This window comes from Gemmatimonadaceae bacterium (assembly GCA_020851035.1).
GTDB lineage: Bacteria > Gemmatimonadota > Gemmatimonadetes > Gemmatimonadales > Gemmatimonadaceae > JACMLX01.
The window spans coordinates 286,873-344,543 of the sequence record JADZDM010000012.1 but is presented as its reverse complement, the minus strand read 5'-3'; the positions used below and the strand labels follow the sequence as shown (position 1 = coordinate 344,543).

Genomic DNA, 57,671 nt, shown 5'->3' with positions numbered 1-57,671 from the left:
CAACACGTCGAAGGCACGCCCGGGCGGGAAGTCGGCCACGCTCGCCAGCGCCACCCCTTCGAGCGAGCGCGCCACCGCATAGCCCCGCCCGAGCGTGGCGAGCGGGCTGAGCGCGTCCAGTCGCCCGGCGAGCGCCTCGACGACCGCATGGCGCGGGGCCAGCCCGGTGGCGGGAAACGCAGTCAGCACCGGCCGGAGGCCGTCGAGCTGCACGCGTCGTCGCTGCACCAACCGCTGTGAGTGCGTGGCCATCGCAGTGCCAAGGGCACGCAGGCGTGCCGATTCCAGCGCGCCCAGCCCGCGAGCGCCCGCCGCGAAGCGCCCGCCCACGCCAGCCACCGCCTGCCGCCGGCGCTGCAGCGCGCGTCGCGCCGCCGATTCGAGCCGGGTACGGAGCGACTCCGCCTCGCGCAGCAGCGACTCGCGGTCCGGCACCGCCGCTTCCGCAGCGGCGGACGGCGTTGGCGCGCGCAGGTCAGCCACGAGGTCGACGACGGTCGTATCGACCTCATGCCCCACCGCGGAGATCACCGGCACCGCGCACGCGGCCACCGCGCGCGCGACCCGCTCGTCGTTGAAGGCCCACAGGTCCTCGCGGGCGCCGCCGCCGCGGCCGATGATCACGACATCCGCACCGCCCCACCGCGCGATGCGCTCCATCGCGCGCACCAGTTCATCCGCGGTGCCGTCGCCCTGGACCTTGGCCGGCACCAGCACGAGCTGCACCGCCGGAAAGCGACGGGCCGCGACCGCGCGGATGTCCTGCAGCGCTGCGCCGTCCGGACTCGTCACCACGGCCACGACCCGCGGCAGGAGCGGCACCGGGCGCTTCCGCTCCTCGTCGAGCAGCCCGTCGGCACGGAGCCGCGCGAGCGTCTCGTCGAGCGCCTTCCGCCAGAGGCCATCTCCCTCGGCGCCGAGCCGCGTGACGCGGAGCTGGAGGTCGCCACCGGCGGCATAGACCGTCATCTGGCCGAGCGCCGTGACCAGCATCCCATCCGACGGCCGGGTCGGCGCGCGCTGCGTGTCGCCGCGCCACATCACGCAGCGCACGCGCGCATCCGCATCGCGGAGCGAGAAGTACCAGTGCCCGTTGCGATGGGCCTTGAAGTCGCTGATCTCGCCGCGCACCCAGAGCGCCGTGAAGGCACCCTCGATCACGTCCTTCGCGGCGCGGGTCAGCGTCGCGATGGCGAGCGCCGTGTCCGGCGACTCCCCCGGATACGCGGCGGGCGCCGGCTCATCGAACCAGTTCTGCATGCCGCTCACGCGGCCGGCACCCGCGAGGCCGCCACGAGGGTGCTCTTCAGCAGCATCGCGATGGTGAGCGGGCCGACGCCACCCGGCACCGGCGTGAGGCGGCCGGCCACCTCGCGCACGGCCGCGAAGTCCACGTCGCCGGCGAGGATGTAGCCGTGCTTCGCGCGCGGCTCGTCGACGCGATTGATCCCGACGTCGATCACGGTGGCCCCGGGCTTCACCATCGCCGCGGTGACGAACTTCGGCCGGCCGATGGCGGCGACCAGGATGTCGGCCCGGCGCGTGTGCGCCGGCAGGTCGCGCGTGCGGCTGTGGCAGATCGTCACGGTCGCGTCCACGCCGGGTTGCACCAGCAGGCTCGCCATCGGCTTCCCCACGATGTTCGAGCGTCCGATGATCACCACCTCGGCACCGGCCGTCGGTACCTCGTACCGCTTCAGGAGCTCGATCACGCCGGCCGGCGTGCACGGGGCGAACCCATCGGTCTCACCGATGATCAGCTTGCCGGCGTTGATGGGATGGAAACCGTCCACGTCCTTCGCAGGATCGATGCGGCGGATGACCGCCTGGGCGTCGCACTGCGGCGGCAGCGGCATCTGCACCAGCATCCCGTGGATCGCCGGGTCCGCATTGAGCTGGTCGACCACCGCCAGCAGATCGGCCTGCGTCGCCGTGCCGGGCAGGCGGATGGTCACGGAATGCATGCCCGCCTCCTCGCACGCCCGCCCCTTGTTGCGCACGTACACCGTGCTGGCGGGGTCCTCACCCACCAGCACGACGGCCAGGCCCGGTACCACGCCGCGCGCCGTCTGGACCAGCACCCCGGCCGCGACCTCGTCGCGGATGGCACGCCCGACGGCGATGCCGTCCAGCAGCTCAGCGGGCATAGTCCACCGTGCGGGTCTCACGGATCGCGACGACCCGGATCTGGCCCGGGTACTGGAGCTCGGCCTCGATGCGCCGCGCGATCTCCTCCGTGAGCGTCTGCATGCGCACGTCGTCGACCTGGTCGGGTGTCACGATCACGCGCACCTCGCGACCGGCCTGGATCGCGAACACCCGCTCCACGCCACGGTAACTCGACGCGATCTTCTCGATCCCCTCGAGCCGCTTGACGTAGGTCTCGAACGCCTCGCGCCGGGCACCCGGGCGGGACCCGCTGATGGCGTCGGCGGCCTGCACCAGCACGCTCATCTCCGTCTCGTGCGGCACGTCGTCATGGTGGGCCGCGATCGCGTTCACCACCAGCGGGTTCTCGCCGTAGCGGGTGGCCACCTCGACGCCGAGCTGTACGTGGGTGCCCTCGTGCTCATGCGTGAGCACCTTGCCGATGTCGTGGAGCAGCGCCGCCCGCTTGGTCATGGCGACGTCCAGCCCCAGCTCCGCCGCCATGATGCCCGCCAGCCACGCCACCTCGACCGAATGGGAGAGGATGTTCTGCCCATAGCTTGTCCGCCACTTCATGCGACCGATGAGCTTGATGATCTCGGGGTGGAGGCCGGCCACACCAGCCTCGTAGGCCGCGGTCTCGCCGGTCTCGACGATGGCGACCTCCACCTCCTTCTTCGACTTCGCGACCACTTCCTCGATCCGGCCCGGATGAATGCGGCCGTCCGCCACCAGCTTCTCGAGTGCCAGGCGGCCAACCTCGCGACGCACCGGATCGAAGCAGCTCACCACCACCGTGTCCGGGGTGTCGTCGACGATCACGTCCACACCGGTCGCCAGTTCGAAGGCGCGGATGTTCCGGCCCTCGCGGCCGATGATGCGCCCCTTCATCTCATCATTCGGGAGCGACACCGCCGACACCGTGGTCTCCGCGGTGTGCTCGGCGGCGATCCGCTGGATCGCGAGCGCCACGATCTTCTTCGCCTCGCGATCGGCGTTGCGACGGGCCGACTCGCGGATCTCGCGCAACCGGTTGGCGGCGTCCGCGTGGGCCTCCTCCTCCAGCCGCTTGATCAGCTCCTGCTTCGCCTCGGCGGCGGTGAGGCCGGCCAGACCCTCGAGACGGCTGCGCTCGCTGGCGAGGAGCTGGTCGAGCTCGGCCTGACGGTCGGCGACCACCTTCTCGCGGCGCCCCATCTCGCTGGCGCGCTTTCCCAGCTCCCGGTCCCGCGTCTCCACCGCCTCGGCGCGCCGCTCCAGCCCCGTCTCCCGCTCGACGAGCTTGCGCTCCTCGCTGGCAAGGTCGTCGCGGCGCTTGCGCACCTCGACTTCCCAGCTCTCGCGCTGCTTCATCACCTCTTCCTTGCCGGTCAGCACTGCGGCCTTGCGCAGTGACTCGGCCTCCCGCTCCCCCTCACCGATCAGCCGGCGACGCTCCTCGTCCGCCGTGGTGCGGGCAGCTTGCTGGCGTGAGAGTTCGGCGCCCGAACCCTGCTTCCGTCCCAGCACGAACGACAAACCGGCCGCAACGAAGGCGAGTACGCCCAGTGCGGCCGTGATCAAGGTCTGCGACACGATCTATATCTCCAGCGCGGGCGAGCCGCGGTCTTTGGGAGCCCCGGCGATGCCGCACAGACGGATCGGTCCACGGTGAGCCGGCGGTGTCGTGCCGCAGGCCGAATGGCGTGCGGTGAACACGGCTAACCCAAGCGGGGACACACACCTACGTGCGCATCGGGTGACAGATCGAAGGTACCGGGCCGATCCGCGTCAGGCAACGGATGACCGGGGTTCGCCCGTCATCGTCCGATCGAGCGCTTGGCTGGAGGCAGCATCCGGCGGATCTCCTCCATCGTCTGCTCCAGGCGTTCCGTGCCTGCTTCGGCGTCGCCGCGCGTACGGAAGAGCTCGTCAGCGATCTGGAGCGCGACGAGGATCGCCGCCTTCCCCGTGTCCACCAGGGGAGACTGGAGCTGGATGCGCCGGATGGAGGCATCCACGTGTTCGGCCACCGCCCGCGAGTGCTCGGGGGGCTGCTCGGAACGGATGGTGACCTCCTCACCCGCCACCGTGACCTTCACCGGGTTGTAGCTCATCGCACCTCCCCGGCGCTTTCCTGCTGCTGCCGGGTGAACCGCACCCGGTCCAGCAAGTCCTCGGTGCGCTCCGACGCGCTGGCGATGCGCGCCTGCAGCGCCGCGTTCTCGCCCTCCAGCTCCGCGATCCGCTTCACGAGCTCGACGGCGTCGGCGCCGCCCGCCGCCTCGAGCTCGCGGACGCGAGCCTCGGACTTCAGCGCCCGCTGCCGGAACGTGGCCAGCTCCTCTCCCAGTGCTGTCACGAGGGCGGCAATCTCACCTGCCGCATCGATCACGAGACCACGACGTTCAGCCACGGACGGTTACCCCCAGTTCACGCTGCAAGACGGTGACGAGCTTGCCCCGACGGCCCTCGAGCTCCTTGTCCCGGAGGGTCCGCTCCGGATGGCGGAACCGCAGCCGCCACCCCACGCTGCGCACACCCTCGGGCAGTTCCTTCCCCCGGTACTCATCGAACACCTGCACGGATTCCAGCAATTCGCCGCTCTCGCGCCGGATCACGGCCTCGACATCCGCAGCACTCACGCCAGAAGTGAGCAGGAGCGCAAGGTCGAAACCCGCCGCCGGCATCACGGGAATGGAACGATACACGACGTGGGGCACCGAAGGCGACCTGATGCCGGCACCGGGCGGCGCATGGTGCCCCACCGGCGCCACATCGGCAGACGGCATCACGCCCAGCGTCAGCTCGACGCCGAATGCCTCGGCCGCCCACACGGGCTTGTCCAGCGTCACGTGGCGTGCACTGCCAATGCTGCGCCCGCCGACCTCGACACGCCAGAGGGTCTCGGTTTCCGTGACAGGCACGAGCGAGACCGGCTCACCGGGAAACGCCGCCGATGCCAGTGACGCCGCCAGCGCCTTCACGTCCCAGGCGTCGAAGGGCGACGGATCGGGTTCGGTGAAGTGCGGCGGGCGGCGACGGCCCAGGAGCAGCGCGGCCACGCGCACCTCCTCGAGGGGGAGCCGATCCGCTGCGGGCAGGAAGGCGTGCCCCACCTCGAACAGGCGCACGTCGCCTTCCATCCGGTTCAGGTTGTATTCCGCGCGCCGGGCCAGGGTGTCGAGCAGCGACGCGCGCAGGAACGGCTCATCCTCGGCGAGCGGGTTCGACACCCGGACCCCCGACGCGGGATCCCGGGTGAACGGCATCGGGCGCGTCTCGAGCAGCCCGAGGCCGATGAGGTGCTCGCGCACGCGCAGCTCCGCCAGGTGCAGCGGATGGTCGGGCACGGTGCCGGGCCGGAACGCACGCAGCTCATCGCTGACGGTGTCGAAGCCGCGCATGCGCACGACTTCCTCGATCAGGTCCACCTCGAGCAGCAGGTCCTGGCGCCAGGACGGCGGCGAGACGTGCATCAGGTCGGCCGATTCCGCGTTCACGGTGCACCCCAGCGACCGCAGGATCCGCGCGACGTCCTCGGCCGGCACCGGATCACCGAGCAGGTGCGCCACGCGCGAAACCCGCAGCGGGACGGCCGCGCGAGAGGCGACAGAGGTGCCGACGGCGATGTTCGCGGTGACCGTGCCACCGGCCACCCGCGTGATCAGTGCCGCCGCGTGCAGCGCCACCTCCGCCGAGGCGGCGTCGTCGATGCCGCGCTCGTAGCGGTAGCTCGCATCGGTGCTCAGGTTCAGCGCGCGCCGCACGCGCCGCACGAACCGCGCATCGAAGTTGGCCACTTCCAGCAGGATGTCGGTGGTGGCGTCCGTCACCTCGCTGTCGCGACCACCCATGACGCCGGCCAGCGCCACCGGGCGCGCGCCATCGCAGATCACGGTGGTGCCGGCGGGGATGGCGCGCGTGGTGCCATCCAGCGTCACGAGCGACTCGCCCTCGCGCGTGGGACGCACCACGATCGTGTGTGCCTCCAGCGTCGCGAGGTCGAACGCGTGCACCGGCTGGCCGAGGCCGAGCAGCACGTAGTTGGTGGCATCCACCACGTTGCTGATGGAGCGGGAGCCGGCGGCCTCGATGCGCTCGCGCAGCCAGTCGGGGCTTGGCCCGACGGTCACGCCGCGGATGACGATGCCGGTGTACCGCGGGCAGCCCTGCACCTCCTCGAGGCGGATGGTGACGCCGTCGGCGCTGGCACTGGTGTCGCCGCGCGCGATGGGCAGCGCGGCGATCGCGTCGCGGGCGGCGGTGTCGAGGTCGGCCCACGCCATCGGCACGCCGAGCAGCGCGCTCACCTCACGCGCCAGCCCGCGGTGCGAGAGCAGGTCGGGGCGGTTCGGCAGCACGTCCAGCTCGAGCTGGGAATCACCCACCTCGCCGAGCACGTCGAGGATGGGCGTGCCCGGGGCGGCGTCGGTGGTGAGGGCGAGAATGCCGTCGTGTTCGATGCCGAGCTTGAGCTCGCGCGCCGAGCAGAGCATGCCGTTCGAGGTGTGCCCGCGGATCTTCCGCTTCTGGATCACGAGGCCGTCGGGCATGGTCGTGCCGCTGCGGGCGAACGGGTACTTCACGCCGGCGGTCACGTTCGGCGCGCCGCAGACCACGTCCAGCAGGGTGCCGCTGCCATCGTCCACCCTGGTGATCGACAGGTGGTCGGAGTCGGGATGTGGTGCCTGCTCGACGACCAGTCCGACGACGATCGGCGCGATGTCGCTGCGTCGCGACACGAGGCCGTCGAGGGTGACGGTGTGGTCGTTGAGCAGTTCGCCGATCTCGTGCGCGCTCCGGTCATGTGGTGCGAAGGCGCGCAGCCATGCGTGCGAGACGATCATCGGGCGAACTGCTCCAGGAAGCGGACGTCGGAATCGTAGAGGAGGCGGATGTCGGGGAGCTTGTGGCGGGACATCGCGATGCGGGCGGGGCCCATGCCGAAGGCCCAGCCGCTGTACTTCTCGCTGTCGATGCCGGCGGCATCGAGCACGTTGGGATGCACCATGCCGCAGCCGAGGATCTCGACCCAGCGGGTGCCCTTCCCGTCGCCGAGGTCCACGGCCACGTCCATCTCGGCGCCGGGTTCCACGAACGGGAAGAAGCTCGGGCGAAGGCGCACCGTGCTGGAGCCGGAATAGAAGCGGCGGGCGAACTCGCTGAGGGTGGCCTTGAGGTCCACGAAGCTGACGCCCTCGTCGATGCAGAGGCCCTCGATCTGCATGAAGCTCGGTGCGTGGGTGGCGTCGAAGAAGTCGCGGCGGTAGACGTTGCCCGGGCAGAGGATGCGGACGGGTGGCGTGTAGGTCTGGAGCGTGCGGACCTGCACCGGCGAGGTGTGCGTGCGGAGGAGCGTGTCGTCGCCGAGGTACAGTGTGTCGTGCGCTTCCATCGCCGGGTGGTCGGGCGGGAAGTTCAGGGCACCGAAGTTGTACCACTCCGTCTCGGCCTCGGGGCCGAGGGCGATGGTGAAGCCCAGTTCGCGGAAGATCGCGGAGATCTCGTCGATGACGGCGGAGACGGGGTGGATGGCACCGCGCCAGGCCTCGCGGCCGGGCATGGTAAGGTCGTGTGGGCGCGACGCGTCTTCAGTCACGTCGAGTCTCTGTTCCTGCCACGCGATCTTCGATTCGAAGAGCACTTTGGTAGTGTTCAGCACAGCGCCAGCCGCTCGCCGATCCTCGATCGGCAAGTTGGGGAGCAGAGCAAGAAGCGACGTGAGCGAACCGTGCTTTCGACCAAGCAGTCTCGTCCTTACTTCGCGCAATTCAGCCATGCTCACGGCTCTGTCGATGAGGTGCTTGCCCTCAACTTCTAGCGTGACAGCGCGCTCAATGAATTCCCCTAGGGTCGTTACCGGCACTTGATTCTGATTGAGTGATTCGGAAACGCAAACGGCGGCAGCGGACGCGAGGTCGCACTGCCGCCGCACGAAGCAAGCGGATCAGGATGCCGGGAGCAAACCCGGCCAGCCGTCACGCCGCCGCGAGCGCGGTGCGGACCTGCTCGGCGATCGCGGCAAAGGCGGCCGGATCGTTCACGGCGAGCTCCGCGAGGATCTTGCGATCGATCTCGATGCCCGACTTCTCGAGGCCGTTGATGAACACGCTGTAGGACATGTCGTGCTGCCGGGCCGCGGCGTTGATGCGCATGATCCAGAGGCGGCGGAACTCGCGCTTCTTGTTCTTGCGGTCGCGGTAGGCATAGCGCCAGCCACGCTCGACGGTCTCCTTGGCGGCCTTCCACGTCTTGCTGCGCGCGCCGAATGCACCACGCGCGGCCTTCATGATCTGCTTCTTCCGCTTCAGGCGGACCGGATTACTGCGTACGCGAGGCATCTCGGTTCCTCCTTAGGCCTGGATGAGACGACGCATGCGCTTCGCCTCCCCGTTGGTTTCGATGGTGGTGCCCTTACGGAGGTTGCGCTTCCGCTTCTGGGACTTCTTGGTCAGGATGTGGCTCTTGTAGGCCTTCCGGCGCTTCACCTTCCCCGTCCCGGTGACGGAGAAGCGCTTCGCAGCGCCGGTGTGGGTCTTCATCTTCGGCATGGGTCTCCCTTCGTGCTATCGTGGCGCCAGGATCATGGTCAGCGCCTTGCCTTCCAGCTTGGCGTCCGTCTCGACCTTGGCAATGTCAGTGAGTTGCTGGGCGACCCGGTCGACGACCGCCTTCCCGAGTTCCGGGTGGGCGATCTGCCGGCCACGGAACATCAGCGTGACCTTCACCTTGTTGCCTTCCTCCAGGAACCGGCGGGCGTGGCGCGTCTTCGTCTCGAAGTCGTGCTCCTCGATCCCCGGTCGGTACTTCACTTCCTTCAGCAGGATCACGTGTTGCTTCTTCTTCGCAACGCGCGCCTGCTTGGCCATCTCGAACTTGTACTTGCCATAGTCCATGATGCGGACCACGGGCGGTCGTGCGAGTGGAGCCACCTCGACCAGATCGAGGCCCTGTTCGACTGCAGAAGCCAGGGCGGCATCCACTTCCATGATGCCGAGCTGGGCGCCGTCTGGGGCGATGACGCGAACCGGGGAGATACGAATCTGCCGGTTGACGCGCACTCGCTTGGTCGGATCCTGAATAGGACGTGCTCCGGAAAACGGGGAAAGCGGAAAACAAGAACGGCATGGTCTTCGGGGATGAAGACCACGCCGCGAGGCCCACCCAAGGGGGTGTGCCCGTTGCAATGGACTCCAGCAGCACACCTCGCAGGGCGAGGGCCGAAGGGTGGACCACCGCTGCCGCGGAGGTCACTTGCCGAGTTCTGACCTTGACAAGCTAGGCCGGACCATGCCCCGGGTCAATGCCCGGGGTGCCGCGATTGCTGCCGCGGCGCCGCGGACCCATGTTCGGCGGATGACCACGCCGCCCTGGGGCGCCCGCCCGGCGATCCCCCTCGCCCTCCTCGCTGCCGCACTCACCGCCTGTGCCGGTCCGGCCACCCCGGCCACCCCCGGCACCACCTTCGTGAACGTCCGCATCCTGGACGGCACCGGCGCGCCCCCCCGCCCCGGCGCCCTCCGCATGGTCGGCGATACCATCGTGGCCCTCGGGGAGGTCACCCCGGCGGCCGGTGACTCGGTGATCGACGGTCACGGGCTGGTCCTCGCGCCCGGGTTCATCGACACCCACAGCCACCACACCTCCAGCCTGCGGAGCATCCCCGACGCCCTGCCGGTGGTGAGCCAGGGCATCACGACCCTCGTCGGCGGGCAGGACGGCGGTCACCCGATGCCACTCGCGGCGGCCATGGACTCCCTCCGGGCCGCCCCGGCGGCGGTGAACGTCGCCTGGTACGCCGGTCACGGCACGATCCGCGGGGCGGTCATGGACACCGCGTTCCGGCGTGTCGCGACACCGTCCGAGGTGGACGCCATGGCCGTGCTGCTGCGCCGCGAACTGGATGCGGGGGCGCTCGGGCTCTCCACGGGCCTCGAGTACGACCCGGGCATCTACTCGGACCGCAGCGAAGTGCTGCAGCTCGCGAAGGTGACGGCCGCCGCCGGCGGGCGCTACATCAGCCACATCCGCAGCGAGGACCGCTGGTTCTGGGATGCCATCGACGAGGTGGTGACGATCGGCCGCGATGCGAAGCTCCCGGTGCAGGTCAGTCACGTCAAGCTCGGCATGCTGCCGCTGTGGGGACGCACCGACAGCCTGTTCCGCATCCTCGACGCCGCGCGCGCCAGCGGCGTGGACGTGACCGCGGACCTGTATCCGTACCCGTACTGGCACTCCACGCTCACGGTGCTCTTCCCGAAGCGTGACTTCACCAATCGCACGGAGGCGGAGAAGATCCTGCGCGAGATCGCGAAGCCGGAGGGGCTGCTCATCGGGGCCTACGCCGCGAACCCGGCGTACCGCGGAAAGACCATCGCGCAGCTTGCGGTGTTGCGCCGCGAGGATCCGGCGTCGACGCTCATGGGCCTGATCGCGGAGGCGGAGGCCTGGGAGAAGGCGCACCCGGAGAGCGACGAGACCAGTGAGAGCGTCGTGGCCACCAGCATGTCCGAGGACGACATCGCGGCGCTGCTGCGCTGGCCGCACACGAACATCAGCTCCGACGGCGCGATGAACGGCTCGCACCCCCGCGGCTATGGTGCGTTCCCGCGCGTGCTGGCGCGCTACGTGCGCGACGGGAAGGTGATCCCGCTCGAGACGGCCGTGCATCGCATGACGGGCCTGGCCGCGGCGCACATGGGCATCGCGCGCCGCGGCACGCTGGTGCCCGGGGCGTTCGCCGATCTCGTGCTCTTCGATCCGGCCACCGTCGCGGATCATGCGACCCCCGCCGAGCCGCACCGCGTCTCGACGGGGATCGCCGGCGTGTGGGTGAACGGGCGTGCCGTGTGGTGGAACGCGAAGACCACCGGTGCCCATCCCGGCCGCGTCCTCGTTCGCGCGGGCACGCCGGCGGCGCAGTAGCTCACGCGCCACCGCGGCAGGCGTCGACGCCCCTCCTCCCCGGCGCCGCCATCCCCCATCCCCCGGAGTGAGCCGACGATGGATGTTCACGTGCGCCGTGCGGCGCAGATCGTGCTCGACGGCCCGGTCGAACGCGTCTTCCCCATGTTCACCCCGCTCGGCGAGTGCGCCTGGGTGCCGGGGTGGGCGCCGCAGTTCATCCGGCCGGCGGACGGCCGTACGGCAGCCGGGATGGTCTTCCGCACCGGCGAGGCCGACGAGCTGACGCTCTGGGCCTGCTGCGACTGGGAGCCGGGCCAGCAACGTGTGCGTTATGCGCGCGTCACGCCGGCCAGCCGCTTCGGGTTCGTGGAGGTGCGCTGCACGGCGGCAACCGCCACCACCACGACGGCCGACGTCGCGTACGACCTCACGGCGCTGACGCCGGCCGGTGTCAAGTACCTGGACGAGTTCACCGCGGCGGCGTTCGGGGCGATGCTGGCCGAGTGGCAGGTGCGCATCGATGGCTGGCTCGCGGCGAATCCGGCGGCCATCGTCCGGCACTGAGCGGATGGCGCGCGCGGGCGCCGGCGTGGAACCGGCGCCCGCAGCTGCAGGCGCCGGCGCCGGATGCAGCGTCAGTCGGTGAGGATGTGCGACTCGACGAACCAGATCTGCTCGTCGAGTCCGCGCACGACTTCCGTGAAGAGGTCGGCCGTGACCTTGTCGCCGGCGTCATCCACCGTGTCGATGGCCTCGCGCGCCGACTGCCCGAACGCGGCCAGCGCGCTCGCGACGGCGAACACGTGCTGCTTCACGTCGGCGATGCCCACTTCATACGGCAGGAGGAAGCTGTTCGCCAGCGCCACCGGCAGCGTGCCCTCCGCCTTGCCGCCGAGTGCGCCGACCCGCTCGGCGATCATGTCACCGTAGTCACCAACGGCGGCGGCCACCTTGTCGAACAGTTCGTGCACGGCGATGAAACCGGGGCCGCGCACGTTCCAGTGCGCCTGCTTGACCTGCGCCTGCAGGTCGATCGCGGCAGCGAGGTGATGGTTGAGGATCTCGATCACCTGTGACCGGATCTCCTCGGACAGCGTGTTGTGGGTATGTCGCATCGAACGTGACGTGGATTGGGAGGAATGCCGGTGCGACGCCGCGATGCGGAGCATGGCGGCGGCACGCAGCCGGGAGCACGGGCAAGTCCGCCATTGCACCCGTGCACCTGGCGTACGGTAGCGGGCGACACGGTGTTCCTCCTGCTGAGGCGTCGTGGCGAGGTCGGCGGTGGTGCGTCCGGCATCGGACTGCATGCCTCTGGCGCAACCCCTGCACTGCGGGTGATCATGCCGGTCAGCGAGCCCGGCATCGCGACGCTCTCTCCCCCACCACTGCTTCAGGACCGGCATGCACGCCGCCATCGATTTCGGGATCAGCAACACCGACGCCGTCGCCATGATCAACGGGACGCGCCATTTCTGGACGCGGCCGTCGATGGGCGCGCCAGATCATGATGGCGTGCGGCACGTGCTCGCCGTGGGAGGCGTGGATCTGGCCGGCCTGCCCCGCCTCGCCGTGACCGGCGGACGGCATCGGGTGTTGCCGGCGCGGCTTGGCGGCTGCGACGTGGTGGCGGTGCCGGAAGTGAGCGCGATCGGGCGCGGCGGCCAGGCATTGGGGCTCGGCCCCGACGACGCCCCCGACACGCCACTGCTGGTGGTGAGTGCGGGTTCGGGCACGGCGGTCGTCTCGGCCCGGGGCGAGAGCTATGCCCACATCACCGGCACGGGCGTCGGCGGCGGGACGCTGCTTGGCCTCGGCCGGCTGCTGCTCGGGACCACGGACGTGGCCGTGATCGATGCGATGGCGTTGCGCGGCGACCCGAACGGCGCCGACCTGGCGCTCCGGGACGTGGTCAGCGGACCGATCGGCTCGCTGCCCCCGGATGCCACCGCGGTGAACTTCGGGCGCCTCGCCCGCCAGCTGGACGGCGAGGTGAGCCCCGACGACCTGGCGGCGGCGCTCATGACGCTGGTGGGCCAGGTCATCGCGATCACCGCGATCAACGCCGCCCGAGCCGAACGGACCGACCGGGTGGTGGTGATCGGCCACATGACCGACATGCGCAGCTTCCGCCGTGTGCTCACGCAGGTCCAGCAGTACTACGGCATGGAACTGACGGTGCCGGAGAACGGCGGGTACGGCACGGCGCTCGGTGCCCTGCTCCACGGGAGGGCGGTGGTGGCCTGACGGATGCGGGCCTGACTCGTCATGCACCTGAGCCCACCGCTCGGGGATGACCCGCGCCGCCTCCGGCGTCGCCAGGCCCCGGTGATGGCGCTTGCCCACCACCCACTCCGCACCGCACCGCATGATCGACCAGGCCGACCGCGACGGGGTCACCCCCCCGACGCAGCGCAGCGCAGCCCCCGACGACCACATCAACGGCACTCCTGCGGAGGGCGAGGCGCTGCGGCGCATCCTCGACCAGTGGAGCGGCGCCGGCGCCGTGTTCGCGGGTGGGATCTCGCTCGCGGTGCACTTCGAGCAGCAGGCCGCCCGCACGCCGGATGCGATCGCGGTGGTGTGCGAGGGGAGGTCGCTGACGTACGACGCGCTCAACCGCCGCGCGAACCAGCTCGCGCACCACCTCCGCGCACGGGGGGTCGTCGCCGAGACGGTCGTCGGCCTGTTCATCGAACGCGGCACGGACCTGCTCGTCGGCATGCTTGGCATCGTGAAGTCCGGAGCGGCGTACCTGCCGCTCGACCTCACCTACCCACGCGAGCGCACGACCTTCATCCTGCGCGATGCCCGGGCGCCGCTGGTGGTCACGAGCACCGCCAGCGCCGGGCTGCTCGACCCGGACGCCGCCGAGCAGGTGCGGCTCGATCACGATTCGTACGTGATCGGGACGCGCCCGTCGAACAACCCGATGCCGCTGGCCGGCGCCGAGTCGCTGGCGTACGTCATCTTCACGTCGGGGTCGACCGGCACTCCGAAGGGGTGCGAGGTCACGCACGGTGCGGTGCTCCGACTCTTCGCGGCGACGGCGCCGTGGTTCGCGCTCGGGCCTGCGGATGCCGTCGCGCAGTTCCACTCGCACGCGTTCGACGTGTCCGTGTTCGAGATCTGGGGTGCGTGGCTGCATGGGGCGCGCGTGGTGGTGGTGACGCAGGAGACGGCCCGCACGCCGGACCTGCTGCTGGCGTTGCTGGAACGGGAACAGGTCACGATCCTCTGCCAGACCCCGTCGGCGTTCAAGCAGCTCTCGGTGGTCGCGACGGAGCGCCGCGTGCCCGCCACGCTGGCGCTGCGGCGGATCGTGCTGGCCGGCGAGGCACTCGAGCTCCAGTCGCTGCGGGCGTGGATGGCCGTCTACGGCGATGAGACACCGCACCTGGTGAACATGTACGGGCCCACCGAGGCGACGGTCTACGTCTCGCACAAGCGCCTGCGCCAGGCGGACGTCGACGCGCGCCGGGGCAGCCTGATCGGCGTGCCGCTGCCCGACACGCGGTTCTACATCCTCGATGCGCTCCAGCGGCCCGTGGCTCCCGGCGAGCCTGGAGAACTGCATGTCGGCGGCGCATGTCTCGCGCGGGGATACCTGCGGCGAGACGCACTGACCGCCGAGCGCTTCGTGACCTGGGACGGGCATGCGGCACTCGGTCCCCAGCGCCTCTACCGCACCGGTGACATTGCCCGCTGGACGACCGAAGGTGAGGTGGAGTACCTGGGCCGCATGGACCAGCAGGTGAAGATCCGCGGGTTCCGCATCGAGCTCGGTGAAATCGAGGCCACGCTGGCCGGCCATGGCGGCGTGGCCACCTGCGCCGTCATCGCGCACCGCTCGCCGGGACGCGAGCCACGGCTGGTGGCGTACGTCGTGCCATCGCCGGGTGGCGCCACGCACGCGGCCCTGCGCCGGCACCTCATGACATCGCTGCCGGAGTACATGGTGCCGTCGGCGTTCGTGACGCTGGCGGCGCTGCCGATGAACAGCAACGGCAAGCTAGATCATCGTGCCCTTCCCGCCCCGGATCGCGCGCGGCCGGAGATCCCCACGGCCTACGAGGCGCCGGTGGGTGCCGTGGAAACCGCCTGCTGCGATGTCTTCGCAGAACGACTGCAACTCGATCGCGTCGGCCGGCACGACAACTTCTTCGAGCTGGGTGGGGATTCGCTGCTCGCCGTGCAGGCCGTGGCGGCGCTGGAACGCACGCTGGCGCGGCGGGTCACGCCGGGAGCGCTGTTCACCAGCGCATCGGCGTCCGCACTGGCATGGGCCCTCGAGGCCGAGCGGGAGGCACCGGTCGCGCCCGCGGTGCAGTCGCACGACCGAGAGGGCGTGTCTCCCCACGAGCCGATCGCGGTGGTCGGCATGGCGCTCCGGCTCCCCGGTGCCGACACCGTCGAGGCGTTCTGGCAGAACCTCGTGGACGGCACGGACTCCGTCACGCGCTTCACGCCGGAGGAGCTGGACGCGAGCGTGCCGGCCTCGCTGCGATCCGACAGCGCCTACGTGGCTGCGCGGAGCATCCTGCGTGACCCGGCGGGATTCGATCCCGGATTCTTCGGCATGTCCCAGCGCGATGCGGAGATGACCGATCCGCAGCAACGGCTGCTGCTGGAGCTGGCCTGGGAATGCCTGGAACGGGCAGGCTATGCGCCGGACCGGACGATGGACGAAGGCCAGCGCGTGGGCGTCTTCGCGGGCGTCTACAGCGGCGACTACGCGCGCCGCCATGTGTTCGCGGATGCCGGGCTGGTGGCGCGCGTCGGCGAGTTCACTGCGACGGTGGCGACGGACAAGGACTACGTCGCGTCGCGCATTGCCCATCGGCTCGACCTGTGCGGCCCCGCGGTCAGCGTGCACACGGCCTGCTCCACCGGCCTGGTGGCGATCGTGCAGGCAGTGGACAGCCTGCGCGCCGGACACTGCACGATGGCGCTTGCGGGCGGCGCCGCGATCACCTGCCCGCCGCGGAGCGGGCACCTGTACGTCGAGGGCGCGATGCTCTCGCAGGACGGCACCACGCGTCCCTTCGATGCCGCGGCCACCGGGACGGTGTTCGGTGACGGCGGCGCGCTGGTGCTGCTGAAGCGGCTCTCGGCGGCGATCGCCGACGGTGACCAGGTGCATGCCGTCATCAGCGGCGCCGCGGTCAACAACGATGGCGGACGGAAGGCGAGCTTCACGGCGCCGAGCATCGAGGGCCAGGCGTCGGTGATCGCCGCGGCCCTCGCCGACGCCGGCACCGATGCACGGTCGATCTCGTATGTCGAGGCCCACGGCACGGCGACGCCGCTCGGCGATCCGGTGGAGATCGAGGGGCTGACGCGCGCGTTCCGGCGCGGCGCGCACGGCACCAGCGACACGGGCTTCTGCCGCATCGGGTCGGTGAAGAGCAACATCGGGCACATGGTCACCGCCGCCGGTGCGGTGGGCGCGATCAAGACGGCGCTCTCGCTCTCGCATGAACTGCTGCCGGCCACGCTGCACTTCCACGAGCCGAATCCGCAGATCGACTTCGCGGGGTCACCGTTCGTGGTGAATGCAACACCGTCGCGCTGGCCCCGCACGGAGCGGCCACGCCGCGCCGGCGTCAGCTCGTTCGGCGTCGGTGGCACCAATGCACACGTCATCATGGAGGAGGCACCACGGGTGGAGATGCCCGAGCCCAGCACCGCACCGCAGCTCCTGCGGGTCTCGGGGCGGAGTCCATCGGCGCTGGCAGAGTCGGCGCGCCAGCTTGCCGCACACCTGGTGACGCATCCGTCGCTGGACCTTTCCGACGTGGCCGCCACGCTGCGCAGCGGCCGGACCGCCTTCGCGCACCGACTCTGTGTCGTCGCGACCACCGGTGCCGAGGCCGCCGTCGCACTGTCGCGCGCCGTGCATCCCTCGCGCGCGGAGGGCACGCGCCCGGTGACGCGGCCGCGGATCATCGCCTGCCTGCCAGGCGGGAGCCCGCATGTGGACCTCGCGAGCACCGCGCTCTACTACGCCGAGCCGGCGGTGCGGGACGTGTTCGACACCATCCTGGCGACCGTCCCCGATGTGCCCGAGTTCAACGGGATCCTGAATGGCCGCCGCACGCGCGTGCGCACGGCGGCCGGCCAGGCGCTGGCCGTGTTCGCACTCGACGTGGCCGTGGCCGCACTGTGGCAGTCGCGCGGGCTGGTCTTCGACGCGCTGCTCGGGCACTCCGTGGGTGAGCTGGCGGCAGCAGTCATCGCCGGCGTGATGCCACTCGAGGAGGGGGCACGCATCGCGGCGGCCCGCGGGCGCCTGCTGGACGCGGATGCCGCCACGCTGGCCGGCAAGGTGTCCACCAGCGAAGTGGCCGCCATGCAGGCACGGCTCGAGTCCGCGCTGCGCGCCGTGCCGCTCGCCGCGCCCCGCATCAAGATCTCATCGACGCTCACCGGCGCATGGCTGACCGACGCCGAGGCGACGGATCCAGCCTACTGGGTGCTGCATCTCCGCGAGACGGCCCGCAACGTGGGCACAGCCGTGGTGGCGGCGCAGGCCGAATCGGACACGCTCTTCCTCGAGGTCGGGCCCGGCTCCACGCTGTCGTCGATGGTGCACGAGCACCTCCCCGCCGACGGTCCGGCGTTCATCGGCGTGAGCAGTCTCGGTGACGGCGGCATGCCGGCCACCGAGGCCCTGGCGCTGGCCGTCGGCCGGCTCTGGCTGGCGGGCATCGATGCCGATGCGCCGCACCTGATGCAGCACCGCCGCGTACTGCTGCCCACCACGCCATTCGAGCGGGTGCGTTGCTGGCTCGGGCCGGCCGACACTGGCGTCACGGTGGCGCGCGACGTGCCGCGCCCGCACGTGGTGGCGCCGCCGCCGGTGCCGTCCGAACCGACTGCGCCACCGCGCCTGCCGCAGTGGAGCCTCGCCGTCACGGACATCGAACGTGCGATACAGTGCCAGTTGACGATGATGCAGCAACAGCTTGCGATGCTCGGGGTGCCGGATGCCACGCATGAGTGACAGGTGCGGCACTCCGTGTGCCTCGCAGGCGCGGGTGGCGGCACCATGACGGGGCCCTCGATCCTGCGCCTGTCGGCGGCGTCCGTTGCCGCCCTGGACGCGCGTGCGCACCAACTCGCGACGCAGCTGCGCGCGGATGGCGGTGTGCGGCTGGCCGACGTCGCCTTCACGCTCGCCACGGTGGCCGACGACCTCGCGGTGCCGTTCCGGATGTGTGCGGTGGCGTACGATGCCGCGGGAGCAGCGGCCGTGCTCGAGAGTCCGGACCACGCGCTGCGTGCCCGTCGCCGGCAGCCGCTCGCGCGACCGGGACTCGTGTTCATGTTTCCGGGCCAGGGGGCACAGTACGCCGGCATGGGGGCAGACCTGTACCTCGCCGAGCCGGTCTTCCGCGCGGCCTGCGACGAGGTGTTCACGGCGCTGCGTGAGCAGGTCCCGTTCGACCTGCGTGACCGGATGTTCTCGGGCAACAGCGAGTCGCTGATTGCCACCGCCGTGACGCAGCCTGCGATCTTCTGCCTCGAGTATGCGCTGGCCGTGCTCTGGCGCTCACGCGGCGTGGAACCGCGTGCGATGATCGGCCATTCCGTGGGCGAGTTCGTCGCGGCGGTGCTGGGGGGCGTGATGCCACTGGCCGCAGGCGCACGGCTCGTCGCCCGCCGCGGCGCGATGATCAACGCCCTTCCGGGTGGCAGCATGCTCTCGGTGCGCCTCGCGGCCGCGTCGCTCCGCGACCGGCTGCCGTCCACGCTGTCGCTGGCTGCGGAGAACGGCCCGACCGCGTGCGTGGTCTCCGGACCCACGGACGACATCGCGGTGTTCTCGGCCCGCCTCGAAGGCGAGGGCGTGCTCTGCCGTGTGCTGCAGGTCTCGCACGCATTTCACTCCGCGATGGTCGACCCGATCCTGGCGGAGTTCGAGGCCGCCGTGCGCGCGGTGCCACTCTCCCCGCCGGCGATCCCGATCGTGTCGACGAAGACGGGCACCTGGCTGACGGCCGCCGAGGCGACGGCACCCGCATACTGGGCGAGCCACCTCCGGGAGCCCGTCCGGTTCGCCGCCGGCGTGCAGACACTGCTCGGCGGTGAGCCGGTCGTGTTCCTGGAGGTCGGGCCGCGCCATTCGCTGTCCATGCTCGTGCAGCAGCAGCGCAGCGCGTGGCCAGGTGAGCGGACACCGCCGGTGGTCCCGACGCTCGCCGATGGGCCGACCAGCGAGCGCGAGGCGTTCGCGTTGGCGATCGGGCAGCTCTGGTTGAACGGGGTGGACGTTGCGGAGCGCGGCGCAGACCGAGGCGTGCTGCTGCCGGCGTACGTGCCCGCGGACGTACCCGCGTCCGATGACGCTGACCGGACAGCGCCGACGACTGACGGCGCAGCGGCATCGTCGGGTGAGGCGGTTCCGGCGTCGGGCCTGCCCCGCGATGGCGCGGAGTCACGCGCGGCAGACACCCACGCGGGTGAACCGGCTCACACCGCGCGGCATGCCGTGCTCGTGCGCCGCCTGCGCGCGGTTCTGGAACAGGTGGGAGGCATCGACCTGACCGAGGCGGATCCGGGTGTGTCGTTCGTCGAGCTGGGCCTCGATTCACTGATCCTGACGCAGGCGGCGATCCAGCTCCGGAAGACCTTCGGTGTGCCGGTCACGTTCCGGCAGCTCATGGAGCAGTACCGGTCGCTCGGCGCCGTCGCAACGCACCTCGACGACGTCCTTCCTCCCGACGACGTTCCGGCGATGGCTGCCACCGCGGAAGGTGCGTTCGAGCCAGTTGCTGCCGGCGTACCGCTGGCCGCCGATCCCGGCGCAGCGGCGCCCGACGTGCCGGCACCGCACCGGGCAGTGGCGGGTGACGCGCCGTCGAGCTTCGCGCAGCAGGTCATTGCGCAGCAGCTCGCGATCATGGCGCGGCAGCTCGTGCTGCTGGGTGTCGCGCCGACCGCTCCCGCGACAGAGCCCCTCTCGCCCGTTCCGACGGCGGCCACTCCGGCGGCGGCGCCCGTGTTGCCGGTGTCTGCCGTCACGGTTCCGACGGAGGATGAGGCCGCGACGCTGCGGCACTCCCGCTACGACGTGACGAAGGCCTTCGGCGCCATCGCGCGCATCCACACGCAGTCGGGCGCGGAGCTGTCCGAGCGGCAGCAGGCACGGCTCGACGCCTTCATCCGCAGCTACACCGCCCGCACGACGCGGTCGAAGGCCTACACGGAACGGCATCGCCCGCACCTGGCCGATCCGCGTGTCGTGAATGGCTTCCGGCCGCGGACGAAGGAGGTCTGCTACCAGATCGTGGTCGAGCGGTCGAAGGGCTCGCACCTCTGGGACGTGGACGGCAACGAGTACGTGGACGCGCTCAACGGATTCGGGATGAGCCTCTTCGGCTGGCAGCCGGACTTCGTGAACGAGGCCGTGAAGCGCCAGATCGACCTCGGTCACGAGATCGGCCCGCAGCACCCGCTGGCTGGCGAGGTCGCGGAGTTGGTGTGTGAGCTGACGGGCTTCGACCGGGCCGCGCTTTGCAATACGGGGTCGGAGGCGGTGATGGGGGCGATCCGGATCGCGCGCACCGTGACGGCACGCGACCTGATCGTGGTGTTCTCGGGGTCCTATCACGGCATCTTCGACGAGGCACTGGTGCGGGGCACGCGGGCGAAGCGCGCCGTGCCCGCCGCCCCAGGTGTGCTGCAGGCAGCCGTCGAGAACGTCATCGTGCTGGACTACGGCACGCCGGAGGCACTGGAGGTGATCCGCTCGCGCGGCCACGAGCTGGCCGCCGTGCTGGTAGAGCCGGTGCAGAGCCGACGCCCGGAGTTCCAGCCGGTGGAGTTCCTGCAGGCCCTGCGGCGAATCACCGAGGACCAGGGGACTGTCCTGATCTTCGACGAGGTGATCACCGGCTTCCGGTCACACCCGCGAGGGGCACAGGGACTGTTCGGGATCACGGCCGACGTCGCGACCTACGGCAAGGTCATCGGCGGCGGCTATCCGGTCGGCGTCATCGCCGGGCGCAGGCGGTTCATGGATGCGCTGGACGGCGGCGGCTGGCAGTACGACGACGACTCGATTCCATCCGTCGGCGTGACGTACTTCGCCGGGACGTTCGTGCGTCACCCGCTGGCGCTGGCGGCGTGCAAGGCGGCGCTGCTGCACATGCGGGAGCAGGGCCCGCTGCTCCAGGCGACGCTCACGCGCCGCACCACGGCGATGGCGGAGGAGATGAATGCCTTCGCACGCAGCACCGGCGCACCGGTCGAGATTCGTTACTTCGCGTCGCTGTGGCGGGTGGCCTTCACGGCCGAGCATCCGCTCCAGGACCTGCTGTGGGCGATGATGCGCACCCGCGGGATCCACATCCTGGACAACTTCCCGTGCTTCCTCACCACCGCGCACTCGGAGTCCGACGTCGGCCGGATCGTGACCGCCTTCCGTGAGGCACTGCTCGAGATGATCGCGTCGGGCTTCCTGCCCGGCATGGCGCCCGCCGCAGCGCCGGTGCTGGATGCGAGTGCACCGCCGGTGCCGAACGCCCGGCTTGGGCGCGACCGGGATGGGAGCCCGGCGTGGTTCGTGCCCGACCCGTCCGTGCCGGGTCAGTACCTGAAGGTCACGTCCTGACGGTCAGGTGCCGACCGCCGCGCCCCGCCGCCACCAGGCGAACGCCGGCCATCCGAGCGCCAGCAGTGCCGTGCCCTTCGCCGCGTTCACCGGATTCGAGAGCACCGACCCGACGATGACGTAGGCAGCGGCCGCGAGGAAGAGCGTGGTGGACACCGGATGGCCCACGGCGCGCACCGTGGTGTGCGGCACCTCGCCGCGCCGTTCGCGCGCCCGGTAGACGAACAGCGTCGCGGCGGTCGCGCCGAAGAACACCCAGTCCGCGAACACGACGTAGTCGAGCAGCTGGCCGTAGCTGCCGGAGAACAGCAGCACCACGGCCCACACGGCCTGTCCGGTGAGCGCGGCCACCGGTGTGCGCGTGCGCGGGTGCACACGCGCCATCCGCGCGAAGAAGACGCCATCGGCCGCCATCGCCTGGTAGACACGCGGGGTGACCAGGATCACGAGGTTGAGGAAGCCGAAGGTCGACACCATGATGCCGGCGCCGATCAGTGCGCGGCCGCGCTCACCCAGCAGCACGCCGACGGTGTCAGCGGCCGGTGCCGTGCTGGTCGCCAGCCCGCCGACGCCGAGTGCACGCAGGTAGGCGATGTTCACCAGCAGGTACGCGGCCACCACGATCAGCACGCCGAGCACCAGCGCACGCGGCAGGTCCCGCTGCGGGTCGCGCAGCTCCTCGGCGATGAAGTTCGTCTGCTGCCAGCCCCCGAAGGCGAACAGCACGGGGACGAGCGCGGCACCGACAGCCAGGACCCAGGCCGTGACACCCGCCGGCACGGCGGGGGCGGCGGAGGCGAGGATCGTCGGCGCAGTGTCGCCGGCATCTGGTGCGATGAAGGCCGCGACCACCAGGAACGCGATCGCACCCAGCTTCAGCATCGTCGCCACGTTCTGCGTGATCGCCCCGGGCCGCACACCGGCGACGTTCACGAGCGTGAGCAGGACGATCGCGCCGACGGCGAGGGGCGTCGTCCATGCCGGCGTGAGGCCGAAGGTGGCCGCGGCGTAGTTCGCGAAGGTCATCGCCACGGCAGCGATGGCGCCGGTCGAGATCATCAGGAACAGCGCCCAGCCATAGAGGAAGGCGGGGAACGCCCCGAACGCATCGCGCAGGTAGACGTAGCCGCCACCGGCCTTCGGGGCGCGCGCGCCGAGCTCCGCGAACACGAAGGCCCCCACGATCGCGATCAGCGCACCGAGCCCCCAGGTCGCGATGATCGCCGGACCGGTGCCCACCCGCTGGGCCACGATGGCCGGGTTGAGGAAGATCCCCGCCCCGATGATGCCGCCGACCACCATCATCGTGGCGGAGAACAGGCCGAGCTGGCGCGCGTAGCCGGCCTCGGGGACGTGGCGCGCAGGGGGCGTGGGTGACGGCATGCGCACAGCGTAGCGACCGGCGCGCCTCCCAGCGAGTGCCGCGGGTGCCCCGTAGACCATCGCTGGACAGGACGACGATCCCGCGCGTGCTTGAGTGCGTGGGTGTGCGCCCACGACGCCCGCACCGCTCCCCACCCGCTGCCATGACCATGCGACGCCACTGTGCCATCGCGCTCCTGTGCCTCACGGCGCCCCTGCACGCGCAGGGCCCGGCCGCCGGGACGCCCGATCCCCTCGCCCGCCTGCGATTCCGCTCGATCGGCCCCGCCACGATGAGCGGCCGGATCACGGAGATCGCCGTCAACGAGTCGAACCCGTACGAGTTCTATGCGGCCGCCGCCACCGGCGGACTCTGGAAGACGACCGACAATGGCATCACCTGGAAGGTGGTGTTCGAGAACCAGTCGGTGAACTCGATCGGCACGGTGACGGTGGACCAGCGTGATCCACGGATCATCTGGGTCGGCACCGGCGAGGCCACCAACCGGCAGAGTTCCGGCTGGGGTGACGGTGTCTACAAGTCCACCGATGGCGGGGTCACCTGGGTGAACACGGGACTGCGCAACACCGCCCGCATCGCCCGCATCGTGGTGGACCCGACGAACTCGGACATCGTCTACGTCGCGTCGCCCGGTCACCTCTGGGGCCCGAACCCGGAACGCGGCCTGTTCAAGACGACCGATGGCGGCCGCACCTGGACGCCGATCCTGACCCGCGACGAGAACACCGGCGTGGTGGACGTCGCCGTCGACCCCGCGGATCCGCGCATCGTGTACGCCGCGCTGTACCAGCACCGGCGCACACCGTTCGGGTTCGTCGGCGGCGGGCCGGGCAGCGGGCTGCACAAGTCCACCGATGGTGGTGCCACCTGGACGCCGCTCACCAACGGGCTCCCCGACGGCACCGTCGGCCGCATCTCGATCTCGATCTACCGCCGCGATCCGCGGGTCGTGTACGTGAGCGTGGAGAAGGGGCTGCGCTACACGTCGAGCGTGTCGTACGACAAGCGGCTGGGCGGCGTGTACCGGTCGGAGGACCGCGGCGAGACGTGGCGCTTCATGAGCGACTGGAACCCGCGGCCCGCCTACTCGAGCCAGCTCCGCATCGACCCGTCCGACCAGAGCCGCCTCTACGCGATGCAGTGGTCCGTGAGCGACGACAGCGGCAAGACGTGGCGCTCGCCGCGCCAGACGCTGCACGGTGATGACCGGATGGTCTGGATCGACCCGCGCGACTCACGCCACCTGATCAAGGCCGATGACGGCGGCGTGGGCATCTCGTACGATCGCGGTGTGAAGTGGCTCTACGTCACCTCGCTCCCGGTCTCGCAGCCGTACCACGTGAGCGTGAGCACGACCTCGCCCTACTTCGTCTGCACCGGCCTGCAGGACAACGGCAGCTGGTGCGGCCCGTCGGCCACGTACAACACGCCGGGGCCGCTCAACGAAGACTGGACTCGCGTGGGTGGTGGTGACGGCTTCAACAACGTCATCGACACGACCGACAACACGACGGTCTATTCCAGCTCGCAGTACCTCGGCCTCACGCGCGTGAACCTGCGCACGCTGGAAAGTGTCCAGATCCGGCCGGTCGGGAGGGAGGGTGAAGGGCCGAAGCTCGGGAACTGGGGCGCGCCGGAACCACGGGTGGGCAGCAAGATCATGCCCGCCGGATGGAACTCACCGTTGATCATCTCGCCGCATGACCGCAACACACTGTACGCCGGCATGCGCGAAGTGTGGAAGTCGACGAACCGGGGCGCCACCTGGACGTCGCTCGGCGACCTCACGACGGGTGTCGATCGGCGGTCGCTGGCCATCATGGGACAGCTCCCACGCGACACGACCCTCTCGCTCGACGACGGCGTGTCGTACTTCCCGAGCACGACCGGGCTGAGCGAGTCGCCGTTGCGCGCCGGCGTGGTGTGGGCCGGCACGGACGACGGGAACGTGCAGGTGTCGCAGGATGGCGGGCGCACGTGGAAGAACGTGCGCAGCAACATCCCCGGGGTGCCGGCCGGCACGTGGGTGGCACACGTGGAGGCGTCACGCACGGCGCCGGGTGCGGCCTACGTCGCCTTCGATGGGCACCAGGCCGACGATTTCGCGAACTACCTCTTCCGCACCACCGACTTCGGCGCCACGTGGACCGACGTCGGCGCCAGCCTGCCGCGGAACCTCGTGATCCACGTGGTGCGTGAGGATCCACGGAACCCGCGGCTGCTGTACGCCGGCACCGAGCAGGGGCTGTTCATCTCACGCGATGCCGGCGCCTCGTGGCAGGAACTGCGGGGCCTGCCCCGCATGCCGATCAACGACTTCGTGGTGCAGCCGCGCGAGAACGACCTGGTGGTGGCGACGCACGCACGCGGCATCTGGATCCTCGACCACGTCAACGCACTGCAGGAACTGGTGCCGTCGGTGGCAGCCGCACCGGCACACCTCTTCACGATCCAGCCGGCGGTGACGCGGCGCCTCACCAACACGAAGGCGCACACCGGGGACATGCTCTTCCGCGGCGAGAATCCGCCCACTGGCGCAATCATCGACTACTGGCTGCGCGACGGTGCCGGCAGCGACTCGGTCTCGATCACGATCCGGGATGTCCGTGGGGTCGTGGTGGCCACGGTGACACCGACCCGTGCGACTGGCGTGAACCGCGTCACGTGGAACCTGCGCCTGCCCTCGCTGCCCGGGGCCGCCGCGAGCGGCGACGACGACGATGAGGCGCCCCGGGGTGCCCCGCCGGGACGGTGGGTGGCACCGGGACGCTACACGGTACGGCTCCAGATCGGGACCGGCGTGCAGGACCGCCCGCTGGTGGTCTCCGACGACCCGCGCGTCACCCTCACCGTCGCACAGCGCGCGCAGTGGAACGCCGCGATCGACACCGTGGCGGCGCTGTACGCCGACGTGGCCCGCTTCGTCGGTGAGACGAGGGCGGGTGATGCCGAGCTGGCGAAGACGGCCCGTGAACTGCAGGACCGCGTGGGATCGCTCTACGGCGCCGTGCTGCGCGGCGGGGGGCCACCCACCACCGACCAGCGCCGGCAGATGGCGCACTTCCCGACGGTGCTCGCACGCCTGCGCACACGCGGCGCGCGCTGAGCACGCCGCCGCGTCAGCCCTCGCGGTAGGTATATCCCTTCGTGTCCGGTGCCACGGTGCCCCAGGCACTGGTGGCATCGTGCTCGAACACCAGCAGCCAGTCCTCGGCCGCGGCGTCTCGCAGCAGCGCGCGCTTGCTCTCCAGCGTGCGAAGCGGCTCGACGTCGTAGCCCATGATCCAGGCCAGCGGGACGTGGTTCGCGGTCGGGATCACGTCACCGAGAAAGCACGCGCGGCAGCCGTTGCTCTCGAGCACCAGGCTCTGGTGGTGGGGCACGTGGCCCGGTGTCTTGAGAGCGCGGATGCCGCGCACGATCTCGACGTCACCGTCGATGAGCTGCAGCCGGCCCGCCGCCTTCACCGGCTCGAAGTTCGGCGGGAAGTAGCTGGCGGCGGTCCGCTCGTTGGTGTGCGTGGCCCACTCGTACTCGCCGTGCTGCACGACGTACGTGGCGTTGCGGAACGTCGGCACCACGCTGCCGTCGGCCTCGCGGCGCGTGTTGCCGCCGGCATGGTCGAAGTGCAGGTGCGTGTTGATCACGAGCGTCACGTCATCGGGCGTGAAGCCCGCCGCCCGGATGCCTGCCTCGAGCGCCGTCTCGTCCGCGCGCTGTTCCGGGACGTCGGCCTGCAGCTCCATGCCGTAGATGTCGATGAACTTCTGGTCCTCCTTGTTGCCTGCCCCGGTGTCCAGCAGCACGAGGCCATCGGGGTGCTCCACGAGCAGGCAGCGCATGCCCATCTGGATCCGGTTCCGGTCATCGGGAACGATCTTCCGCTGCCAGAGCACCTTCGGCACCACGCCGAACATCGCGCCACCGTCGAGGCGCTGCCCGCCGGCCTGGATGGCATGAATGCGCATGTCGCCGAGCATGCGCGTCTGGAGCAGTGGTGTCGGGAAGGTCATGGCACGCGGTGTGGAAAGGTCAGGCGCCATCGGAGGCATCGCGCACCGGCCGCGGTGCGGCGGACTTCTTCCGGCGCGCGTGCGAGGTGCCGGTGCGCTGGAAGGCGTCCAGCGCCCCCCAGGTGGTGATGTCGCGCGCGGCCGCATCGCGCAGCAGGGCCACGAGCACCTTGGCGGTCGCGATCGCGTCGCCGGCAGCGCGGTGCCGCGCCTCCGCGGGGATGTCGACGGCGTAGTGACGGGCCACCGAGTCGAGGTTCCGGCGCGGCAACTGCGGCAGGATCTTCCGGGCGAGGCGCACGGTGCAGAGCGTGGTGCCATCGAGCGCCTGCCCCGTGCCGCGGAACACCTCGTGTGAGACGAAGCGCCAGTCGAATGCCGCGTTGTGTGCCACGAAGATGTGGCCCGCGAGGCGGTCGGCCACGTCGTGGGCAATGCTCTCGAACAGCGGCTTGTCGCGCACCATGGCCGACGTGATCCGCGTGATCTGCGTGATCATCGGGGGAATGGCGCACTGCGGATTCACCAGCGTCTCGAAGACATCCACGATCTCGCCCGCGTGGACGCGCACGATCGCGATCTCGGTGATGCGGTCACCGTGGCCAGGGCGCCCGCCGGTGGTCTCGACGTCCACCACGGCGAAGCGCAGCGCGGAGATCGGCAGCGCCGCGGCCCCCTCGCGCAGCAGCGTTGGAGAGTCGTGCGTGGCTGAATACCGGCCCCCCGCTGATCTCGGCGGTGGCGTCCCGACAGCCGGCGCGGCGATGCCGCGGGGGGCCGACAGCTGGGGCAGTTCCACCAGGTGCCAGCGTCCATCGGGGGCCTGCCGCACATCCGGTCGCGCACCGAGGATGGCACGCGCCAGGCTCTCGGCCAGCGCGCGGCGCACCCCGATGGCCTGGCAGACCTGCGCCACGAGTTCCGGCGACCCGATCGGTCCGCGGGCCACCAGGGCCACCGCCGCGTCTGTCAGGCTCGACTCCGCGGGCTTGAGGCGTGCGCCGAGCGACGTCAGCAGCGACTCAGAGTCCATCAGCGAGCCGGTCGGAGCGTACGGGGGAACGCGTGGCGGTGGCATTGGTCGCTGCATGCCCGCAAACGGCACGCACCGCGGGGCCGCGCTGAACATCGACGCGGGTGCGGGGTGTGCCGGATGACGGATCTGTGACGTGCATCCGGACAAGTTAGCCCGAAGAGCCCCCGGTGGGTCACCCTCCGACTGGCCGGCATTTGGCGGACTCGACAGATACGGACTGGCCTTCCGGCCCCTTTCTTGTGAAATTCTTCACAAAGACCATGCCGAGACCCGCCGCCACCGCCGCTGCCCCCGACAGGCACATCGCCGAGTCGACCGTCCGGCGACTCTCGTTGTACCTGCGCGTCCTGGAGCAGACCGCCGCGCGCGGCCAGCAGACGATCTCGAGTGATGCGCTCGCGGAGGACGGTGGCACCACCTCGGCCCAGGTCCGGAAGGACCTCAGCTTCTTCGGGTCATTCGGCAAGCGCGGTCGTGGCTACGACGTCAGCGAGCTCGTCATCAGGCTGCGCGAGATCCTCGGCCTCGAACGGGAATGGAAGGTCTACATCCTCGGCGCAGGAAAGATCGGCTCGGCCCTCGTCAGCTACCGCGGCTTCTCGCAGCGCGGCTTCCGTGTGCTCGGCATCTACGACAACAACCCGCTCATCGTCGGCCGCATGATCGATGGCGTCGGGGTGCGGAGCATGGCGCAGCTCGAGCACGATGCCGCCCGCGAGCAGCCGGACATCGCGGTGCTGACGGTGCCGGCCGAACACGCGCAGGCCGTCGCGGACCGGGTGGTGCAGGCGGGCATCCGCGCGATCATGAACTTCGCGCCCTCGCCGATCCACGTGCCGGCTGCGATCACGATGAAGTCGGTCAACATGGCCCTCGAGCTCGAAGGCCTCACGTACGCCATGGTGCACCGCGCCGCCGCAGCCGGCGCACCCTGACGGTGGTGGTCAGCCCGCGTCGGTGAGGGCAGCGGGCAGTGCGCGCAGGAGCGCCGCGAACTGGGCCGCGGACAGCGTCTCGGGTCGCGCTTCCGGATCGATGCCGGCCGCCAGCAGGGCGGCGTCGGCCTCGGGCGCCGAGAGGCCGCGCACTGTCCGCACGACGCGTCGCAGCTGCTTCCGGCGCAACCCGAAGCTCGCGATCACGAGCTTCCTGAATGCCGCTTCCTCTCCCTCCGCGATCACCGGGTCGGCGCGCGGGACGATGTGCAGGATCGCCGAGTCCACCGACGGCGGCGGGTTGAACGCACTGGGCTTCACCACGCCGCGTGGCGTGACCGTCGCGAGTGCCTGCAGGTTCACCGACAGCGCGCCGTACTCCTTCGATCCTGGCGCCGCGACTGCACGGTCGGCCACCTCACGCTGCACCAGGAACACCGCACGCTCGGGCCGGGGCCGCGTGAGGGCGTGGAAGATGATCGGGGTGGTGATGTAGTAGGGGACGTTGCCCGCGAGCAGGTAGCGGCCGCCGGCCACCTCGCCAAGCGCCAGGTGCAGCACGTCGGACTCGATCACCTGCACGTGCGGCCGGTCGGCATAGCGCGCACGGAGCACGGGCACCAGCAGCTTGTCGATCTCGATCGTGATCAGCCGTCCGGCGCGGGCTGCCAGCCGGTCAGTGAGTGCGCCCCGCCCCGGACCGATCTCGATGACCGTGTCGTCCGCCGTGATCTCGAGGACGTCGGCGATACGATCCAGCGTGCGCGTGTCGGTGAGGAAATGCTGGCCCAGCCGCTTCCGGATCGGAGGCAGCCGGCCCTCACGGTTGTCACCGCTCATCGCACGCTCTGCAGTGCGGCAATGGCGGCGGCGTGCACGATCTCGGCCGGGCTGCAGCCGCGCGAGAGGTCGAGCGAAGGCCGTCGCAGCCCTTGCACCACCGGCCCGATCGCCGTGGCGCCGCTCAGCCGATGCACGAGCTTGTACGCGATGTTGCCGGCATCGAGCGACGGGAAGATGAGGACGTTCGCATTGCCGGCGATGGCGCTCCCGGGTGCCTTGCGGTGTGCCACGACAGGATCGAGCGCGGCGTCGGCCTGCAGTTCGCCGTCGATCCACAGATCGGGGCGCCGGGCACGCGTGAGCGCCACCGCCTGGCGCACGCGAAGGATCGTGGCCGCGACCGCACTGCCCCGCGTGCTGAAGCTGAGGAACGCGATCCGCGGCTCGTCGCCCACGATCCGCACGCGATCCGTCGCCGCAGCGATGGCGATGTCGGAGAGCTGCTCGACCGTCGGCTCGGGAATGACGCCGCAGTCGCTGAACGTCAGCACCTCACTCGGCCACGTCGGCCCGGTGCCGGGATCGACGAGATAGAACGCCCCCGAGACGCTCCGACTGCTGCCCTCGGCCCCGATCAGGCGCAGCGCCCAGCGGAGCACGTCGGCGGTGGTGTTCACGGCGCCCGCCACGCACGCCTCCGCCTCGCCCAGCGCCACGAGGGCATTGGCGAAGGCGAGCGGATTGCGGGCCTGTGCACGCGCCTCCACCTCACTCAGCGCGCGCGAGCGTGCCCAGGCCGCGAGGCACTCCCCGACGTCGGCGAGGCGCGGATGCTCGTCGGGGATGAGCGGGGTGCCACCGACCGCCCGCACCGACGGCGCGCAGGTCAGGTCCGGCACCACCACCAGCGCGCGCGCGATGCCGCTGGACGTGACCTCGGCGATCGCCGCCAGCGTGCGTGGGTCGGTCCCTTCCGCGAAGACGATGCGCGGGCAGACCGCGGCCGCCCGGCGGTGCAAGGTGGCGAGAAACCCGCTCACCGCTGCGCGTAGCGGAACTTCGTGTGCAGGGCGGCGACGACCGTCGGGTGCGTCAGGTCGCTGACGTCGCCACCGAAGCGGGCGACCTCGCGCACCATCGAGCTCGAGATGTACGTCGTGTCGAGCGATGGCACCATGAACACCGACTCGAGGTCGGCCGCGAGGTGGCGGTTCATCAGCGCCATCTGGAACTCGTACTCGAAGTCACTCACGGCCCGCAGCCCGCGGATCAGCAGCGACGCCCCGACCGTGTGCGCGAGGTCGACGAGCAGGCCGTCGAACCCCTCCACGCGGATCCGCGGCTCGTCGTCGGTGGCCTCCTCGATGAACCGCACCCGCTCCTCGGCGCTGAACAGCGAGGTCTTCTTCGGGTTGGTGGCGACCGCCACCACCAGCGTGTCCACGAAGTGCAGGCTCCGCCGCATCAGGTCGAGATGCCCGCGCGTGACGGGGTCGAAGCTGCCGGCATAGAGCGCGATGCGGCTCATCGGGATGGGGGCTGGACTTGGGAAGTGGGGCGGAGGCCGACTCGCTCAGCCGCGGAAGAAGCTAATGGCCGTCTGTCCATACCGGCGGCGGTCACCGCCGTCACCGGGATCCTGCGACGCCGCGTGCTCCACCCCGAACACCGTGGCGAAGGGGACGCGCCGCCAGGCGTCGCACAGCGCCGCAGCCACCGGCAGGGCATACGGCGGATCCGCGAATCCGAGGCCGAAGGCGTGGGCCTCCAGCCCGCTCGCGAACGCCACGGCGTCACCCTGGTGGAGGGTATACGCCACCGGGTCGGCCCGGAGCGCCTCGAGATTGGACCGGATCGCGGCCAGCGACGCCGGTGACGAATCCACGAACGTGACGTGCGTCGCGCCGCGGCTCAGGGCCTCGATCCCGAGCGCACCCGAGCCGGCACAGAGGTCCACCACCCGCGCCCCGGGGACATCGTACTGCACGATGCTGAACCAGGCCTCGCGGACGCGGTCGCCGGTGGGGCGCACGCCCCCCGCCGCCGGGACCGCGATCTGACGTCCGCGCCAGGTGCCACCGATGATGCGCACCGGTCAGCGCTGCGCGTCGAGGATGTTCAGCTGCAGCCGGTCCGCACCGCGGTACTCGTCACGCTCGATCCGGAATGCCAGGTGCACCGGTGTGGCGGGATCGAGCAGCTTCGCCCGGTCGCCGAGCCGCCAGCCGATCACGGCCACGTCGCCCCCGCCGGTGCGCACCGCGGCGCGGATGCCGTCCGTGCTGCCGATGCGTCGCGGCGGCGAGGCCAGCGTCGCATCGCGCATCGCGAACGTCGGCGTCGGGTTGCCAAGGCCGTACGGCTCGAAATAGCGGAGCCACTTCTCGAACTCGTCGGTCAGCTGCGCGTCATCGAGCCAGAGGTCGATCCTCTGCGTGGGCACGAGGTCGGCGGCGGTGAGCTGCGCCCGTGCCACGGCGTTGAAGGCGTCCTGCAGCGCGGGGACGAGCTCGGAGCGGACCGTGATTCCGGCGGCGGCGCGATGTCCCCCGAACCGCACGAGGTGTTCGCGGCAGGCCGAGAGCCCCGCGTGCAGGTCGAAGGCGGCGATGGAGCGCCCGCTGCCCTTCCCCGTGTCGCCGTCCAGTGCGACCATCACCACCGGCCGCGAGACCTGCTCCACGATCCGCGAGGCGACGATGCCGATCACGCCAGCGTGCCAGCCCTGCTTCGCGATCACCAACCCGTAGGTCTCGTCCAGGTCCACGTCGTCGACCATCCGCATCGCCTCGTCGAGGGTGCGGCGGTCCAGCGACTGGCGGTGCTGGTTCAGTTCCTCGAGGTCGCGCGCGATGGCGTTCGCCTCGCCCTGGTCGTCGGTGAGCAGCAACTCCACGCCGCGGAGCGCATGGCCAAGGCGGCCGACGGCGTTCAGCCGGGGCGCCAGGATGAAGCCGATGCGGCCGGCCGTGAGCGGCTTGCCCTCGAGCCCACTGGCGCGGATGAGCGCGCGCAGTCCCGGCCAGCGTGACTGCTCCATCACCTTCAGGCCGTACTTCACGAGCACGCGGTTCTCGCCGCGCAGCGGGGCCAGGTCGGCCACGGTGGCGAGGGCGACGAGGTCCAGCAGCGTGGCGACGAACTCCTCGCCCTGCCCCATCGCCCGCGTGAGTGCGAGGCCGAGCTTGTAGGCGATGCCGACGGCGGCGGCGTCCTTGTCCACCGATGCGCACTCCGGCTGCTTCGGGTTGAGGATCGCCACGCACGCCGGCAGCGGGCCGCCGGGCAGGTGGTGGTCGCTCACGATCACGTCGATGCCCAGCCCGCACAGCCGCGCGACGGCCGGCAGGGCGCTGGTGCCGCAATCCGCAGTGAGCACGACCCGTGCGCCGTGCGCCACGGCGGCGTCCACGCCGGCATCGGTGAGGTCGTAGCCATCGGTCAGGCGGTGCGGGATGAACGGCACCACCGTGCCGCCGAGGTGGCGCAGCACTCGCGTGAGCAGCGCGGTGCTGCACATGCCGTCGACGTCGTAGTCGCCATGGACCAGGATCGTCTCGCCGGCGCGGATGGCGGCCACCAGCCGCTCGACGGCGCGGTCCATGCCGCGCAGCTCGTACGGGTCACGCACCTGGTCCATGCGCGGGCGGAGGAACTGCTTGGCGGCGTCGGCGCTGGCATGCCCGCGGTGTGCAAGCAGGGTGCAGATCTCGCGTGGCAGGTTCAGCGCCAGCACGAGCGCCTCCACCGTCGCCGGATCGGCGGCCGGCGGCGTGATCCAGCTCGAGGTCGGGCGGGTGCGCGCAGGTGCGACAGTCATGCGTTCAAGGTAGGGATGAAACGGAGGCGCAACAATGCGAGACGATGCGCACCGCAGCGAAGCGCTGCATCAGTTGCGGAACCGCTCCGCGAGCAATCCGCGCCGCTCGATCCGGAGGGCCTCGCGCTCCAGTTCCAGTGCCCGCCGCGCGGCCGGCTCGGACTCGTCGCGGATGCCCTGGTCGAGCTCGCGCAACGTGCGCTCCAGCTGACGCACCCGGAACTGGCGCACGGCACCCGCCAGCACCTGCGGGCCGGACGACGGTGCGAGTTCCGCCGTGCGCGCCACCACGTCGAGGAACACGTCGCGTGCGTACGGCGCCTCGTTCCCGAGCTGCAGCTCCACGGCGTCGAGCGGTTCGTCGCTGCCCAGGCGCAGGAGCACCTCGTAGATCACACGGAGGCGCTCATCCTCGAAGAGGGCCGCATCGACCTGCTCGGAGGCATCACGCGTCCAGCGCCGGTCCTGGATCAGCAGTGCCACCACGCTCAGTTCCGGACCGGCGGCGAGGCCGTTTGTGCCCGGGCGCGGCCGCGCCGGATCCATCTTCCAGCCCGTCTCCTGACGCTTCTTCTGCCACTTTCCCCGCGGCGGCGCATCCAGCGGCGGCGGCTGGACCTTCGGCGTCTCGTAGACCGGCTCGTGCGTGTGCGGCGGGTCCTCGTAGATGTGCGGGTCGAAGGGGTCGGGCGCGGCCATGCGCGATGGCGAGGATTCACCGCGCGGCGTGGCACGCCGCGCCGGAGCCGGCCCGGCCGACGCACGGGCCTTCGGCGCGGCGGCGAGTTCCTCCTCGATCACGCTCACCGGGATGCCGGCCTTCGCGGCCAGCTCCTTGACGTAGATCGCGCGCGTGACGTGGTCCGCCGTGGCCCGCAGCGTCGGCAGCACCTTGTCGATCGCGATGCGCGACTTCGCGATGTCGTTGAACCAGCCGCGCTGCTCCATGAGCTGGAGCTGGCGCCCGAAGATGTCCACCGAGGCATGCAGCGCACGGTCCAGGCCCTGGCGCCCGTGCTGCCGCACGAAGGTGTCCGGGTCGTCACCGTCGGGGAGCGTGACGACGCGCACCGCCGCCTTCTGCTGCAGCAGCGCCATCCCCGCCTTGAACGTCGCCTTCTGTCCAGCCTCGTCGCTGTCGTAGAGGAGGTAGACGTTCGTGGTGTAGCGCGCCAGCAGCTGCGCCTGTCCCTCCGTCAGCGCGGTGCCGAGGCCAGCCACGGCATGCGTTGCGCCGGCCAGGTGGCAGCGGATCACGTCCATGTACCCTTCCACCACCAGCGCCTGCTCCTCCTTGCGCATCGAGTTCTTCGCCCAGTGCAGCCCGTACAGCAGCTGGCCCTTGCTGAAGACCGGCGAGTCGGAGGAGTTGAGGTACTTCGGCTCACCTGGTCCCATCAGCCGGCCGCCGAACCCCACCGGGTGGCCGGCGGCGTCGTGGATCGGGAACATCACCCGGTTCCGGAAGCGCGCCCGCACCTTGCCGTCCTCGTCGCGCCGCACGAGCAGCCCCGCGTCGAGGAGCTGCAGCTCGCTGTACCCCAGCGCGCCAAGCTTCGTGCGCAGCAGGTCGGCGTCCGCCGGCGCGAAGCCGAGCTCGAACCGTTCACAGGCTGCCTTGTCCAGCCCGCGCGAGGCGAGGTACGCCTGCGCCGCGGCACCGTCCTGCGACCACAGCGTCTCCGTGAACAGCGCCGCCGCCGCACCCAGCAGCGACCACACGGGCTCCCGCGCGTCGCGCATCTCGTCCCGCGACCCGCGCTTCTCGACGATCACGATGCCGGCGCGGTCAGCCGCCGCGCGCACCGCCGTCGGCCAGTCCATGCCACCCTGCTTCTGGAAGTAGGTGAACACGTCACCGCTTTCGCCGCACTTGAAGCAGTGATAGGTGTTGTTGCGGGTCGAGACGCTGAAGTTCGGGTTCTTGCCGCCGTGGAACGGGCAGGGCCCGCGGAAGTCGGCACCCACCTTCCGCAACTTCACCGACTCGCCGATGATCGCGACCAGGTCGGCCGCATCGCGGATGCGCTCGATCGTCTCCTGTGGGATCATCGGCGTCGCGGGCCGGGGCTCAGCGCAGCTCGGCGATCGTCACGCCGGCTCCGCCCTCGTTCCACAACCCCATGCGGTGCGAGGCCACCCGCGACTCCCGGCGCAGCATCGTCGTGACACGCTCGCGCAGTGCCCCGGTGCCCTTGCCGTGGATGATGCGCAGCGCCTTCAGGTCGGCCCGCACCGCGGTGTCGATCGCCCGCGACACGAAGTCGTCGACCTCGCTCACGCGCATGCCCCGCAGGTCCACCTCGCCTGCGCCCATCGGCGGGCCGGTCTCCTCGTCGAGGTTGCTGATCGCGACGCTCACCGCGGCGCGCTCCGGCTTCTTCCCGGTGGGCAGCAGCGTGGCCACCGGAAAACTCATCTTGAGCGCGCCGATCGCCACGGTGCCGAGCCCGTTCTTCACCTCGAGCAGCGTCCCGACGCGATTCCCGAACGCACTCGCCTCCACCAGTTCACCCACCTCGGGCAGCCGCGCGAGGTCACCGCGGCGCACCCGCGCACGTTCCGCCTCTTTCGCACGCTGTTCCTCGAGCAGGCGCTCGAGCGCACGCCCCTGCCCCTGCGCTTCCTGTTCCACCACGCGCCGTGCCGCCTTCGCGGCCTCCTCGAGCTCCGTCGCCCCTTTCGCCTTCAGCTGGGCGATCACCGTCTCGACCGTCTGCCGTGCCTCCAGCAGGTGCGCACGCGCCGCCTTCCGCGATTCGCGCTCGAGTTCGCGCTCCTGCTCCCGGAGCGTGCGCTCCCGCGCCGCCAGGGCGCCAGCCTGGAGCTCCGCGTCGGTGACGAGCCGGTCGAGCTGCACCTCGCGCTGCGCCAGCACGTCGTCGCGGGCCTCGAGGTCCGCGAGGAGGCGATGCACGTCGCGCTCCACCTGCGGCACACGCTGCTCGGCGCGGTCGATGATCGCGGGGGGCAAGTCCAGGCGCCGCGCGATGCTCAGGCCGTACGAGCGCCCCGGTATGCCCTTCAGCAGGCGATACGTCGGCGCGAGCCGGATCGCGTCGAACTGCAGCGACGCGTTCACGACGCCGGACACCTCGGTGGCGAGTTCCTTGAGCGCGCCGAGGTGGGTGGTGGCGACAGTGAGCGTGCCGCGCTGTGTCAGTGCCTCGAGGATCGCGCCGCCCAGCGCGGCGCCCTCGAGCGGATCGGTGCCCGAGCCCAGCTCGTCGATCAGCACCAGTGACCGTGCGGAGGCACCACGGAGGATCTCGCGCTGGTGCACCAGGTGGGCACTGAAGGTCGAGAGGTTGGCCTCCAGCGACTGCTCGTCACCGACGTCCGCGAAGCAGTCATCCACGATCGGAAGCCGGCTCCCCGCTCCGACCGGCGCGGGGATCCCACTCTGGAGCATGGCACAGAACAGGCCCAGGGCCTTCAGCAGCACCGTCTTGCCACCGGTGTTGGGGCCCGAGATGAGCAGCGTGCGTTCGTCGGGCAGCAGGACGAGGTCGAACGGCACCACCGGCGCATCCCTGGCGAGCAGCAGCGGGTGCCGCCCGCCATGCACCTGCAGGCCGTCGGACGGCTCCCCCAGCTCGGCCGGTTCGCAGGCGAACTCGTTGGCGTACCTGGCGCGGGCGTAGAGCACGTCCAGCTCCACCAGCGCCGCGAAGGCCTCGAGCATCGCTGGCTGCAGCGGCCGCACGCCGTCACTGAGTTCGCGCAGGATCCGCTCCACCTCCCGCTGCTCGTCGGCCTCGAGCTCGCGGATGCGGTTGCCGAATTCCACCGCCGCCGGCGGCTCGATGAACACGGTCGCGCCGGTGCCGGACGAGTCGTGCACGATGCCGCCGAGTGCCGCCCGGGCGTGTGACTTCACCGGGATCACGTATCGTCCGTTGCGCACCGTGACCGACATGTCGGTGACCTGGTGGTTCGGCTCGAGCTGCGCCATGATGCGTTCGAGCAGCCGCACCAGCTCGCCCTGCGCGCCCATCAGCTCACGGCGCAGTCGGCGCAGTGCAGGTGAGGCATCGTCCCGCACGGTGCCGTCGCCATCGATGGCGCGGTCGATCGCGTCCTCGTCCCGCTGTGCGGCGATCAGGCGTGACGCGAACGGCAGCAGGTACGCCGTGGCCATCGCCGGCCGGCGTGGATCGCGCAGCGCCGACTGCGTGAGTCGGCTGGACCGCAGCAGGGTGGCGATGCCGGTGAGCTGCGTGCCATCGAGGGTCGCGCCCTCCAGCCGCAGCCTGGCGAGCGCCTGCTTCACATCCGGAATCGGGTGCGGCTGCCATCCGCCCTCGGACGCGAGCAGGGCGCGCATCGCCTGCACACGCGCCAGTTCCTCCGCCAGCCAGTCTCGATCGGTGCTCGGGCGCAACGCGCGCACGGCACCCGCGCCGAGCGATGACGACGCGCGATCGGCGATGACATCGAGCACCCGCGGGAACTCGAGGACGGAAAGGGCGTGGGGATTCACAGCCTGAAAGATGCGGGACAGGGGCGGCGGCCGCAGGACCCCGGCGGGCCGGGCCACACGTGCCCCCTGGGTGGCGACGCAGACCGGCCCGCGAGCTCTGGACTCTGAGCTGGCGGGCCGGCGCAACCTGCGTGAAGAAGCTTTGACGCTAGACGAGCTTCGCCAGTTCCTCGCGAACGATCGCGTTGACGACACTGCCCTCGACCTGCCCCTTGAAGCGCGGCAGCACCTTGCCCATGACCTGGCCCATGGCCGTCACGCCACTGGCGATGACTTCCACGACGGCACTGCGGATCACTGCGGGATCGACCGCAGCGGGGAGATAGCGCTCGAGGATCACGATTTCATCGCTCTCCTTCTGTGCCAGCTCCGGACGGTTCGCGGCGGTGTACTGCTCCACCGAGTCCCGGCGCTTCTTGATGCCCTTGCGCAGCACTTCGACGACATCCGCATCCTGCACGTCGCGCTTCTCTTCGTTCTCGATCACGCGGACGCGTTCCTTCACCTCGGCGATGACCGTGCTGAGGAGGAGCAACAGCGGCTTGTCCTGCGCCTTCCGGGCGACCATCAGGTCGCCGTTCAGTCGGGTGTGCGTCTCAGTCGGCACGGTGGTCAGAACGACCGGGTGCGACGGTTCTTGCGGGTGGCCGCATTCATCTTGCGCTTGCGCTTCTCAGACGGCTTCTCGTAGTGACGATGCTTGCGGAGATCCGACAGGATCCCGGCCTTCTCGCACTTCTTCTTGAACCGCTTGAGCGCGCGCTCGAAGTTCTCGTCTTCGTGGATGACGACTTCTGCCAAAAGCTTCTTCCCCCCTTCGTGGCGTTGGTTGCGCCGGCTGGAGTTCTGTGAGGTAAGCCGTGCAAGCTAGCCCCGTAAGGCACATTGCGTCAATGACTTGGGCCCCGGCGCGGCCAGCCGGCATTCGTGGGCCAGCCGGTCAGCCCGGAGGCCAGCTGAGTTGGCGACCCGCGAGGAGGTGGGCATGGAGGTGATGCACACTCTGCCCCCCGTCGTTTCCGGTGTTCACGACCACCCGGTACCCGGGCTCGGCCACACCCAGGTTTCTGGCGACCTCAACCGCCAATGCCGCCATCAGTGCCAGCACGATCGGAGCACCCGGCGACGAGAGCGAGTCGAAGTGCTGTTTCGGGATGACGAGCACATGCGTTGGCGCCTGAGGGTTGATGTCCCGGAATGCGAGACAATCATCCGTTTCGGCCACCACCTGGGCCGGGATCTCCTTCCGCGCGATGCGACAGAACAGGCAGTCAGGCATTGTCCGCTCTCGGTTCAGGCAGGGCCAGCAGCGTCCGGACGACGCCGAGAGCGACGATCGCCGCCGTCTCCATCCGCAGGATACCGCCGGCGAGGGCGACTCGCTGGAAGCCGGTTGCCACCAGCCGTTCCACCTCATCGACCTCGAAGCCACCCTCGGGGCCCACCGCGATCGTGACCGGTCCCGCCAGCGGCACCCCGGCCAGCGGCACCCCCGTCGGATCCAGCAGCAGGCGCGTCCCCTCGGCCGGCAGGGCCGCGATCGCCCGCTCGGCGTTCGATTCGGTGAAGCGCTGCGGCAGCCAGGCCCCCTCGCTCTGCAGCAGCGCCCCGATCATGCGCGCTTCCACCTTCTGCGCGAACATCGGCCCCTCACCCCGCCCCGCCACGCTCCGGGACCGGCGCCACAGCACGGGGCGCCACGTCGTCACGCCCAGCTCCGTCGCCTTCTCGGCCAGCAGCAACATCCGCTCCTTGTCGGCCACCGGCACCAGCAGGTGCACCGGGGCGAGGGGCGGCGGGCAGTGCGGCCGCTCGATCGACAGCTCGAGATGCTGCTTCGACATGCGCACCAGCGTCCCGCTGGCCGCCGTGCCGGCGCCGTCGCGCACCGTCACCGGCGCCCCGACGGCGAGCCGGCGCACGCGTGCGTGATGCGCAGCGTCCTCACCCAGGATCAGCGCCCCGGGTGACAGCAGCGGTTCGGCGGAAAAGAAGTGGGCTACGCCCGGACGATGGTCGCGCTCCACCACTCCCCCTCGCTGTCGTCAGCCAGCATGCGCCATCCCGTCGACTCGACGTGCCGCAGCATCGCGTCCCGCTCGGACTGCAGGATGCCGCTGATGATCACGACGCCATCGGCACCCAGGCAGGTCGCCACCACCGGCAGCATCTCCACATGCACGCTCGAGATGATGTTCGCGAGCACCACGCGGACGGGCGCGAAGAATGGGAGCAGCACGGACGCATCACCACACAGCAGGTGCACGCGATCCGTGACGCCGTTGCGCTCCAGGTTCTCCTCGGCGTTCGACATCGCGTCCTCGTCCAGCTCGATCGCGATGACCTTCGAGGCACCACCCTTGGCGGCGGCGATGGCGAGCACCGCGCTGCCGGCGCCGAGGTCGGCCACCACGTCGCCGGCGCGCAGCACCTGCGGGAGCAACCGCAGCACGCCGCGCGTGGTGGCGTGCTCGCCGGTGCCGAAGGCCATCCCGGGTTCGACGATGATCACCCGGTCGGCATCGTAGTCGCCGGCCAGCCAGGGCGGGGCGATCACGAAGCGGCCAAGGTCGTGTGCCTGCACCGTGCCGTGCAGCTCCGGCTCCGCCACGGCCGGGTCGAGCGGCGTCACCACGACCTCCGCCGCCGCGTCGGCGCCGGACACCTCGCTGCGGAAGTGCTGCAGGTCGTGATCCCCGGGCACGTGCGTCACGAAGCTCGCGCCGTCCTCCATCAAGCCCTCGGCGCCACCCGTGAACATGGCGGCGGCCACCGCATCGCGCGTGCCGTCAGCTGAGGGCGTCACGCGGATCGTCTGCCACTGCGCGGGCGTCATGCGCCCAACGCTTCCTTCATCCGTGACCAGAAGCTCTTGTTGCGTTCGGACGGGGCACTGCCCTGCAGTTCCGCGAGCTGGCGGAGCAGGCGCCGCTCGTCGTCACCAATGGACTCCGGGGTCCACACCTGCACCCGCACGTGGAGGTCGCCGGTGCCACTGGCGTTCACGCGCGGGAGGCCCTTGCCGCGGAGGTGGAAGAGGTGGCCGCTCTGCGTGCCGGCGGGGACCTTCACCTTGTACTCCGTGCCGGTGACACCGGTGACCGTGACCTCGCTGCCGAGCACGAGTTGCGGGTAGGTCACGAGCACCTCGGTGAAGAGGTCTTCCTCGTCGCGTTCGAAGCGTGGGTTGTCCTCCACCTCGAACACGACCAGCACATCGCCCTTCCCGCCTCCGCGCGAGCCAACGTTGCCGACACCGCGCAGCGTCATGTACTGGCCGGTCGCGACGCCGCCGGGGATCCGGACGTTGATCGTGCGGTCCACGCGCACCCTGCCGTCACCCTTGCACTTGCGGCAGGGCGATGCGACGACCGTGCCCTCACCCTGGCAGGTGGGACAGGCCGCGACGCTGACGAACTGTCCGAAGAAGCTGCGCTGGGCGCGGCGCACCTCACCCGTGCCGCCGCAGGTGGCGCAGCGCTGTGGCGTGGAGCCCGCCTCCGCGCCGCTGCCGGTGCAGGTCTCACAGGTGTCCAGCACCTTGATCGTGAGCGCCTTGTCCACGCCCGTCGCCACCTCGGCGAGGGTCAGCGGCACGGCGACCTTGATGTCGCCACCCTGTCGTGCGCCGCCCGAGCCCCCGCGCCCGCCGAACATGTCGGAGGTGCCGAAGCCGAAGTCGCGCATGAAGATGTTCAGCGCCTCGGTGAGGTCCACGTGCTGGTACCCGCCGGACGGCCCGCTGCCACGCAGTCCGGCCTCGCCGTACCGGTCATAGGCGGCGCGCTTCTGCGGATCACGCAGGACGTCATACGCCTCGGTGATCTCCTTGAACTTCTCCTCCGCCTCCTTGGCCCCCCCGTTCTTGTCAGGGTGGTACTGCATGGCCAGGCGACGGTACGCCTTCTTGAGCTCGTCCTCGGATGCCGACTTCTCGACACCCAGGGTCGCGTAGTAATCAGCCATCGGTCACGTCACGGGAGGAAAACGGGGATCCGGCACCGGCCTGGTGCGACACCCGTGGTGGGCCAGCCGAGGCCGGCGGGCGCAGCCGGGAAAGATCGCCGGAACGGGATGGCACCGCCACCCGGCCCGACGGTCAGGTGGTGGCGTCCGGACTGGCCGGGGCCAGCTCAGAGCATGTCGGAGACGAGCCGGGAGGCGTGCCCGACCAGCGAGATGACCTTCCGGTACGGCATCCGGGTCGGCCCGATGACCCCGATCACCCCGCTCAGCGAGCCGAAGTGGTACTCGGCTGTCACGATGGTGAACCGGTCGAGCATGGGGTCGCCGTGCTCGTTGCCGATGGTGATCGTGATGCCGGCCGGCTGCGGGGAGCGGCGGCGCAGCACGTCGGCGATGTGGGCCGGCGCCTCGGTGAAGGCGAGGAGCTGACGCATGCTGTCGCCGGTGGCGAACTCGGGATGTTCGGCGAGGAGCGACGGCTGGCCGAGCACGACGGCGGCGTCATCGGAGCGTGCGGCGGTGGCGAAGTACTGCTCCCCTTCCTCGACGAAGATGTTGAGCAGCTCGGCCGCCGTCAGCGACGCCTGTGCATCCCGCAGCCGGACGGCGAGCGATGAGCGGATCTCGCGCAGCGTCAGCCCGGCCAGTCGTTCGTTGAGCACGAGCCCGACGGCCCCGATGGCGTCGTCGGCGATCTCGATCGGGAGCTCGATGTAGATCGAGCGCGCGACGCCCCGCTCGAGGGCGAGCACCATCAGGAGGCGGTCGCTGGCGAGGCGGACGAGCTCCACCCGGCGCAGGATCGCGGCGTCGAGCTGGGGCCCGAGGGCGACGCCGAGCTCCTGCGTGAGGACGCCGAGCGACTGCGCGGCGCGGCGGAGGATCGACTCGATCGCGGTGCTGGCGCCGTGGATCTCCTCGCCGAGGACGACCTCCTCGGCGGTCTTGATGACGGGTACACGCAGCAGCGAATCGACATACACGCGATACGCGAGGTCGGTCGGCACGCGTCCCGCAGAGGTGTGCGGATGAAAGAGGAACCCCTTCTCCTCGAGGTCACTCATGGTGTTGCGGATCGTCGCCGGCGACACCCCGAGCCCGAACCGTCTCGAGAGGGTGCGGGACGCCGCGGGTTCGGCGGTCTCCACGTACGACTGGATGACCGCCTCGAGCACCTGACGCTCGCGTTCCGTGAGTTCGGGCTGCGTCGACATACTGAACAGCTAGCTAGGTGTGGGCGCTGGCGGGAGTGATGGCGTTCGCGAGTGTGTCGAGCCGGAGCCAGCCGGTGGGGGTCAGCACGAGGCGATCACCGGAAAGAACCGCCCAGCCAGCCGCGATCCAAGGGGCGGCGACGGCGCGGCCGGCCGCGTCCAGTCGCAGGCCGTCGGTGGTGCGGAGCCCGAGGTAGGCGGCTTCGAGGCCTCGCGCCTCCGAGCCGATGGTCTCCTGTCCCGCGACGGGATCCACGCCGCGCATGGCGGTGTCTCGCCAGCGCGCATACGGGCCATGGTTCCAGCGCCGCGTCGTGCCGTCGAAGCCGTGCGCCCCGGGCCCGAAGGCGAGATATGGCGCACCGCTCCAGTAGCAGCGATTGTGGCGGGCCTGGTGCCCCGGCCGTCCGAAGTTCGACACCTCGTAGTGCTCGAGGCCGGCGGCAGTGGCAGCGGCGTGCGCGCTCAGGAACTGATGTTCGTAGGTCCCCTCATCGGCGGCAGCGACCTCGCCGCGCTCGGCCCAGCGGCCGAGCGGTGTCCCGGGTTCGATGGTGAGCCCGTACAGGGAGAGGTGCGGTGGGTCGGTGCCGAGTGCGAGGTCGAGGTCGCGAGCCCAGTCTCGCTGGAGCGATGCGGGCAGCGCGAAGATCAGGTCGAAGCTCCAGCTGGTGAAGCCGACTTCCCGGATGTGGTCGACGGCGGTGAGCACCTGCTCCGCCGTATGCGAGCGATGCATCCACGCGAGCACGTGCGGATCGAAGCTCTGGGCGCCGAGGGAGAGACGTGTGACGCCGCCGGCTTTCCACGTGGCGAGGGCGAGCGGCGTGATGTCGTCGGGATTGGCCTCGACGGTGACTTCGGCGTCAGCGTCCCACTGGAAGAATTCCCCGAGCAGGCCGACGGCGGCGGCGAGTCCGTCCTTCCCGAGGTGAGACGGGGTTCCGCCGCCAAAATACAGGGTCTCGATCCGGTGGTGCCGGTGGTCCGGAAGTCGCGCCGTGAGTTCAGCCTCGAGGGCGTCGAGGTACTCGCGCACGGGGACCTCGCGCCGCACCGCGATGTTGAAGTCGCAGTAGCTGCAGCGGCGCGCGCAGAATGGCACGTGGACGTAGACGTGCCTCGACGGTGCGGTCATGCGCGCAGGAGGGCGCCATCATGCGTGGCGCGCACGAGTCCCTTCAGCTCGAGCGTCGTGACGGCGGCCAGGCAGGCGTCCGCCGCCCAGCCGGCTCGCTGCACCACGAGGTCGAGGTCGAGTGGCGCGGTACCAAGGACGTCCCAGATGGCGCGTTCCGCGTCGGAGAGGCGCGGGGGTGGTGTGGCGCGGGGGTCATCCGCGCGCGCGAGGCGGAGGAGGGTGAGGACGTCGTCGGTGCTGGCGATGACCTGGGCGCCGTCGCGCAGCAGTGCGTTGGAGCCGAGTGTCGCGGCGGCGTCGAATGCACCGGGAACGGCCGCGCAGGTGCGACCGAGTGTCTGTGCGGCGGCGGCGGTGAGCAAGGCGCCGCTGCGGTGTCCGGCCTCGACGACGACGGTGACGTCGGCGAGTGCGGCGATGAGGCGGTTCCGCTCAGGGAAGGAACCGCGGGTGGCGCGTGAGCCGGGGGGCTGTTCCGAGAGCAGCAGTCCGTCGATGGCGATGCGCCGCTGGAGAGCCCGGTGATCGGCGGGATACGCCAGGTCGAGACCCGTGCCGATGACGGCGGCGGTGCCTCCCGCGGCATCGAGTGCGCCGGTGTGCGCAGCGGCGTCGATGCCGCGAGCCAGGCCGCTGATGACCAGCGCCCCCGCGGCCGAGCACTCGCGGGCGATGCGTTCGGCGGCGCGCAGACCCGTCGCGGTGGCGTGGCGCGTCCCGACGATCGCGACCGCGGGCTGGCCGAGTCGGCCGAGGTCGCCGAGGGCGAAGAGCACGGGTGGCGCTGGTGACAGGCTGGCGTCCTCGACCTGCGTCAGGTCGAAGAGCTTCTCCGGGTACCCGGGTGCGGTCGCGCAGAGGACGGTGGCCCCGAGCGCGGCGGCGCGATCGAGCGTCTCCGCCGCGTGCGCGCAGGCGCAGTCGCGCACATCCGGCGCGAGCTGCGCGAGCGCGGCGGTTACCGATCCCATGCTGGCGACACGTCGGTGCCATTCGCGGAGACCGATGCGCGGGACGGCGAGCAGCGCCAGCGCGTCGCGCACCGGCGACTCGGCGGTGTCACCGCGCATCGGCAGTGGTCATGGCAGGACCTGTTCGGTGGCGCGGACTGCGGCTTCGTTCTCGTGGCGCATGGAGAGGAGCTTCCGCCAGCAGGCATCGAGGAACCGGTCGAGGTGGGTCCGGTTGGCGGCGCTGAGCGCGAGGATCGCGAAGGCTTCCGGGGCCTCGATCTCCGGCACGTAGTCGTCCTCACCCATCAGGTCGAGCTTGGAAAACACGACGCAGTGCGGAGTTGCGGCCAGTTCGTTCGAGTAGTTCCTGATCTCGGTCCGGAGCTGGTCGTACTCCGCCTGCCAGTCCATGGCATCGATGGGGATGATGAAACTGAGGATTCGTGTCCGCTCGATGTGGCGCAGGAACTGGAGGCCGAGTCCCTTCCCTTCCGAGGCGCCTTCGATGATGCCAGGGATATCGGCGACGACGAAGCTGCGGTGGTCGCTCATCGGCACGACGCCGAGGTTCGGTGACAGCGTCGTGAACGGGTAGGCAGCGATCTTCGGCCGGGCGGCGGAGATGACGGAGAGGAGGGTCGACTTGCCGGCGTTCGGGGTGCCGACGAGTCCCACGTCGGCGATCAGCTTCAGCTCGAGGATGACCTGCCGTTCCTCGCCTTCCTCGCCGGGCTGCCATTCACGCGGCGACTGGTGGGTGGCGGTGGCGAAGAAGGCGTTGCCCTTGCCGCCGCGACCGCCCTTCGCGACGAGGATCTGCTGGCCATGCTGCAGCACCTCGCCGATCTGCTCCTGCGTTTCGGCGTCGAGGATGACGGTGCCGGGCGGCACGGGCATCACGATGTCGGCGCCGCTCCGTCCGGTCTTGTTGTTGCCTTCCCCGTGCTGGCCCCGTTCGGCGGCCCAGCGATCGCGGTAGGTGTAGTCGAGGAGGGTGGTGAGGTTGGCATCTGCCCGCAGGTACACGTCCCCGCCCTTGCCACCGTCACCGCCATCGGGGCCGCCCTGCGGGACGAACTTCTCGCGGCGGAACGACGTGTTGCCCGAGCCGCCGGTGCCGGCGAGGATGCGGACGACGACGCGATCGATGAAATCGTTGTGCGTGCTCACGACGTGGTCCTGGCCTGTTCAGAGTGTGCCGAGCGGACGTGTCCCCACAGGATGCGGTAGCGTCGGAGTGCGTCATCGTCGAGCAGGTCCGCGATGGCGTCGAGCGTGCCGACGACCTGGGACGGCGTGGCGCCGACGTTGAGCGCACCGTGGAAGTGCGAGTGGAGCTGCCGGTCCTGAGCGGCGAGGGCGCAGATGGCGACGACGCAGAGCTCCCGGCGGACGAGATCGAGCCCGGTGCGGCTGAGCACCTTGCCGTAGCCGTCGGTGACCATCCAGTGGTCGAGCGCCGGGTGGAGGCGTGCGATGTTCACGCGCAATTTCTCGTACATGTCGCCGTAGACGGTGGCGCAGGTGTGTTCACCGCGGGCGCGCCAGGCGGCTGCGGTGCCGGGGACGGTTGCATCGGAGTCGGGATCCGTGGCTGGTGCGGCGGTGCCCGAGAGCCGGCGCCATTCGCGGGCGGCGTTGAGGGTTCGGGGGAACCCCGCGAACAGGTATGACTGCAGAATCACTTCCTCCACCCAGGAGGCGGGCAGCGCGCGGGCCTCGACGAGGAACGCGCGCACCTGCCGTTCGGTACCGGCACCGATGACGGCCGCCAGGCGGACGAGCCGCCGCGTATCGTCGTCGAGTGGTTCGAGTGTATCCGGGTGCGGTTCGGCGTGTGTCATCAAGAAAGTGTCGAGCGGTGCGAAAGCGTGCGACGGAGGGGCGCTGACCCGGACGGTGCGCCCGGTGCCCCGCTGGCGGGCACCCTGCGGGCGGTGACGGAGACCGGGAACGCACCGTCGGGCGCCGCATGAACCCGGCCCCGGGGGCTGGCGTGTCAGGTGAAACCTACTCCTCGGCCACATGCCTCCGGCCCGCGCTCTGGCCGAGGGCCCAAAGGGCGCCGCCGAGGATGAGTGCCCCACCCGCCAGGGTCCACGCGTCAGGCCATTCGCCGATGGCAGGAATGAGCATGGCCAGCAGCGACGCACCGACCGGTTCGCCGAGCACCGTGAGATTGACCACGTGGGCCGGCAGGTGCTTCAGGGCCCAGTTCATTCCCGTGTGCCCAATCAGCATGGGGCCGGCGGCAAGCCCGGCGAAGATCGCCCAGTCGCGCGGCGGGTACGGACCGAGTCGGTCGCCGTTGAGGAGGGCGAGGACGAACACGGCCAGCGTGCACCAGCCGTAGACGAGCGACACATATGGCACGAGGTCGAGCGTGGCGCGGAGCCGACGGCCCGCGAGGTAGTAGAGCGCGGCGGTGACGGCGCCGACGAGGGCCAGCAGGTCGCCGAAAAGCCGCGGCGGCAGTCCGAGTGGTGCTCTGGTGGCGAGTCCGGTTGCGCTCGCTTCGCCGAGCAGGGCCGGTGCTGCCACCAGCAGCGCGCCGAGCATGCCGACCGCCAGCCCGGTCAGCTGCCGACGCGTCGCGGATTCGCGCAGGAACACCAGCGAACCGAGGGCCACCAGGGCCGGCTGGAGGTTCACGAGCACCACGGAGGCCGCGACGGTCGTGTACGCCAGTGAGGCGTTCCAGCTCCAGAAATGCAGCGCCAGCATGAAGCCGGCGCCGCCGGCGATCAGGTGGTCGCCACGCGAGAGCCGGCGCCAGCTCCGCCAGTCGCCGCGTGCGAGCAGCAGCGCCAGCAAGAGCGACTCCGCGATCACCAGGCGCCAGCCTGCGATGACGAGTGCGGGCGCGCTCGACAGCCGGATGAGGGGCGCCGCCCAGGAGATGCCGAACACCGACAAAGCCAGCACCACACCCGCGTGCATGCGGGGGCTGGCGTCGGTGCGTCGTGGCGGCAACGTGGTCATGGTGCCGTTCCCGTCAGAAGAGCCGGACGGCGCCCTTCGTGTATCGCGACGGGTTGCGCTTCACGTCGGCGGCCAGGCTGTCGAGTGCCGCGGTCGCACGAAGCAACCGGTCGTAGAGCTCGCGTTCCACGAGCAGCTGGCCCGCGGTGCCCCGGCCGGCGTTGAGGTTGCGCACCAGCGAGTCGACGCCGGTGGTGGCATGGCGGAGGCGCGCGTAGAACGTGGTGTCGCGCTGCAGGCGTGCGATGACGCCATCGCGGTCGTTGAGCAGCGAGGCCGCGCTGTCGAGCGCCTCGGCCGCGCGCGTCACGCTGCCGTACAGTGTCGTGTCGCGCAGCATCCGGCCGAGGGTGCCCCTTCCCCCCTGCACCAGCGCCAGCACCTGGTCGGCGCGTCGCACGGTGCGCACCAGGCTGTCGTAGAGTGCGGCATCGTTGAAGAGGCGGCTCATCGTGCCGGTGCCGCGCGTGAGCCCGGCCGACACCTGGCGGATGTCGGCGCTGACGGCGGCGACGGCGCGCATCGCGGTGTCGGCGGCCGCGAACAGGTCGCCCAGCTCGGCGAACGACTCGACCACCAGTGTGTCCGTCTCACGCAGCGCCCGCCGGCTGGGCGTGCCCGGCGAGAAGTCGAGCAGGCGATCACCCAGCATGCCGAGCGCACGGACCCGGCTCCGCGAATCATCGTGGAGCAGCGCGAACTGCTCGGCCTTCATGCGCACGCGCGCGGCCACCACGGTGCCGGAATTCCCGCGGACCGGTGTGACCGTCAGTGCGGAGACCACGCCCGCGGGCAGCCCGGCCACGGTGACCTGGCTGCCCGCGCGAAGACCCAGCCCGTCCTGCAGGTGGACTGTGAACTCGACGGGACGGCTGAAGATCGAGCCGACCGTGTCGAGGCGCAGGATCGCGACCGCCACCACCGCCAGGACGGCGAGTGCCAGCAGGCCCACGCGCAACTGCATCCAGCGCATCTGTCCCGGTTCGGGGCGCAGCGTCATGCCACCGCCAGGAAGGATTGCGTGTACGACTCCTCACTCGCGCGCATCGCGTCCGGCGCACCGAGGAAGGCAAAGCGCGCGTCGTGGAGCAGCGCGATGCGGTCCGCGATGCGCAGCATGGCCCGCACGTCATGCGAGACGACGATGCTCGTGACGCGGAGCTCCTGCTGCAGGCGCTGCATGAGCGCGGTGACGGTCTCGCTGGTGAGTGGATCGAGGCCGGCGGTCGGTTCGTCGTACAGCAGGAGTGCGGGTCGCGCTGCGAGGGCGCGGGCGATGCCGACCCGCTTCCGCATCCCGCCCGACAACTGCGCGGGGAGCACCTGCGACACCTCGGCCGGGTCGAGATCCACCAGCGTGAGCGTCTCGTTCACGCGCGCGCGGACGTCGCGCTCCGGCATGTCGCCGCGCTCGCGGAGCGCGAAGGCGACGTTCTCGAACGTCGACAGCGAGTCGAACAACGCGGCGCCCTGGAACACCATGCCTACCTGCGCGCGCAGGGCACGGCGCTCAGCGGCATCGAGGGTGGCGATGTCACGCCCCATCACCCGCACGGTGCCGCGATCGGGCAGCTGGAGCCCGAGCACCAGCCGGAGCAGCGTCGACTTCCCGGTGCCGGACTCGCCCACCACGGCGACGGTCTCGCCGTGTGCGACGTCCAGCGAGAGGTCGCTGAGGATCGGGCGCGCGAACGCGACCGAGACGTGCTGCAGTTCGACGGCGGGGGTGGTGGCCATACCGGGGCGGAAGGGAATGCCGGTCAGACGAGCGCCAGCAGGAGCTGGGTCAGAAAGTAGTCCGCGATCAGGATGGTGATGCTCGCACTGACCACCGCCCGCGTGGTGGCCGTGCCGACGCCGGCGGTGCCCCCCGTCGCCCGCAGCCCATGGTGGCAGGCGAGCACCGAGAGGATGATGCCGAAGACGAGTGGCTTGACGAGTCCCTGCACGAGATCGGCCGGGATGATCCCTGCGATGAAGCCGTCGATCGCGACCTGGTCCTGTGCCGCGCCCCAGAAGGCGCGGAACGGGACCCCCAGGTACGCGGCGGAGACGATCGATGCGCCGATCAGGCCGGCGACGTCTGCGATGAGCGCCAGGGCGGGCACCGCGATCGCCGCAGCCAGGACGCGAGGCAGCACGAGCACCCGGACGGGTTCGGCGCCGAGAGTCTCGAGCGCGTCGAGCTGTTCCGTGACCTTCATTGCGCCGAGCTCGGCCGCGATGCCGGCGCCGACGCGTCCGGCCACCATGATGCCTGAGAGCACCGGGCCCAGCTCGCGCAGCATGGACGCGGCCACGAACCGGCCCACGAAGAGGGTCGCGCCGAACGGCGCGAGCTGCACCGACGCCTGCAGCGCGAGCACCATCCCCGTGAAGAGGCCGGTGAGCAGGACGATCGGGACCGAGCGCACCCCGATGGCGTCGAGCTGGGCCAGCAGGCGGCCGGACGCCCCGCGCCCCCCGGGCAGGGCCCGCACGGCGTTCCAGGCCAGCAGCAGCACTTCCTGCACGGTGAGGACTGCGGACTGGAGGAATCGGCGCACGACGGGGGGTGACGGGGGCGGTCGGTTCGCGTTGGACGACACGCGATGCGGCAGTAGGTTCCGCGCGATATGCTAGCACCGATCTCACGCGACCGCCTCGCGACGTTGCTCGCGGCCGCACGTGGCCGCCGCATCGTGGTGGTGGGCGACGCCATGCTGGACGTCTACCTCCGCGGCGACGTGGAGCGGATCTCGCCCGAGGCGCCGGTGCCGGTGGTCCGGGTGCGCGAACGGCGCGATGCCCTGGGCGGGGCGGCCAACGTCGCGCAGAACGTGCTCGCGGTCGAGGCACACTGCGCGCTGGTCTCCGCGGTGGGCAGTGACCGTGCCGGCGAGCGACTCCGGGACCTGCTCGACGGACTCGGTGGGGCCACCGACGCGCTCGTCACCGTCACCCGTCCGACGACGACCAAGACGCGCCTCGTCGCGCGCTCCCAGCAGCTGCTCCGGTTCGACGAAGAGGAGGATGCCGACCTCGCCGGCGACGACGTGGCCCGCGTGCTGGCGTCCGTCACCACCGCGCTGGACACGGCGGATGCGGTGATCCTCGAGGACTACAACAAGGGCGTGCTGGTGCCCGAGGTGATCGAGCGCACGATCGCCATGGCGCGGGCCCGCGACGTCCCCGTGATCGTGGACCCGAAGTTCCGCAACTTCTTCAGTTATCGCGGGGCGACGGTCTTCAAGCCGAACCGCCGCGAGCTGGAGCAGGCGCTCGGCGCCTCGGTGGACCTTGCACACCCGGCCGCGCTTCCCGCCACGCTCGACCGGCTCGATGTCGCGCACCTGCTGCTCACGCTGAGCGAACACGGGATGGCGCTGGTGTCACGCGGGGGGGAGATCACGCGGATCCCGACGACGGCGCGCGAGGTCTACGACGTGGTCGGTGCCGGTGACACCGTCACGGCGTACCTGGCCCTCATGCTGGCCGCCGGCGCCGATGCGCGCGAGGCCGCGGTGATCGCGAACTACGCGGCGGGCATCGAGGTCGGCAAGCTCGGCGCCGCCACGGTCACGCCGGCCGAGGTGCTGGCGGCGTACGATTCCCTGCACGCCGTCGCGTGAGGCGACGCGCAGGGCGGGTGCTGGCGCTGCTGTGCGGCCTGCACGGCGCGCTCGGTGCGCAGGAGTTGACGCGGACCGGCAGCGACCCGGCGCTCGGCCTGCGCCTGCCGCCGGCGGACGCCTTCGCCGAGGGCATCGCCGCGCTCGCATCGCCGGTGCGGTCCGACACGGCGCGGGTGGCCCGCGGCGGCGGCACCGATGGCGCCGAGGGCACGCCGCATTGGTGTGCCGGCGGGGTGCGCGGTCGGCGCACGGCGCAGACCGCCGTCGCGGCGACGTTCGTGGGTGGGAACCTCGCGCTCTACGAGTACTTCCGCCGTGCGTGGTGGTCGGGCGAAGGTGCGCCGTTCCGTGTCATCTACGACTGGGATGGGCACTTCCGCGACCAGGACAAGCTCGGGCACCTGCTGGGGGGGTACCTGCTCAGCGAGGGCGGCCGGGAACTCCTGCAGGCCGCGTGCATGTCAGAGAAGCGCGCGACGCTGTGGGCGGTGGCCTATGCGGCGGCGTTCCAGCTGCAGATCGAGATCTGGGACGGGAAGCAGGCGAAGTACGGATTCTCCCCACCCGACCTGCTGTTCAACACGATGGGCCAGGCGCTGTCGCTGTCGCATGCGTACGTGCCGGCGATGCGTGCGGTGATGCCGACCTTCTCGTACAGCGGCACGCAGGCGCTGCGCAACGTGCGGGCAGGGCTGATTCCGGGCGACCTGCGACCGACGGTGGACTACAGCGGCCAGACCTACTGGCTGTCGGTGGATGTGGACACGCTGCTGCCGCGCGCCGCACGGCGCGCCTGGCCCTCGCTGCTGCGGCTGTCGATCGGGCATTCCATCACCGACTGGGTGGACCCGTCCACCGGAGCGTTCATCCGCGCGCAACGCCGGATCCTCGTCACGCTCGACATCGACCCGCTGAAGCTGCCAGGTCAGGCCGCCTGGTGGGTGACGGTGAAGAAGGGACTGCGACACTACCATTTTCCGTCACCGGCGCTCGAGTTCCGCAACGGTGGTGTGCGAGGTGTGGCATGGCATCGGTGACGGTCCGGCGGCTGGCATGCACGGTGACGCTCTCGCTCGCGGCAGTGGCGCCGCTCCACGCGCAGCAGGCACTGCTGCCGATGGACGACATCGCCTACACGTACATCGACGCGCTGCAGGCGCGCGGACAGCTCCGCACCCTGCCGGTGATCGAGCGCCCGTACACCGTCGGTGCCGTGCGCGCGGCCATCGCCGACGCGCGTGGCGCCCTGCACGACGCGGGGGCGCGGCGCTGGCTGTCCGCGATCGAGGCCGCGGTGGCGAAGTACGCTCCCGGGATCACGGACGCCGACAGCGGCGTGCTGGCCGTGGGGCTCGCCGGGTATGCGTTCGCGCAGACCAGTGGCACGCGCGACCTGATGCAGTCCGACCGGGTGAACACGCTCGCGCCGGGATTCACGGTGCGCGCGCTGCTGGCCTCGGGCCCGTTCACCGGCGCGATGCGGGTGCTGGCCGACCAGCGGATGAAGGTCGATCCCGAATTCCTCGGCCGGCGCGACCGCGTGATCAGTGCCCGCACCGAGGATGCCTACATCGGTGCGTCGTCCCGTTTCGCCACGCTGCAGGTGGGTCGTGTGGGCCGGTCGTGGGCGCTGCCGGGTCAGCTCGGCCTGATGCTGAGCAACGGCGCGTACAGCTACGACCACCTCTACGTGCGCCTGGGCACCGACCGCGCACACCTGTCGTCGGTGGTGGCGCGACTCGATGACGAGCGCCTCAATTTCACGACTGATACCATGGCGCAGCGCTACTTCGCCGCGCACCGCCTGGGCCTGCAGCTGGGCAGGTTCGAGTTCGGTGTGAGCGAGAGTGTGCTCTACGGCGGGGTGGCGCGTGGCTTCCAGCCGTCGCTGTCCAACCCGGCCGCGCCGGTGTTCCTGGCACAGTACAGCGACGGCGATCCCATCAACGTCGGCTTCGGTGCCGACGTGCTCTGGAAGTCCCGCCGCGGCGTGATGCTGGGTGCGCAGGTCTTCGCCGACGACTTCCAGATCGATCGCTGCGACCTGTGCGGCGAGCCGCCGGGCATCGCGACGGCGCTCACCGCCGATGGCCTGCCCCTGGGGTCGGGGATGCGCGGCTTCGCGAGTTACACCCGGGTGACGGCGCTGACCTACCGGGCACCGGACCGGTTCGAGCGATACACCAGCCGGACGGTCGGGCTCGGCCAGCGGAACAGCGATTTCGACGAGGTGCGGGCCGGGATCGATGTCGGCCCGGTGCTGCCGATGCCGGTGCGGCTATACGTGGCGTACCGGCGCCAGGGCGCCGGCGACTATCGCGAACCGTATCCTGCGGTGGGCGACCGCAGCACCTGGCCGGAGATCTTCGAAGGGGTGGTGGTGAAAACCTTCCGCATCGCGGTGAGCGGCGCTGCACGGCTGGGCTCGGCTGCCGAGATTTCCGCTGACGCGGGGCTGAACCGAACCGCGAACGACCTGCGCGTCCCGGGCGCGAGCCGGACGCGAGCGGAGGCGCGGCTGCGTGTGGCTCTCGAGCCGTCGTGGGCGACGTTGCGCACGAGCCTGTTCCCGTGACGGCGTGCGTTCTCCCGCCCGAGCCCTGTTAGACTTGCGCGGGTGCAGGTGCAGGAGGCCGGGCCAGTAGCTCAGCGGTAGAGCAGCGGACTCATAATCCGACAGGTCGTAGGTTCGAATCCTACCTGGCCTATTGCGTCCGGGACGGGACATGGGGCGCCGGGTGGCGGTGCGAGAGCGGCCGGTACCCTCCCCCTTCCCCGAACCCGATGTTACGGTTAGACTTGCGTGCTTCGAGTCCTCGTCAATCCGGGGTTCGGAAGAGGGGTTGCAGCTTGATTTGAAGGACGCGTAGCTCAGCTGGTTAGAGCGCTGCTTTCACACAGCAGAGGTCCGGGGTTCGAGTCCCTGCGCGTCCATATCCCCCCGCTCGTGGTCTCTCAGCCATACAGACAGCGATGAATCGCCTTCTCCTTCGGCCGCTGCTCGCGGTCGGGGTCTTTTTGTATTTGGCGTCGGGTGTGCACGCCCAGACGGTCTCGCCGCAGCAGGCACAACAGCTCCTGCAGAACCGGCCCGACCTGCTCAACCAGCTCCGCCAGCGGATCGGCGGGAGCGGGCTGACCCCCGACCAGATCCGGGCCCGCCTGCGCGCGCAGGGATACCCCGACAACCTGCTCGACTCGTACCTGCAGGGCGAAGGCCGATCCAGCACCGACCCCACCAGCAGCGCCCAGGGCACACCGGCGCTGCCGGGCATGCCGGGCCAGGCGGGTTCCACCAGCGGAATGATGCCGACACCGGACGTGTTCTCGGCGCTGCGCGAGCTCGGCATCGCCGACTCGAGCGACTTCGACTTTCCGGGCGACACGAACCGCACCAAGCGCATTCTCGGTGACTCGCTGCAGACACCGTTCGACAGCACGCTGGATCCCCGCATCCCCACCGACGTCCGCGGGCGGGACGGCCGGAAGCTGACGTCGTACGAGCAGTACCTCTGGCTGCGCACCGATTCCATCCAGCGTGACAGCGGCCTGAAGGTGTTCGGCCTCGATCTCTTCTCGGCGCGCAACGCCTCGCAGTTCGACGCCAACCTCGCCGGGCCGGTGGACGCGAGCTACCGCCTGGGCCCCGGCGACCGGCTGGTGCTGATCCTCACCGGCGACGTGGAGCAGGCACACTCGCTGGAAGTGACCCGCGAGGGCTTCGTCGTCATTCCGCAGGTCGGGCAGCTCAGCGTGGCCAACCTGACCATGGCGCAGCTCGAGGACCTGCTGTACTCGCGCCTGAGCCGCTCGTACTCCGGCGTGCGCCGCGGGCCCGGCGCCACCACGCGCTTCAGCGTGAGCATGGCGCGGCTCCGGACGAACCAGATCTTCGTGGTCGGCGACGTGGCGCGCCCGGGCAGCTATCGCGTGTCGGCCGCGGGCACCGCACTGACCGCGCTGTATGCGGCCGGTGGCCCGACCATGAACGGGTCGCTGCGTGCGGTGCAGGTCCGGCGGAACGGCCGTGTCGTCGGCACGATCGACCTCTACGACTACCTCGTGCGCGGCGACGCGTCGCGCGACCAGCGGCTGCTCAACGGCGACATCGTCTTCGTGCCGATCCACACCGGACGGGTGCGGGTGGTGGGTGAGGTGAGCCGTCCGGGCACGTATGAAGTCGGTCGGGACGGGTCGCTGGCCGACATCGTCCGCGCGGCCGGTGGCCTGCTGCCGACGGCAGCGCGCTCGCGGATCCAGGTCGAACGGCTCACCGCCGCCCGCGACCGCACCCGCCCCGGCAGCGACCGCGCCGTGCTCGACGTGAGCGGCGGCACCGGAGATGTCCCTGCGCTGGCACTCGTCGATGGCGACGTCATTCGTGTGCTGAAGGTGGCGGACCGCGTGCGGAATCGCGTGGTGCTGCGCGGCAACGTGTTCACCCCCGGCACCGTCGGCCTCACCCCCGGCATGCGACTGAGCGAGGCGATCCGGAAGGCGGGGGGCCTGAAGCCGGACACCTACCTCGGCCAGGTGCTCATCTCGCGCCTCAATTCCGACTCCACCCGCAGCCAGCTGCGCGCCACGCTCGCGGACACCCTCGGCACCGTGGTCGGCGATCCCGTGCTGCAGGAAGAGGACGAGATCCGCGTGTTCGGCCGGAGCGAGTTCCGCCCCATCCGCTACGTCGCGATCACCGGCGCCGTGCGGCGGAGTGGACGATATCCGTACCAGGACGGCATGACGATGCGCGACCTCGTGCTGCTGGCTGGTGGCCTGCAGGAGAGCGCGATGCTGAACGAGGCGGAAGTGGCGCGCATGCCGCGCTCACGCGTCGATGGCCTGACGGCGACCACCATGCGCGTGCCGATGGACTCGAGCTACCTCTTCGAGCGCGGTCCCGACGGCCGGTACGCCGGCCCGCCCGGCATGGCCGGCGCCGCCTCCGGCACCTCGGAAGTCGTGCTCGACCCGTATGACAACGTGCTGATCCTGCGCCAGCCCGACTGGGAGCTCCAGCGGACGGTGTTCGTCGGTGGCGAGGTGCGCTTCCCTGGCAGCTACACGCTGGTGAAGAAGTCGGAGCGGCTGAGTGACGTGCTGCAGCGCGCCGGCGGGCTGACGAAGGAAGCGTACGCCGACGGCGTGAATTTCTCGCGCCGGCGCAACCGCATCGGCCGCATCGGCGTCGATCTGCCGGCGGTGCTCAAGGATGGGCAGGCGCAGGACAACATCATCCTCTTCGACGGCGACTCCATCACGATCCCCCGGTATGACGCCGTGGTGCGCGTGGACGGCGCGGTGAACTCGCCGACCGCCCTGCCCTACGTGCGCGGGAAGGACATGCAGTACTACATCCGCGCCGCCGGCGGCGGGCGCCTGGACGCCGACCTGCCACGCACCTACGTCACGCAGCCCAACGGCCGCGTGGATGCCGTGTCGCGCCGCCTGTTCCTGCCCGACGGCCAGCCCACGCCCCGGCCGGGTGCGGTGGTGACGGTGCCGAAGCGGGATCGCACCGAACGCCAGGACACCCTCGCCTCCCGCACACAGATCGCGTCCATCATCGGCACCTTCGCGGCGGTGCTCGCGTCGCTGGCGACGATCATCATCCAGACCCGTTAGTCATCACGGGCCCCATGGCAGACGAGGCCTCGTCCGCAGCCGGCACGCCGCGCGCGCCGTCGCTGAT

The 57,671-nt window shown here is 70.7% G+C and carries 48 protein-coding genes and 2 tRNA genes (2 of these 50 only partly in view); 14 read left to right on the top strand and 36 right to left on the bottom strand.

Annotated elements, in window-relative coordinates; genetic code table 11:
• From xseA to IT355_10410, 10 genes are all read right to left on the bottom strand, one after another.
• On the bottom strand, positions 1 to 1,269 hold the 5' portion of the coding sequence (gene xseA / locus IT355_10455; GenBank protein MCC7053680.1) for an exodeoxyribonuclease VII large subunit. 93 nt of this gene lie to the left of the window's left edge; the window shows 1,269 of its 1,362 coding nt (coding positions 1-1,269); the start codon lies at positions 1,267 to 1,269; its stop codon lies beyond the left edge, outside the window.
• On the bottom strand, positions 1,266 to 2,147 hold the full coding sequence (locus tag IT355_10450) for a bifunctional 5,10-methylene-tetrahydrofolate dehydrogenase/5,10-methylene-tetrahydrofolate cyclohydrolase (GenBank protein ID MCC7053679.1): 882 nt from the start codon (positions 2,145 to 2,147) through the stop codon (positions 1,266 to 1,268). The genes xseA and IT355_10450 overlap by 4 nt, the downstream gene beginning before the upstream one ends.
• The gene (gene rny, locus IT355_10445) at positions 2,137 to 3,723 is read right to left on the bottom strand and encodes a ribonuclease Y (GenBank protein MCC7053678.1); all 1,587 of its coding nucleotides are present in this window, start codon (positions 3,721 to 3,723) and stop codon (positions 2,137 to 2,139) included. The genes IT355_10450 and rny overlap by 11 nt, the downstream gene beginning before the upstream one ends.
• A gap of 224 nt (positions 3,724 to 3,947) precedes the next feature.
• Positions 3,948 to 4,244 (bottom strand): cell division protein ZapA, encoded by a 297-nt coding sequence (locus IT355_10440; GenBank protein MCC7053677.1) that lies wholly within the window; start codon positions 4,242 to 4,244, stop codon positions 3,948 to 3,950.
• The gene (locus tag IT355_10435; protein ID MCC7053676.1) at positions 4,241 to 4,543 is read right to left on the bottom strand and encodes a hypothetical protein; all 303 of its coding nucleotides are present in this window, start codon (positions 4,541 to 4,543) and stop codon (positions 4,241 to 4,243) included. The genes IT355_10440 and IT355_10435 overlap by 4 nt, the downstream gene beginning before the upstream one ends.
• On the bottom strand, positions 4,536 to 6,977 hold the full coding sequence (locus IT355_10430; protein MCC7053675.1) for a phenylalanine--tRNA ligase subunit beta: 2,442 nt from the start codon (positions 6,975 to 6,977) through the stop codon (positions 4,536 to 4,538). Before IT355_10430 ends, IT355_10435 begins: the two co-directional genes overlap by 8 nt.
• The gene (gene pheS / locus IT355_10425) at positions 6,974 to 7,909 is read right to left on the bottom strand and encodes a phenylalanine--tRNA ligase subunit alpha (GenBank protein ID MCC7053674.1); all 936 of its coding nucleotides are present in this window, start codon (positions 7,907 to 7,909) and stop codon (positions 6,974 to 6,976) included. Before pheS ends, IT355_10430 begins: the two co-directional genes overlap by 4 nt.
• Before the next feature lie 199 nt (positions 7,910 to 8,108).
• Positions 8,109 to 8,471: a 50S ribosomal protein L20 gene (gene rplT, locus IT355_10420; GenBank protein MCC7053673.1), complete on the bottom strand. Its 363-nt coding sequence runs from the start codon at positions 8,469 to 8,471 to the stop codon at positions 8,109 to 8,111.
• 12 nt (positions 8,472 to 8,483) lie between these two features.
• Positions 8,484 to 8,681 carry a 50S ribosomal protein L35 gene (rpmI, locus tag IT355_10415; protein MCC7053672.1) on the bottom strand — a complete coding sequence of 66 codons (198 nt, stop codon included), beginning with the start codon at positions 8,679 to 8,681 and terminating at the stop codon, positions 8,484 to 8,486.
• 15 nt (positions 8,682 to 8,696) lie between these two features.
• On the bottom strand, positions 8,697 to 9,317 hold the full coding sequence (locus tag IT355_10410) for a translation initiation factor IF-3 (protein MCC7053671.1): 621 nt from the start codon (positions 9,315 to 9,317) through the stop codon (positions 8,697 to 8,699).
• 169 nt (positions 9,318 to 9,486) lie between these two features.
• Here IT355_10410 and IT355_10405 point away from each other — a divergent pair, with 169 nt between their 5' ends.
• Positions 9,487 to 11,055, top strand: a complete 1,569-nt coding sequence (locus tag IT355_10405; protein ID MCC7053670.1) for an amidohydrolase family protein — start codon at positions 9,487 to 9,489, stop codon at positions 11,053 to 11,055.
• A gap of 78 nt (positions 11,056 to 11,133) precedes the next feature.
• Positions 11,134 to 11,601: a hypothetical protein gene (locus tag IT355_10400; protein MCC7053669.1), complete on the top strand. Its 468-nt coding sequence runs from the start codon at positions 11,134 to 11,136 to the stop codon at positions 11,599 to 11,601.
• Positions 11,602 to 11,672: 71 nt separating this feature from the next.
• On the opposite strand, the gene dps is transcribed toward IT355_10400, so the two are convergent.
• The gene (gene dps, locus IT355_10395; GenBank protein MCC7053668.1) at positions 11,673 to 12,152 is read right to left on the bottom strand and encodes a DNA starvation/stationary phase protection protein Dps; all 480 of its coding nucleotides are present in this window, start codon (positions 12,150 to 12,152) and stop codon (positions 11,673 to 11,675) included.
• 289 nt (positions 12,153 to 12,441) lie between these two features.
• Here dps and IT355_10390 point away from each other — a divergent pair, with 289 nt between their 5' ends.
• The 3 genes from IT355_10390 (at position 12,442) to IT355_10380 (ending at position 21,655) form a co-directional block, all read left to right on the top strand.
• A complete protein-coding gene (locus IT355_10390) occupies positions 12,442 to 13,284 on the top strand; it encodes a hypothetical protein (GenBank protein ID MCC7053667.1) in 843 nt (280 codons plus the stop codon).
• Positions 13,285 to 13,375: 91 nt separating this feature from the next.
• The gene (locus IT355_10385; protein ID MCC7053666.1) at positions 13,376 to 18,043 is read left to right on the top strand and encodes an amino acid adenylation domain-containing protein; all 4,668 of its coding nucleotides are present in this window, start codon (positions 13,376 to 13,378) and stop codon (positions 18,041 to 18,043) included.
• Positions 18,044 to 18,088: 45 nt separating this feature from the next.
• The gene (locus IT355_10380) at positions 18,089 to 21,655 is read left to right on the top strand and encodes an aminotransferase class III-fold pyridoxal phosphate-dependent enzyme (protein MCC7053665.1); all 3,567 of its coding nucleotides are present in this window, start codon (positions 18,089 to 18,091) and stop codon (positions 21,653 to 21,655) included.
• A gap of 3 nt (positions 21,656 to 21,658) precedes the next feature.
• On the opposite strand, the gene IT355_10375 is transcribed toward IT355_10380, so the two are convergent.
• A complete protein-coding gene (locus IT355_10375; GenBank protein ID MCC7053664.1) occupies positions 21,659 to 23,038 on the bottom strand; it encodes an amino acid permease in 1,380 nt (459 codons plus the stop codon).
• Between the two features lie 143 nt (positions 23,039 to 23,181).
• Here IT355_10375 and IT355_10370 point away from each other — a divergent pair, with 143 nt between their 5' ends.
• Complete coding sequence (locus IT355_10370; GenBank protein MCC7053663.1) at positions 23,182 to 26,145, top strand: hypothetical protein; 2,964 nt, start codon at positions 23,182 to 23,184, stop codon at positions 26,143 to 26,145.
• Positions 26,146 to 26,158: 13 nt separating this feature from the next.
• Here the strand turns inward: IT355_10370 and IT355_10365 are convergent, their stop codons facing one another.
• Entirely contained in the window at positions 26,159 to 27,052 is an 894-nt protein-coding gene (locus tag IT355_10365) for an MBL fold metallo-hydrolase (protein ID MCC7053662.1), read from the bottom strand.
• A gap of 19 nt (positions 27,053 to 27,071) precedes the next feature.
• Entirely contained in the window at positions 27,072 to 28,085 is a 1,014-nt protein-coding gene (locus IT355_10360; protein MCC7053661.1) for a 3'-5' exonuclease, read from the bottom strand.
• Between the two features lie 263 nt (positions 28,086 to 28,348).
• Between IT355_10360 and IT355_10355 the strand changes: the two genes are divergently transcribed.
• Entirely contained in the window at positions 28,349 to 29,023 is a 675-nt protein-coding gene (locus IT355_10355; protein MCC7053660.1) for a redox-sensing transcriptional repressor Rex, read from the top strand.
• A 9-nt stretch (positions 29,024 to 29,032) separates the two neighbouring features.
• Here the strand turns inward: IT355_10355 and rsmA are convergent, their stop codons facing one another.
• The 22 genes from rsmA to IT355_10245 all read right to left on the bottom strand — a co-directional run bounded on the left by rsmA (position 29,033) and on the right by IT355_10245 (position 50,911).
• A complete protein-coding gene (rsmA, locus tag IT355_10350; GenBank protein ID MCC7053659.1) occupies positions 29,033 to 29,863 on the bottom strand; it encodes a ribosomal RNA small subunit methyltransferase A in 831 nt (276 codons plus the stop codon).
• On the bottom strand, positions 29,860 to 30,846 hold the full coding sequence (locus IT355_10345) for a hypothetical protein (GenBank protein MCC7053658.1): 987 nt from the start codon (positions 30,844 to 30,846) through the stop codon (positions 29,860 to 29,862). The genes rsmA and IT355_10345 overlap by 4 nt, the downstream gene beginning before the upstream one ends.
• Entirely contained in the window at positions 30,843 to 31,334 is a 492-nt protein-coding gene (gene coaD, locus IT355_10340; GenBank protein MCC7053657.1) for a pantetheine-phosphate adenylyltransferase, read from the bottom strand. Before coaD ends, IT355_10345 begins: the two co-directional genes overlap by 4 nt.
• A gap of 45 nt (positions 31,335 to 31,379) precedes the next feature.
• On the bottom strand, positions 31,380 to 31,898 hold the full coding sequence (gene rsmD / locus IT355_10335) for a 16S rRNA (guanine(966)-N(2))-methyltransferase RsmD (protein ID MCC7053656.1): 519 nt from the start codon (positions 31,896 to 31,898) through the stop codon (positions 31,380 to 31,382).
• A gap of 3 nt (positions 31,899 to 31,901) precedes the next feature.
• Positions 31,902 to 33,626, bottom strand: a complete 1,725-nt coding sequence (gene recJ / locus IT355_10330) for a single-stranded-DNA-specific exonuclease RecJ (protein ID MCC7053655.1) — start codon at positions 33,624 to 33,626, stop codon at positions 31,902 to 31,904.
• A 69-nt stretch (positions 33,627 to 33,695) separates the two neighbouring features.
• Complete coding sequence (locus tag IT355_10325) at positions 33,696 to 35,678, bottom strand: DNA primase (protein ID MCC7053654.1); 1,983 nt, start codon at positions 35,676 to 35,678, stop codon at positions 33,696 to 33,698.
• A 19-nt stretch (positions 35,679 to 35,697) separates the two neighbouring features.
• Positions 35,698 to 38,109, bottom strand: a complete 2,412-nt coding sequence (locus IT355_10320) for an endonuclease MutS2 (protein ID MCC7053653.1) — start codon at positions 38,107 to 38,109, stop codon at positions 35,698 to 35,700.
• Positions 38,110 to 38,257: 148 nt separating this feature from the next.
• Positions 38,258 to 38,716 carry a GatB/YqeY domain-containing protein gene (locus tag IT355_10315; protein MCC7053652.1) on the bottom strand — a complete coding sequence of 153 codons (459 nt, stop codon included), beginning with the start codon at positions 38,714 to 38,716 and terminating at the stop codon, positions 38,258 to 38,260.
• Between the two features lie 5 nt (positions 38,717 to 38,721).
• The gene (locus tag IT355_10310) at positions 38,722 to 38,910 is read right to left on the bottom strand and encodes a 30S ribosomal protein S21 (GenBank protein MCC7053651.1); all 189 of its coding nucleotides are present in this window, start codon (positions 38,908 to 38,910) and stop codon (positions 38,722 to 38,724) included.
• A gap of 139 nt (positions 38,911 to 39,049) precedes the next feature.
• Positions 39,050 to 39,388, bottom strand: a complete 339-nt coding sequence (locus tag IT355_10305; protein ID MCC7053650.1) for a histidine triad nucleotide-binding protein — start codon at positions 39,386 to 39,388, stop codon at positions 39,050 to 39,052.
• Positions 39,381 to 40,031, bottom strand: a complete 651-nt coding sequence (locus IT355_10300; protein ID MCC7053649.1) for an RsmE family RNA methyltransferase — start codon at positions 40,029 to 40,031, stop codon at positions 39,381 to 39,383. Before IT355_10300 ends, IT355_10305 begins: the two co-directional genes overlap by 8 nt.
• A gap of 77 nt (positions 40,032 to 40,108) precedes the next feature.
• Positions 40,109 to 40,945 carry a 50S ribosomal protein L11 methyltransferase gene (locus IT355_10295; GenBank protein ID MCC7053648.1) on the bottom strand — a complete coding sequence of 279 codons (837 nt, stop codon included), beginning with the start codon at positions 40,943 to 40,945 and terminating at the stop codon, positions 40,109 to 40,111.
• On the bottom strand, positions 40,942 to 42,075 hold the full coding sequence (gene dnaJ, locus IT355_10290) for a molecular chaperone DnaJ (protein MCC7053647.1): 1,134 nt from the start codon (positions 42,073 to 42,075) through the stop codon (positions 40,942 to 40,944). The genes IT355_10295 and dnaJ overlap by 4 nt, the downstream gene beginning before the upstream one ends.
• A 167-nt stretch (positions 42,076 to 42,242) precedes the next feature.
• On the bottom strand, positions 42,243 to 43,289 hold the full coding sequence (gene hrcA, locus IT355_10285) for a heat-inducible transcription repressor HrcA (GenBank protein MCC7053646.1): 1,047 nt from the start codon (positions 43,287 to 43,289) through the stop codon (positions 42,243 to 42,245).
• A 13-nt stretch (positions 43,290 to 43,302) separates the two neighbouring features.
• A complete protein-coding gene (gene hemW / locus IT355_10280) occupies positions 43,303 to 44,427 on the bottom strand; it encodes a radical SAM family heme chaperone HemW (GenBank protein MCC7053645.1) in 1,125 nt (374 codons plus the stop codon).
• A complete protein-coding gene (dprA, locus tag IT355_10275; GenBank protein MCC7053644.1) occupies positions 44,424 to 45,500 on the bottom strand; it encodes a DNA-protecting protein DprA in 1,077 nt (358 codons plus the stop codon). The genes hemW and dprA overlap by 4 nt, the downstream gene beginning before the upstream one ends.
• Positions 45,501 to 45,509: 9 nt before the next feature.
• Complete coding sequence (obgE, locus tag IT355_10270; protein ID MCC7053643.1) at positions 45,510 to 46,553, bottom strand: GTPase ObgE; 1,044 nt, start codon at positions 46,551 to 46,553, stop codon at positions 45,510 to 45,512.
• Positions 46,550 to 47,227 carry a carboxymuconolactone decarboxylase family protein gene (locus IT355_10265; protein ID MCC7053642.1) on the bottom strand — a complete coding sequence of 226 codons (678 nt, stop codon included), beginning with the start codon at positions 47,225 to 47,227 and terminating at the stop codon, positions 46,550 to 46,552. Before IT355_10265 ends, obgE begins: the two co-directional genes overlap by 4 nt.
• 166 nt (positions 47,228 to 47,393) lie before the next feature.
• Complete coding sequence (locus tag IT355_10260) at positions 47,394 to 48,365, bottom strand: DMT family transporter (GenBank protein ID MCC7053641.1); 972 nt, start codon at positions 48,363 to 48,365, stop codon at positions 47,394 to 47,396.
• Positions 48,366 to 48,378: 13 nt separating this feature from the next.
• A complete protein-coding gene (locus IT355_10255) occupies positions 48,379 to 49,365 on the bottom strand; it encodes an MCE family protein (GenBank protein MCC7053640.1) in 987 nt (328 codons plus the stop codon).
• Positions 49,362 to 50,102 carry an ATP-binding cassette domain-containing protein gene (locus IT355_10250; GenBank protein ID MCC7053639.1) on the bottom strand — a complete coding sequence of 247 codons (741 nt, stop codon included), beginning with the start codon at positions 50,100 to 50,102 and terminating at the stop codon, positions 49,362 to 49,364. The genes IT355_10255 and IT355_10250 overlap by 4 nt, the downstream gene beginning before the upstream one ends.
• Before the next feature lie 23 nt (positions 50,103 to 50,125).
• A complete protein-coding gene (locus IT355_10245; GenBank protein ID MCC7053638.1) occupies positions 50,126 to 50,911 on the bottom strand; it encodes an ABC transporter permease in 786 nt (261 codons plus the stop codon).
• Positions 50,912 to 50,980: 69 nt separating this feature from the next.
• Here IT355_10245 and rfaE1 point away from each other — a divergent pair, with 69 nt between their 5' ends.
• The 7 genes from rfaE1 to IT355_10210 form a co-directional block, all read left to right on the top strand.
• A complete protein-coding gene (gene rfaE1, locus IT355_10240) occupies positions 50,981 to 51,976 on the top strand; it encodes a D-glycero-beta-D-manno-heptose-7-phosphate kinase (GenBank protein ID MCC7053637.1) in 996 nt (331 codons plus the stop codon).
• Positions 51,973 to 53,016: a DUF2279 domain-containing protein gene (locus tag IT355_10235; GenBank protein MCC7053636.1), complete on the top strand. Its 1,044-nt coding sequence runs from the start codon at positions 51,973 to 51,975 to the stop codon at positions 53,014 to 53,016. Before rfaE1 ends, IT355_10235 begins: the two co-directional genes overlap by 4 nt.
• A complete protein-coding gene (locus IT355_10230; GenBank protein MCC7053635.1) occupies positions 53,004 to 54,554 on the top strand; it encodes a hypothetical protein in 1,551 nt (516 codons plus the stop codon). Before IT355_10235 ends, IT355_10230 begins: the two co-directional genes overlap by 13 nt.
• Positions 54,555 to 54,614: 60 nt before the next feature.
• Positions 54,615 to 54,687: transfer RNA gene (locus tag IT355_10225), tRNA-Ile, on the top strand.
• Between the two features lie 152 nt (positions 54,688 to 54,839).
• Positions 54,840 to 54,913, top strand: a tRNA-Val gene (locus IT355_10220).
• Between the two features lie 39 nt (positions 54,914 to 54,952).
• Complete coding sequence (locus tag IT355_10215) at positions 54,953 to 57,604, top strand: SLBB domain-containing protein (protein ID MCC7053634.1); 2,652 nt, start codon at positions 54,953 to 54,955, stop codon at positions 57,602 to 57,604.
• A gap of 14 nt (positions 57,605 to 57,618) precedes the next feature.
• A protein-coding gene (locus IT355_10210) for a flippase (GenBank protein ID MCC7053633.1) crosses the window boundary here: on the top strand, positions 57,619 to 57,671 show its start. The gene runs 1,459 nt beyond the window's last position; the window shows 53 of its 1,512 coding nt (coding positions 1-53); its start codon is at positions 57,619 to 57,621; its stop codon lies off the right edge, out of view.

Excerpts from the sequence above, each read along its gene's own strand:
- dnaJ (MCC7053647.1), bottom strand. The coding sequence starts at position 42,075 with ATGGCTGATTACTACGCGACCCTGGGTGTCGAGAAGTCGGCATCCGAG.
- hemW (MCC7053645.1), bottom strand. The coding sequence starts at position 44,427 with ATGACCGCACCGTCGAGGCACGTCTACGTCCACGTGCCATTCTGCGCG.
- IT355_10295 (MCC7053648.1), bottom strand. The coding sequence starts at position 40,945 with ATGACGCCCGCGCAGTGGCAGACGATCCGCGTGACGCCCTCAGCTGAC.
- rpmI (MCC7053672.1), bottom strand. The coding sequence starts at position 8,681 with ATGCCGAAGATGAAGACCCACACCGGCGCTGCGAAGCGCTTCTCCGTC.
- IT355_10325 (MCC7053654.1), bottom strand. The coding sequence starts at position 35,678 with ATGATCCCACAGGAGACGATCGAGCGCATCCGCGATGCGGCCGACCTG.
- IT355_10360 (MCC7053661.1), bottom strand. The coding sequence starts at position 28,085 with ATGGACTCTGAGTCGCTGCTGACGTCGCTCGGCGCACGCCTCAAGCCC.
- coaD (MCC7053657.1), bottom strand. The coding sequence starts at position 31,334 with ATGAGCCGCATCGCGCTCTATGCCGGCAGCTTCGACCCCGTCACGCGC.
- IT355_10265 (MCC7053642.1), bottom strand. The coding sequence starts at position 47,227 with ATGACACACGCCGAACCGCACCCGGATACACTCGAACCACTCGACGAC.
- IT355_10260 (MCC7053641.1), bottom strand. The coding sequence starts at position 48,365 with ATGACCACGTTGCCGCCACGACGCACCGACGCCAGCCCCCGCATGCAC.
- IT355_10400 (MCC7053669.1), top strand. The coding sequence starts at position 11,134 with ATGGATGTTCACGTGCGCCGTGCGGCGCAGATCGTGCTCGACGGCCCG.
- hrcA (MCC7053646.1), bottom strand. The coding sequence starts at position 43,289 with ATGTCGACGCAGCCCGAACTCACGGAACGCGAGCGTCAGGTGCTCGAG.
- IT355_10370 (MCC7053663.1), top strand. The coding sequence starts at position 23,182 with ATGACCATGCGACGCCACTGTGCCATCGCGCTCCTGTGCCTCACGGCG.
- IT355_10365 (MCC7053662.1), bottom strand. The coding sequence starts at position 27,052 with ATGACCTTCCCGACACCACTGCTCCAGACGCGCATGCTCGGCGACATG.
- IT355_10255 (MCC7053640.1), bottom strand. The coding sequence starts at position 49,365 with ATGACGCTGCGCCCCGAACCGGGACAGATGCGCTGGATGCAGTTGCGC.
- IT355_10250 (MCC7053639.1), bottom strand. The coding sequence starts at position 50,102 with ATGGCCACCACCCCCGCCGTCGAACTGCAGCACGTCTCGGTCGCGTTC.
- dprA (MCC7053644.1), bottom strand. The coding sequence starts at position 45,500 with ATGCGCGGTGACACCGCCGAGTCGCCGGTGCGCGACGCGCTGGCGCTG.
- IT355_10375 (MCC7053664.1), bottom strand. The coding sequence starts at position 23,038 with ATGCCGTCACCCACGCCCCCTGCGCGCCACGTCCCCGAGGCCGGCTAC.
- IT355_10390 (MCC7053667.1), top strand. The coding sequence starts at position 12,442 with ATGCACGCCGCCATCGATTTCGGGATCAGCAACACCGACGCCGTCGCC.
- IT355_10405 (MCC7053670.1), top strand. The coding sequence starts at position 9,487 with ATGACCACGCCGCCCTGGGGCGCCCGCCCGGCGATCCCCCTCGCCCTC.
- rfaE1 (MCC7053637.1), top strand. The coding sequence starts at position 50,981 with ATGCTAGCACCGATCTCACGCGACCGCCTCGCGACGTTGCTCGCGGCC.
- IT355_10380 (MCC7053665.1), top strand. The coding sequence starts at position 18,089 with ATGACGGGGCCCTCGATCCTGCGCCTGTCGGCGGCGTCCGTTGCCGCC.
- IT355_10305 (MCC7053650.1), bottom strand. The coding sequence starts at position 39,388 with ATGCCTGACTGCCTGTTCTGTCGCATCGCGCGGAAGGAGATCCCGGCC.
- rsmA (MCC7053659.1), bottom strand. The coding sequence starts at position 29,863 with ATGAGCGGTGACAACCGTGAGGGCCGGCTGCCTCCGATCCGGAAGCGG.
- recJ (MCC7053655.1), bottom strand. The coding sequence starts at position 33,626 with ATGACTGTCGCACCTGCGCGCACCCGCCCGACCTCGAGCTGGATCACG.
- IT355_10440 (MCC7053677.1), bottom strand. The coding sequence starts at position 4,244 with ATGAGCTACAACCCGGTGAAGGTCACGGTGGCGGGTGAGGAGGTCACC.
- IT355_10430 (MCC7053675.1), bottom strand. The coding sequence starts at position 6,977 with ATGATCGTCTCGCACGCATGGCTGCGCGCCTTCGCACCACATGACCGG.
- dps (MCC7053668.1), bottom strand. The coding sequence starts at position 12,152 with ATGCGACATACCCACAACACGCTGTCCGAGGAGATCCGGTCACAGGTG.
- IT355_10355 (MCC7053660.1), top strand. The coding sequence starts at position 28,349 with ATGCCGAGACCCGCCGCCACCGCCGCTGCCCCCGACAGGCACATCGCC.
- pheS (MCC7053674.1), bottom strand. The coding sequence starts at position 7,909 with ATGGCTGAATTGCGCGAAGTAAGGACGAGACTGCTTGGTCGAAAGCAC.
- IT355_10230 (MCC7053635.1), top strand. The coding sequence starts at position 53,004 with ATGGCATCGGTGACGGTCCGGCGGCTGGCATGCACGGTGACGCTCTCG.
- IT355_10215 (MCC7053634.1), top strand. The coding sequence starts at position 54,953 with ATGAATCGCCTTCTCCTTCGGCCGCTGCTCGCGGTCGGGGTCTTTTTG.
- rplT (MCC7053673.1), bottom strand. The coding sequence starts at position 8,471 with ATGCCTCGCGTACGCAGTAATCCGGTCCGCCTGAAGCGGAAGAAGCAG.
- IT355_10450 (MCC7053679.1), bottom strand. The coding sequence starts at position 2,147 with ATGCCCGCTGAGCTGCTGGACGGCATCGCCGTCGGGCGTGCCATCCGC.